Source organism: Paenirhizobium cremeum (assembly GCF_022884085.1).
Lineage (GTDB): Bacteria > Pseudomonadota > Alphaproteobacteria > Rhizobiales > Rhizobiaceae > Allorhizobium > Allorhizobium cremeum.
The window spans coordinates 56,131-111,772 of sequence record NZ_JAGGCS010000012.1 but is presented as its reverse complement, the minus strand read 5'-3'; the positions used below and the strand labels follow the sequence as shown (position 1 = coordinate 111,772).

The 55,642-nt window shown below is 62.0% G+C and carries 56 protein-coding genes, 1 tRNA gene and 1 other RNA gene (2 of these 58 running past the window's edge); 20 read left to right on the top strand and 38 right to left on the bottom strand.

Going from position 1 to position 55,642, the window contains the following annotated elements; translation table 11 throughout:
• The 3 genes from rpsA to aroA all read right to left on the bottom strand — a co-directional run.
• A protein-coding gene (gene rpsA / locus J5N58_RS19845; RefSeq protein ID WP_112829967.1) for a 30S ribosomal protein S1 crosses the window boundary here: on the bottom strand, positions 1-769 show its 5' end (the start). The gene continues 935 nt to the left of window position 1, outside the view; 769 of the gene's 1,704 nt are visible here — the first part of the coding sequence; its start codon is at positions 767-769; its stop codon lies off the left edge, out of view.
• Between the two features lie 161 nt (positions 770-930).
• Positions 931-1,569, bottom strand: coding sequence for a (d)CMP kinase (gene cmk, locus J5N58_RS19840; protein ID WP_113341096.1), 639 nt, complete (start codon positions 1,567-1,569; stop codon positions 931-933).
• On the bottom strand, positions 1,566-2,933 hold the full coding sequence (aroA, locus tag J5N58_RS19835) for a 3-phosphoshikimate 1-carboxyvinyltransferase (protein WP_112830019.1): 1,368 nt from the start codon (positions 2,931-2,933) through the stop codon (positions 1,566-1,568). The genes cmk and aroA overlap by 4 nt, the downstream gene beginning before the upstream one ends.
• 274 nt (positions 2,934-3,207) lie before the next feature.
• Here aroA and J5N58_RS19830 point away from each other — a divergent pair, with 274 nt between their 5' ends.
• From J5N58_RS19830 to J5N58_RS19820, 3 genes are all read left to right on the top strand, one after another.
• On the top strand, positions 3,208-3,594 hold the full coding sequence (locus J5N58_RS19830; RefSeq protein ID WP_112829965.1) for a TIGR02300 family protein: 387 nt from the start codon (positions 3,208-3,210) through the stop codon (positions 3,592-3,594).
• Between the two features lie 152 nt (positions 3,595-3,746).
• Positions 3,747-3,822: transfer RNA gene (locus tag J5N58_RS19825), tRNA-Ala, on the top strand.
• Positions 3,823-3,997: 175 nt separating this feature from the next.
• Positions 3,998-5,173, top strand: a complete 1,176-nt coding sequence (locus tag J5N58_RS19820) for a TMEM43 family protein (protein WP_244712481.1) — start codon at positions 3,998-4,000, stop codon at positions 5,171-5,173.
• 12 nt (positions 5,174-5,185) lie between these two features.
• On the opposite strand, the gene J5N58_RS19815 is transcribed toward J5N58_RS19820, so the two are convergent.
• Positions 5,186-5,380, bottom strand: coding sequence for a hypothetical protein (locus J5N58_RS19815; protein ID WP_112829963.1), 195 nt, complete (start codon positions 5,378-5,380; stop codon positions 5,186-5,188).
• Positions 5,381-5,534: 154 nt separating this feature from the next.
• Here J5N58_RS19815 and J5N58_RS19810 point away from each other — a divergent pair, with 154 nt between their 5' ends.
• On the top strand, positions 5,535-6,326 hold the full coding sequence (locus J5N58_RS19810) for a YdcF family protein (RefSeq protein ID WP_244712479.1): 792 nt from the start codon (positions 5,535-5,537) through the stop codon (positions 6,324-6,326).
• 14 nt (positions 6,327-6,340) lie between these two features.
• Here the strand turns inward: J5N58_RS19810 and J5N58_RS19805 are convergent, their stop codons facing one another.
• Complete coding sequence (locus J5N58_RS19805) at positions 6,341-6,814, bottom strand: hypothetical protein (protein ID WP_112830018.1); 474 nt, start codon at positions 6,812-6,814, stop codon at positions 6,341-6,343.
• Between the two features lie 113 nt (positions 6,815-6,927).
• Here J5N58_RS19805 and J5N58_RS19800 point away from each other — a divergent pair, with 113 nt between their 5' ends.
• Positions 6,928-7,566 (top strand): trimeric intracellular cation channel family protein, encoded by a 639-nt coding sequence (locus tag J5N58_RS19800; RefSeq protein WP_112829961.1) that lies wholly within the window; start codon positions 6,928-6,930, stop codon positions 7,564-7,566.
• A 21-nt stretch (positions 7,567-7,587) separates the two neighbouring features.
• Here the strand turns inward: J5N58_RS19800 and irrA are convergent, their stop codons facing one another.
• Positions 7,588-8,004, bottom strand: coding sequence for an iron response transcriptional regulator IrrA (gene irrA / locus J5N58_RS19795; protein ID WP_162708292.1), 417 nt, complete (start codon positions 8,002-8,004; stop codon positions 7,588-7,590).
• A 314-nt stretch (positions 8,005-8,318) separates the two neighbouring features.
• On the opposite strand from irrA, the gene fabA reads away from it, so the two are divergent.
• The 3 genes from fabA to fabI are packed head-to-tail and all read left to right on the top strand — an operon-like array spanning position 8,319 to position 10,911.
• Positions 8,319-8,834, top strand: a complete 516-nt coding sequence (gene fabA, locus J5N58_RS19790; RefSeq protein WP_112829959.1) for a 3-hydroxyacyl-[acyl-carrier-protein] dehydratase FabA — start codon at positions 8,319-8,321, stop codon at positions 8,832-8,834.
• Positions 8,835-8,876: 42 nt separating this feature from the next.
• Positions 8,877-10,100, top strand: coding sequence for a beta-ketoacyl-ACP synthase I (fabB, locus tag J5N58_RS19785; protein WP_112829958.1), 1,224 nt, complete (start codon positions 8,877-8,879; stop codon positions 10,098-10,100).
• Positions 10,101-10,104: 4 nt separating this feature from the next.
• The gene (gene fabI, locus J5N58_RS19780; protein WP_113444013.1) at positions 10,105-10,911 is read left to right on the top strand and encodes an enoyl-ACP reductase FabI; all 807 of its coding nucleotides are present in this window, start codon (positions 10,105-10,107) and stop codon (positions 10,909-10,911) included.
• Between the two features lie 182 nt (positions 10,912-11,093).
• Here fabI and J5N58_RS19775 read toward each other — a convergent pair whose 3' ends face one another.
• From J5N58_RS19775 to rimP, 11 genes are all read right to left on the bottom strand, one after another.
• Complete coding sequence (locus tag J5N58_RS19775) at positions 11,094-11,354, bottom strand: LuxR C-terminal-related transcriptional regulator (RefSeq protein WP_113338586.1); 261 nt, start codon at positions 11,352-11,354, stop codon at positions 11,094-11,096.
• Between the two features lie 262 nt (positions 11,355-11,616).
• Positions 11,617-12,645: an AraC family transcriptional regulator gene (locus J5N58_RS19770; RefSeq protein ID WP_112829956.1), complete on the bottom strand. Its 1,029-nt coding sequence runs from the start codon at positions 12,643-12,645 to the stop codon at positions 11,617-11,619.
• Positions 12,646-12,805: 160 nt separating this feature from the next.
• A complete protein-coding gene (locus tag J5N58_RS19765; protein WP_113443924.1) occupies positions 12,806-13,822 on the bottom strand; it encodes a class I SAM-dependent methyltransferase in 1,017 nt (338 codons plus the stop codon).
• 73 nt (positions 13,823-13,895) lie between these two features.
• Complete coding sequence (pnp, locus tag J5N58_RS19760; protein ID WP_112829954.1) at positions 13,896-16,043, bottom strand: polyribonucleotide nucleotidyltransferase; 2,148 nt, start codon at positions 16,041-16,043, stop codon at positions 13,896-13,898.
• 370 nt (positions 16,044-16,413) lie between these two features.
• Positions 16,414-16,683: a 30S ribosomal protein S15 gene (rpsO, locus tag J5N58_RS19755; protein ID WP_112829953.1), complete on the bottom strand. Its 270-nt coding sequence runs from the start codon at positions 16,681-16,683 to the stop codon at positions 16,414-16,416.
• Positions 16,684-16,837: 154 nt separating this feature from the next.
• Complete coding sequence (gene truB, locus J5N58_RS19750) at positions 16,838-17,767, bottom strand: tRNA pseudouridine(55) synthase TruB (RefSeq protein ID WP_244712471.1); 930 nt, start codon at positions 17,765-17,767, stop codon at positions 16,838-16,840.
• A gap of 8 nt (positions 17,768-17,775) precedes the next feature.
• Entirely contained in the window at positions 17,776-18,186 is a 411-nt protein-coding gene (rbfA, locus tag J5N58_RS19745) for a 30S ribosome-binding factor RbfA (protein WP_244712469.1), read from the bottom strand.
• A gap of 72 nt (positions 18,187-18,258) precedes the next feature.
• On the bottom strand, positions 18,259-20,967 hold the full coding sequence (gene infB, locus J5N58_RS19740) for a translation initiation factor IF-2 (RefSeq protein WP_113338580.1): 2,709 nt from the start codon (positions 20,965-20,967) through the stop codon (positions 18,259-18,261).
• A gap of 99 nt (positions 20,968-21,066) precedes the next feature.
• Positions 21,067-21,759 (bottom strand): RNA-binding protein, encoded by a 693-nt coding sequence (locus J5N58_RS19735; protein WP_112829949.1) that lies wholly within the window; start codon positions 21,757-21,759, stop codon positions 21,067-21,069.
• The gene (gene nusA, locus J5N58_RS19730; protein ID WP_112829948.1) at positions 21,756-23,363 is read right to left on the bottom strand and encodes a transcription termination factor NusA; all 1,608 of its coding nucleotides are present in this window, start codon (positions 23,361-23,363) and stop codon (positions 21,756-21,758) included. The genes J5N58_RS19735 and nusA overlap by 4 nt, the downstream gene beginning before the upstream one ends.
• A gap of 59 nt (positions 23,364-23,422) precedes the next feature.
• A complete protein-coding gene (gene rimP, locus J5N58_RS19725; RefSeq protein WP_113424326.1) occupies positions 23,423-24,016 on the bottom strand; it encodes a ribosome maturation factor RimP in 594 nt (197 codons plus the stop codon).
• Positions 24,017-24,274: 258 nt separating this feature from the next.
• On the opposite strand from rimP, the gene J5N58_RS19720 reads away from it, so the two are divergent.
• Positions 24,275-25,903, top strand: a complete 1,629-nt coding sequence (locus J5N58_RS19720) for an MFS transporter (protein ID WP_112829946.1) — start codon at positions 24,275-24,277, stop codon at positions 25,901-25,903.
• A gap of 10 nt (positions 25,904-25,913) precedes the next feature.
• Here the strand turns inward: J5N58_RS19720 and J5N58_RS19715 are convergent, their stop codons facing one another.
• Positions 25,914-27,170 (bottom strand): lytic murein transglycosylase, encoded by a 1,257-nt coding sequence (locus J5N58_RS19715; protein WP_112829945.1) that lies wholly within the window; start codon positions 27,168-27,170, stop codon positions 25,914-25,916.
• A 27-nt stretch (positions 27,171-27,197) separates the two neighbouring features.
• Entirely contained in the window at positions 27,198-27,803 is a 606-nt protein-coding gene (gene recR / locus J5N58_RS19710) for a recombination mediator RecR (protein WP_244712466.1), read from the bottom strand.
• A 56-nt stretch (positions 27,804-27,859) separates the two neighbouring features.
• Here recR and J5N58_RS19705 point away from each other — a divergent pair, with 56 nt between their 5' ends.
• Positions 27,860-28,471 carry an MOSC domain-containing protein gene (locus J5N58_RS19705; protein ID WP_113444014.1) on the top strand — a complete coding sequence of 204 codons (612 nt, stop codon included), beginning with the start codon at positions 27,860-27,862 and terminating at the stop codon, positions 28,469-28,471.
• Between the two features lie 39 nt (positions 28,472-28,510).
• Here the strand turns inward: J5N58_RS19705 and J5N58_RS19700 are convergent, their stop codons facing one another.
• Positions 28,511-29,101 (bottom strand): TetR/AcrR family transcriptional regulator, encoded by a 591-nt coding sequence (locus tag J5N58_RS19700; RefSeq protein WP_113443926.1) that lies wholly within the window; start codon positions 29,099-29,101, stop codon positions 28,511-28,513.
• Positions 29,102-29,187: 86 nt separating this feature from the next.
• Between J5N58_RS19700 and J5N58_RS19695 the strand changes: the two genes are divergently transcribed.
• Complete coding sequence (locus J5N58_RS19695) at positions 29,188-30,078, top strand: alpha/beta hydrolase family protein (RefSeq protein ID WP_113443927.1); 891 nt, start codon at positions 29,188-29,190, stop codon at positions 30,076-30,078.
• A gap of 101 nt (positions 30,079-30,179) precedes the next feature.
• Here the strand turns inward: J5N58_RS19695 and J5N58_RS19690 are convergent, their stop codons facing one another.
• The 3 genes from J5N58_RS19690 to ffs form a co-directional block, all read right to left on the bottom strand.
• Complete coding sequence (locus J5N58_RS19690) at positions 30,180-30,503, bottom strand: YbaB/EbfC family nucleoid-associated protein (protein WP_112829942.1); 324 nt, start codon at positions 30,501-30,503, stop codon at positions 30,180-30,182.
• A 27-nt stretch (positions 30,504-30,530) separates the two neighbouring features.
• Entirely contained in the window at positions 30,531-32,417 is a 1,887-nt protein-coding gene (locus J5N58_RS19685) for a DNA polymerase III subunit gamma/tau (protein WP_113443928.1), read from the bottom strand.
• Positions 32,418-32,509: 92 nt separating this feature from the next.
• Positions 32,510-32,606, bottom strand: an RNA gene (ffs, locus tag J5N58_RS19680) — signal recognition particle sRNA small type.
• Between the two features lie 90 nt (positions 32,607-32,696).
• Here ffs and J5N58_RS19675 point away from each other — a divergent pair.
• Positions 32,697-33,107, top strand: coding sequence for an HIT family protein (locus J5N58_RS19675; protein WP_112829940.1), 411 nt, complete (start codon positions 32,697-32,699; stop codon positions 33,105-33,107).
• Entirely contained in the window at positions 33,104-34,063 is a 960-nt protein-coding gene (nudC, locus tag J5N58_RS19670) for an NAD(+) diphosphatase (protein ID WP_112829939.1), read from the top strand. Before J5N58_RS19675 ends, nudC begins: the two co-directional genes overlap by 4 nt.
• Before the next feature lie 10 nt (positions 34,064-34,073).
• Here nudC and J5N58_RS19665 read toward each other — a convergent pair whose 3' ends face one another.
• Positions 34,074-34,931: a prephenate dehydratase gene (locus J5N58_RS19665; RefSeq protein WP_113443929.1), complete on the bottom strand. Its 858-nt coding sequence runs from the start codon at positions 34,929-34,931 to the stop codon at positions 34,074-34,076.
• A gap of 17 nt (positions 34,932-34,948) precedes the next feature.
• Positions 34,949-35,704: a 3-deoxy-manno-octulosonate cytidylyltransferase gene (locus J5N58_RS19660; protein ID WP_112829937.1), complete on the bottom strand. Its 756-nt coding sequence runs from the start codon at positions 35,702-35,704 to the stop codon at positions 34,949-34,951.
• A gap of 151 nt (positions 35,705-35,855) precedes the next feature.
• Here J5N58_RS19660 and J5N58_RS19655 point away from each other — a divergent pair, with 151 nt between their 5' ends.
• Positions 35,856-36,416: a c-type cytochrome gene (locus J5N58_RS19655; RefSeq protein WP_112829936.1), complete on the top strand. Its 561-nt coding sequence runs from the start codon at positions 35,856-35,858 to the stop codon at positions 36,414-36,416.
• A 138-nt stretch (positions 36,417-36,554) separates the two neighbouring features.
• Here J5N58_RS19655 and J5N58_RS19650 read toward each other — a convergent pair whose 3' ends face one another.
• Entirely contained in the window at positions 36,555-37,502 is a 948-nt protein-coding gene (locus J5N58_RS19650) for an AEC family transporter (RefSeq protein WP_112829935.1), read from the bottom strand.
• A gap of 423 nt (positions 37,503-37,925) precedes the next feature.
• Between J5N58_RS19650 and J5N58_RS19645 the strand changes: the two genes are divergently transcribed.
• The gene (locus tag J5N58_RS19645) at positions 37,926-38,918 is read left to right on the top strand and encodes an adenosine kinase (RefSeq protein ID WP_113437316.1); all 993 of its coding nucleotides are present in this window, start codon (positions 37,926-37,928) and stop codon (positions 38,916-38,918) included.
• Here the strand turns inward: J5N58_RS19645 and J5N58_RS19640 are convergent.
• Positions 38,911-39,441 (bottom strand): SH3 domain-containing protein, encoded by a 531-nt coding sequence (locus tag J5N58_RS19640; RefSeq protein WP_112829933.1) that lies wholly within the window; start codon positions 39,439-39,441, stop codon positions 38,911-38,913. The genes J5N58_RS19645 and J5N58_RS19640 overlap by 8 nt on opposite strands.
• 196 nt (positions 39,442-39,637) lie before the next feature.
• On the opposite strand from J5N58_RS19640, the gene J5N58_RS19635 reads away from it, so the two are divergent.
• The gene (locus tag J5N58_RS19635; RefSeq protein WP_112829932.1) at positions 39,638-40,642 is read left to right on the top strand and encodes a 2-hydroxyacid dehydrogenase; all 1,005 of its coding nucleotides are present in this window, start codon (positions 39,638-39,640) and stop codon (positions 40,640-40,642) included.
• Positions 40,643-40,753: 111 nt separating this feature from the next.
• On the opposite strand, the gene J5N58_RS19630 is transcribed toward J5N58_RS19635, so the two are convergent.
• From J5N58_RS19630 to recF, 3 genes are read right to left on the bottom strand one after another with little or no spacing between them, the layout of a single operon-like run.
• The gene (locus J5N58_RS19630; protein WP_414901836.1) at positions 40,754-41,224 is read right to left on the bottom strand and encodes a GNAT family N-acetyltransferase; all 471 of its coding nucleotides are present in this window, start codon (positions 41,222-41,224) and stop codon (positions 40,754-40,756) included.
• Between the two features lie 2 nt (positions 41,225-41,226).
• Positions 41,227-41,994 (bottom strand): molybdopterin-synthase adenylyltransferase MoeB, encoded by a 768-nt coding sequence (locus J5N58_RS19625; protein WP_112829930.1) that lies wholly within the window; start codon positions 41,992-41,994, stop codon positions 41,227-41,229.
• Positions 41,995-42,039: 45 nt separating this feature from the next.
• Positions 42,040-43,167, bottom strand: a complete 1,128-nt coding sequence (recF, locus tag J5N58_RS19620; protein ID WP_112829929.1) for a DNA replication/repair protein RecF — start codon at positions 43,165-43,167, stop codon at positions 42,040-42,042.
• A gap of 168 nt (positions 43,168-43,335) precedes the next feature.
• On the opposite strand from recF, the gene J5N58_RS19615 reads away from it, so the two are divergent.
• Both J5N58_RS19615 and J5N58_RS19610 read left to right on the top strand, forming a co-directional pair.
• Positions 43,336-43,623 (top strand): hypothetical protein, encoded by a 288-nt coding sequence (locus J5N58_RS19615; protein WP_113338564.1) that lies wholly within the window; start codon positions 43,336-43,338, stop codon positions 43,621-43,623.
• Positions 43,624-43,720: 97 nt separating this feature from the next.
• Entirely contained in the window at positions 43,721-43,930 is a 210-nt protein-coding gene (locus tag J5N58_RS19610; RefSeq protein WP_112829927.1) for a SlyX family protein, read from the top strand.
• Between the two features lie 6 nt (positions 43,931-43,936).
• Here J5N58_RS19610 and J5N58_RS19605 read toward each other — a convergent pair whose 3' ends face one another.
• A complete protein-coding gene (locus J5N58_RS19605; RefSeq protein WP_244712446.1) occupies positions 43,937-44,536 on the bottom strand; it encodes a TetR/AcrR family transcriptional regulator in 600 nt (199 codons plus the stop codon).
• A 103-nt stretch (positions 44,537-44,639) separates the two neighbouring features.
• Here J5N58_RS19605 and J5N58_RS19600 point away from each other — a divergent pair, with 103 nt between their 5' ends.
• Positions 44,640-44,891 carry a putative antibiotic biosynthesis monooxygenase gene (locus J5N58_RS19600; RefSeq protein WP_244712444.1) on the top strand — a complete coding sequence of 84 codons (252 nt, stop codon included), beginning with the start codon at positions 44,640-44,642 and terminating at the stop codon, positions 44,889-44,891.
• A gap of 64 nt (positions 44,892-44,955) precedes the next feature.
• On the opposite strand, the gene dnaJ is transcribed toward J5N58_RS19600, so the two are convergent.
• From dnaJ to J5N58_RS19565, 7 genes are all read right to left on the bottom strand, one after another.
• Positions 44,956-46,104: a molecular chaperone DnaJ gene (gene dnaJ, locus J5N58_RS19595; RefSeq protein ID WP_112829925.1), complete on the bottom strand. Its 1,149-nt coding sequence runs from the start codon at positions 46,102-46,104 to the stop codon at positions 44,956-44,958.
• Positions 46,105-46,108: 4 nt separating this feature from the next.
• Positions 46,109-46,582 (bottom strand): hypothetical protein, encoded by a 474-nt coding sequence (locus J5N58_RS19590; RefSeq protein ID WP_113338560.1) that lies wholly within the window; start codon positions 46,580-46,582, stop codon positions 46,109-46,111.
• Positions 46,582-48,492 carry a molecular chaperone DnaK gene (dnaK, locus tag J5N58_RS19585; protein ID WP_112829923.1) on the bottom strand — a complete coding sequence of 637 codons (1,911 nt, stop codon included), beginning with the start codon at positions 48,490-48,492 and terminating at the stop codon, positions 46,582-46,584. Before dnaK ends, J5N58_RS19590 begins: the two co-directional genes overlap by 1 nt.
• A 322-nt stretch (positions 48,493-48,814) precedes the next feature.
• Positions 48,815-51,118, bottom strand: coding sequence for a transglycosylase domain-containing protein (locus J5N58_RS19580; RefSeq protein ID WP_112829922.1), 2,304 nt, complete (start codon positions 51,116-51,118; stop codon positions 48,815-48,817).
• 199 nt (positions 51,119-51,317) lie between these two features.
• Positions 51,318-51,776, bottom strand: a complete 459-nt coding sequence (locus J5N58_RS19575; RefSeq protein WP_112829921.1) for a YbaK/EbsC family protein — start codon at positions 51,774-51,776, stop codon at positions 51,318-51,320.
• A gap of 424 nt (positions 51,777-52,200) precedes the next feature.
• The gene (locus J5N58_RS19570) at positions 52,201-53,592 is read right to left on the bottom strand and encodes a M20/M25/M40 family metallo-hydrolase (protein WP_113443933.1); all 1,392 of its coding nucleotides are present in this window, start codon (positions 53,590-53,592) and stop codon (positions 52,201-52,203) included.
• 80 nt (positions 53,593-53,672) lie between these two features.
• Positions 53,673-54,110, bottom strand: coding sequence for a MarR family winged helix-turn-helix transcriptional regulator (locus tag J5N58_RS19565; RefSeq protein ID WP_112829919.1), 438 nt, complete (start codon positions 54,108-54,110; stop codon positions 53,673-53,675).
• A 397-nt stretch (positions 54,111-54,507) separates the two neighbouring features.
• Here J5N58_RS19565 and polA point away from each other — a divergent pair, with 397 nt between their 5' ends.
• Positions 54,508-55,642, top strand: partial view of a DNA polymerase I gene (gene polA / locus J5N58_RS19560; RefSeq protein WP_113444015.1) — the 5' portion only. It continues 1,859 nt past the right edge of the window; the window shows 1,135 of its 2,994 coding nt (coding positions 1-1,135); the start codon lies at positions 54,508-54,510; its stop codon lies off the right edge, out of view.

The window sequence follows — 55,642 nt, the reverse complement described above, 5'->3', positions numbered from 1 at the left end:
CCTGGTTGATTCGGATGATCTGAACCTTGACCTGCTGGCCGATGGACAGGATTTCCGACGGATGGTTGACGCGGCGCCATGCCATGTCGGTTACGTGCAGCAGGCCGTCGATACCGCCGAGGTCGACGAACGCACCGTAATCGGTGATGTTCTTGACGACACCGTCAACAACCTGGCCTTCTTCGAGGTTCTGAACGATTTCAGAACGCTGCTCGGCACGGGACTCTTCGAGAACCGTACGGCGCGAAACGACGATGTTGCCGCGGCGCTTGTCCATCTTGAGGATTTCGAAGGGCTGCGGGTTGTGCATGAGAGGGGTGACGTCGCGGATCGGACGGATGTCGACCTGCGAACGCGGCAGGAAGGCAACGGCGCCGTCGAGATCGACGGTGAAGCCACCCTTGACCTGGTTGAAGATGACACCTTCGACGCGCTCGCCAGCTTCGAACTTGGCTTCGAGCTTGATCCAGCTTTCTTCGCGGCGAGCCTTCTCGCGCGACAGAACGGCTTCGCCGAGAGCGTTTTCGATGCGCTCGACATAGACCTCGACTTCGTCGCCGACCTTCAGCGAACCGTCCTTGGCCCGAGCGCCGAATTCCTTGAGCGCGATGCGGCCTTCGACCTTGAGGCCGACGTCAACGATGGCGACGTCCTTCTCGATGGCCGTGATGATGCCCTTGGTGACATAGCCTTCTGCCAGATCGGTCTTGGCAAACGACTCTTCGAGCATTGCTGCGAAATCATCGCGCGTAGGGGTAGAAACAGACATGAAATCTCCTAATCGCATCCAGTCGGGACGCGGTATGCGCCGGGGGTTCGAGTTGCACATGGCCAGAAAGATCGTCCGCCCTTCATTTAAGGGCTGTCCGGCGCGAGGACGTTCGTTTCGGCTGGTCTTTGCGAAAACCGGCTGGCCGGGTTCCGTATCGATTATGTCTTCAAGGCAGCATCGATAAAGGTTCGGGCAGCCTGAAACGCCGCCTCTATACTCATTTCCGACGTATCAAGCAAGTGCGCATCGTCGGCTGGCTTCAGCGGGCTGTCCGCGCGGCCCATGTCACGCTCGTCGCGCTTGCGCACATCGGCAAAGACCGCGTCGAAACTGGCGCTGCCGCCGCCAGCCAGGATCTCGTCGTAACGGCGTCTGGCGCGAACTTCCGGCGAAGCAGTGACATAGAGTTTTACCGGTGCTGCCGGGCAGACAACGGTGCCGATGTCACGGCCGTCGAGCACGGTGCCGGGCGTCTTTGCCGCAAATTTGCGCTGCGCCTCGACGAGCGCCCGCCTGACCTTCGGCATGACGGCTATCTTCGAGGCGGCCTCGCCGATCTGGTGTTGCGAAAGCACCGAGCGGTCGAGACCGGCAAGATCGATCGCAAGCGCCGTCTGCTCGGCCACGGTCTCGTCATCGAGCGGCTGGCCGGCGTCGAGAAGCGCCTTGGCGACGGCGCGGTAGGTAAGACCCGTGTCCAGATGATGGAAGCCGTAATGCGCGGCGATCAGCCGGGACAACGTTCCCTTGCCGGCTGCCGCTGGCCCGTCGATGGCGATCGTGAAGGAGGTGCTCACGCAGCTTTGCCTTCGCGGGTTTCGATCTTTGCGCCGAGCCCCGTCATCAGGTCCATGAATTCCGGGAAGCTTGTGGCAATCATGGTCGCGTCGTCGACGGTTACCGGATGCTCGGCAACGAGACCCATGATAAGGAAACTCATGGCGATGCGGTGGTCGAGATGGGTCTCCACCGCTGCACCGGATGCATTGCCGAGGCCCTTGCCATCCGGTCGGCCGCGAACGACGAGCGTGGCTTCGCCCTCGTCACAATCGACGCCGTTGAGCTTCAGGCCGGCGGCGACGGCGGAAAGACGATCGGATTCCTTGACCCTCAGTTCTTCCAGGCCGAGCATGGTCGTCGTCCCCTCGGCAAAGGCGGCGGCCACAGCGAGCACCGGATATTCGTCGATCATCGATGGCGCGCGGTCCTCCGGCAAGGTGACACCCTTCAGGCTGGATGAACGCACGCGAAGATCCGCGACATCCTCGCCGCCGGCAAGCCGTGGATTGAGGATTTCGATATCCGCGCCCATTTCCTGCAGCGTCAGGATGAGGCCGGTGCGCGTCGGGTTCATCAACACATTCAGGATGGTGATGTCGGAGCCCGGAACCAGCAGCGCCGCAACGAGCGGGAATGCCGTGGAGGACGGATCGCCCGGCACGTCGATCACCTGGCCGGTGAGCTTGCCCCGGCCTTCGATGCGAATGGTGCGCACGCCGTCGGAAGCCGTCTCGACCGTCAGGTTGGCGCCGAAGCCCTGCAGCATCTTTTCCGTATGGTCGCGGGTCATGATCGGTTCGATAACGGTAGTGATACCGGGCGTGTTGAGGCCGGCGAGCAGCACGGCGGATTTCACCTGCGCCGAAGCCATCGGTACGCGGTAGGTGATCGGGGCTGGTGTTTTCGGCCCGTGCAACGTCACCGGCAGGCGGTCGCCCTCGGCGGCTTTGACCTGCACGCCCATTTCGCGCAGCGGATTGAGGACGCGGCCCATCGGGCGCTTGGTAAGGGAGGCGTCGCCGATAAAGGTGCTGTCGAAATCATAGACGCCGACCAGCCCCATGGTGAGGCGGCAGCCGGTGCCGGCATTGCCGAAGTCGAGCGGCGCTTCCGGTGCAAGCAGGCAGCCATTGCCGACGCCGTCGATGATCCAGGTATCGCCGTCTTTGACGATCCTGGCGCCCATCGCCTGCATGGCCTTGCCTGTGTTGATGACGTCCTCGCCCTCGAGCAGCCCGGTGATGCGCGTCTGGCCGGAGGCAAGGCCGCCGAACATGAAGGAACGATGGGAAATGGACTTGTCGCCGGGAATGCGGATGGTGCCGGAGAGGGCGGGTGATTTCCGCGAGGTGGCCGGTTTGGGCAGGGCTCCATGCGCCATGAACGTGTTTCCTCCGATCGGATATTCCTTGCCGCGCGAACCATGTCCGGGGATGCTGCCGGTTGCCATGGGCGCCGATTTCCGCGCTCGTTAGCATAAAGCGATTTGATGGTCATCCCTCGGCCCGCAAAAAGCCCTGACAATGCGGCGTGAAGTTTGCCTTTGACAGAACGGGTTGCAACGATTAAGGGAGCCCGCTAGCAATTTGACCGGTCAGGGACCGGATGAACGGCGCGTGCCGGCATATTCCTCAAGACATCACGAGGCTTCGACAGTGGCGAAAGCAGAACTTGGCACCAAGCGGACCGACCCGGATACGGGCAAGAAATTCTACGATCTGAACAAGGATCCGATCGTATCGCCCTATACGGGCAAGAGCTGGCCGCTCTCTTATTTCGAAGAAACGTCCGTCGCTTCCATCATGGAAAAGGCTGAAGAGGAGGATGTCGCGGAGGTCGATACCGAAAACACGGAAATCGAACTCGTGGCTCTCGAAGACGCCGACGAAAACGGCGGTGGCGACGATCTGCCGGATATCGGCGACGATGACGTCGAACTCGGCGACGATGATGACGACACCTTCCTCGAAGCCGACGAAGACGATGACGACGACGACATGAGCGGCATCATCGGCGTCACCGGCGACGACGACGAAGTCTGATTTTTCAGGGACTTGGACCCGGAAATGCAAAAACTTTCCGGGTCCGCGATTTTTCGGCTTGCTATCTCCGAAAACCGGAAGTAATAAGCCGCCACCCGCCGGACAGCACGCCCGGCAGGTTCCCGGAACCGGCGCTGCCGGACCCATGGTTTGGGGCTATAGCTCAGCTGGGAGAGCGCTTGCATGGCATGCAAGAGGTCAGCGGTTCGATCCCGCTTAGCTCCACCAAATTTCTCCTCCGACAATCTGCTGTTGTCTTCCAGGCGAACGACTTGATCGCCTGTACCGAGCGATTTGCCTCATTCCATTGTTTGTCCCTGTCGGGCCTTAATGGTTCCCATACCCAAATGCGCTAGTGAATCCGTTCAAGGCGCGTTGTAGCGGACGGGGCGGGGACAGGGGCATGAGTTTTACGGAAACGACACGGACGTCATGGTTCGGGCGCCTGAAGAATGCGCTGATCGGCTTTCTGGTCGGCATCGTTGTCGTGGTTGCATCGATCTGGGCGCTTGTCTGGAATGAAGGCAGGTCGATCAAGACCTACCGCGCGCTCGGCGAGGGCGCGAGCATTGTCGTTCCGGTGAGCGCAGATGAGATCGCGCCTTCGAACGAAGGCAAACTGGTTCATGTCTCCGGCAAGGTGAAGGCTGGCGGGATCGCTTCGGACCCCGAGTTTGCAATCGTGGCCGATGGTGCGCTGGCGGTTCGCCGCGAGGTCGAGATGTATCAGTGGATCCAATCGAGCGAATCCACCACGGAGAAGAAGCTGGGTGGCAGTGAAGAGACTGTCACCATCTACAAATATCAGAAGGAATGGCGCGAGGGGCGCCAGAACTCCGCCGACTTCCGTCAGCCGGAAGGGCATGAGAACCCCCGATTGCCGGTGGAAAGCGCAGGCTTCAGCGTTGAAACCGCGACGGTCGGGGTTTTTACCGTGTCCGGTGAGGACATCGCATATCTCGGCAGCCAGAGCGACCTGAAGGTCACGGAAAACGATGCCGTCAATGTCGGCAAGGCGCTGTCGCGGCCCGTCCATCTCGATCGGGGCGGCTTCTACGTGGGGGCGGATGCCTCTGCTCCGGTGGTCGGCGATGTCCGGATACGTTACACGCGTGCCGATCTCGACGAAGCGAGCCTTGTCGCCCAGCAGATGGGTGGCGCGCTGATACCATACCGGACGACCAATGGCCGCGAACTTTTCCTGAGCGCTGCCGGCAGGATTGACGCGGTTCGGATGTTTGCCGACGCTCAAGCGGAAAATACCCTGGTCACCTGGCTTGTGCGTCTGGGCGGAATGATCGGGCTTTTTGTCGGCTTTTCCCTGATTCTGTCTATCCTCGGCGTGATTGCAGACGTCATCCCGTTCTTCGGCGCGCTGGTCGGTTTCGGCACCGGATTGGTCGCGCTTGTTCTGACGGTTCTGATTGGCCCGCTCGTGATTGCGATTGGCTGGTTCGCCTATCGCCCTCTTCTGTCCTTCGGGCTTCTGTCGGCGGGTGCTTTGGTCGCCTTCGCGGTCATCTGGATTCGCCGCCGCAGACCCGCGACGCTGGCCGTCGGCCGTGGGCGCGCCGCATAGCGTGCGGCGCTGCTAGCAGAACAATTCTCCGCGCCCCCTGCTTTCGGTCTGGTCGATCTGGAACCAGTCGGCGATGCGCTCGATCTCGAACATGGCTTCCCTGTCGCGAAGCTGGACGCGCAGCTTGTCGCCTGCAAGACCGAGCGGCTCGCCGATGTAGATCCGGTTGTTTCCCGCGTCGTCGATAATGTCGATTGCGAAGCGCATGCGGCCTCCGAATTCAGTCTTTTATGTCCGTATCTATGTATATTAGAGGCCTAGGGTCATTGCCTTGAGCGAAGCTGTCTTCGCTCGGCGGAACGCCGAGCATTGTGGGTAAGGCCCGTCGCCTGTATGTCAGGTCGATCCTTGAGGAGACCCGATGTTTGTTATTTCCAAGTTGTTCTGGATGCTCGCCCAGCCGCTGTCTCTCGCCTGTTTCGCCATTCTTGCTGCGGTCCTTGCCCAGTTCTTCCGTCTTCGCCGAACCGGGCTGGTGCTCAGCCTTGCGGCGGGTATTGTCCTTTTCGTGGTGCTGTTCACCAGCGCCGGCTCCTTTGCGTTGCAGGGGCTCGAAGCCCGCTTTCCCCGACCGCTGAAGGATCCGGATGCGCTTTCCTGCATGATCGTGCTGGGTGGCGCCTTCGAAACAGAGGTGACGACAAGCCGTGGAGGGATAGACCTCAACCAGGCAGCCGACCGTTTCGTCGATGCGCTGCGGCTTGCCATCCGTTATCCGGAGGCGAAGATTCTGGTTTCCGGCGGTGACGGTTCGTTGAGCGGTGCCTATGAAGGCGACGCGGCCGCATCGCTGCGCTTCTTCTCCGCCTTCGGTATTCCCGCCGAGCGGCTGATGACCGAGAAGCAGTCGCGCACCACCTACGAGAATGCGGCCTTCAGTCGCAATCTGCTCGAAACCGGCGGGCTCAGCGATTGCCTGCTCATTACGTCGGCCTTCCATATGCCGCGTTCCGTCGGTCTGTTCCGCAAGGCGGGGGTGAGCGTGACGCCCTGGCCGGTCGATTACCGCACCAGCGGTGAACAGCGATTGACGTTGGACTTCACCCAACCCACTCTCAACGCGCAGCAGACCTCCACCGCCGTGCGCGAATGGATCGGCCTTGCCGCTTATTACCTGACGGGCAGGATCGATTCCCTCTATCCAGCGCCCTGATGGGCGCGGCCCGGCTATTTCTTGGAGATGGTCAGGAATTTGGTGCCGCGCACCCGCACGGTCATCTGGCAGGGCTCGCTGTCGGTGCGCTCGCAAAAGCGCGGGTGCATCTTCAGCACGAACACCATGTTGCCGAACCGTTTGAGGAAGTCGTAGCCGTAGAGTTGCGCGGTGGCGATCATGAAGTAACCGCCCTCCTTGACCTGCAGGTAGAAATTATGGGGGCAGCCGTCCGCGGTGCAATCGGGGCCGCGCGTACCGTCGCATGACAGGTCGCCCTCATTGGCCACGGCATCGATGATGCCGTCATTGTTGATGTCGATCCGGTCGATGAATTTCGGCCCGTATTCCACCGTTCCACATCGCTTCTTGAAGTGTTCCTTCTCGTATATTTCAGGATCGCTGATAAGCTGCTGCTGACCGAAGGAGGATGCAGGTGCGGCAAGCAGGAGGGCGATTTGCAATGTGGCAAGCAACAGGTACTTCACGGCGTTCGTCCCGGCGAGATGAAAATATCGCGGCCATCCTTGCAGGGCCTGCTTGCGCGACCCTGACGTTTTCTTCTGGTCTCTAGACATCATATCGGGTTGAAAGGATTTCCATGTCGTTGCTGGGGTTTCTCGACTATGCGGGTGTGGCGGTCTTTGCGGCGACAGGCGCGCTTTCCGCCTCGCGCAAGGAGCTCGACCTGATCGGGTTCCTTTTTCTGGCCCTCGTCACAGGCATAGGCGGCGGGACGATGCGCGATGTCGTACTTGGCAGCCTTCCGGTTTTCTGGGTCGTCAATCCGGGCTACGTGCTGGTTTGCGCCTCTGTCGGCGTCCTGGTCTTCTTCACCGCCCATCTCGTTGAATCGCGTTATCGCCTGCTCGTCTGGCTGGATGCGGTTGGTCTTTCGGCCTATTGCGTCATGGGGGCGGCGAAGGGCTATGTGGCGACGGGTTCGCCGACCGTGGCCGTGGTCACGGGCACGCTGACGGCTGCCTTCGGCGGCATTCTGCGCGACATCATCGCGGGCGAGCCGTCCGTCCTGCTGCGGCCGGAGATCTACGTTACCGCGGCACTAGCGGGCGCCACGGTCTTCACTGCCGCGACGGAGTTCGGGCTTGAGCTCCACACAGCATCGATTTTCGGCGCTCTGACGGCCTTTGCCATTCGCGGTGGGGCCCTGCGGTTCGGCTGGTCGCTACCACGCCCCAATTCCCGCCCGGGCCGGCCGCCCGAAGACGTGATGAAATAGGCGGTGTCGTCCGGGAAGGACTTATTTGCTCTTGGCGCGCAGGCGGATCACAACGTCGACATGGGAAATCTCCATGCCTTCAGGCGGTTCCGGGAGATTGTCGATCGAAATGTTGTTAACCGGGATGTCGAGAACCTCGTTCTCGCCTTCGACGAAGAAGTGGTGATGGTCCGATGTATTCGTGTCGAAATAAGTCTTGGCGCTTTCGACGGCGAGAACACGAATGAGGCCCGCTTCGGTAAACTGGTGCAGCGTGTTGTAGACGGTTGCAAGCGATACCGGCACGTTGGCCGCGATCGCTTCCTCATGCAGTTCCTCGACCGTCAGGTGGCGATCGCCCTTGGCGAAAAGAAGGCTGGCGAGCGCAATACGCTGACGCGTCGGGCGCAGACCCGAGCGTCGCAGTTTTAGTTCTGTGCTTGCACCGTATTCAGCCATCGTCACCGACGAACTCCGATTCTCCACCTGTCAATTCAATGACGTTGATCAAGGATATAACTTTTAAGCCTCGGCCTTTCAATAGCGTCTGCGGCATTGCGGCATGAGAAACAGCCGCAAAACCAGCCTTTTGCGGCTTTTCTCTCTGGTCGTTGCCGAAGTCATGCTGTATGCGACGGCGAACGGGACCGGCGTCGCACAAGTGTCGACCAACTCTCATGCGATTGCATGTCGGCTATTGTGGGACTTCATTTTGTCCCTATCTTGCTCTAAGGGTCCGCCAACGTGAAGCTCAGGGGGAAGAAGAAGAAGAGATGAAACCGAGACAATCCAGCTATAACTACGAAGAAATCCTTTCCTGCGGTCGCGGCGAGCTTTTTGGTCCCGGCAATGCCCAGCTTCCTCTTCCGCCGATGCTCATGGTTCATCGCATCACAGATATTTCCGAGACCGGTGGCGCTTTCGACAAGGGCTATATCCGGGCCGAGTACGATGTCCGCCCGGACGATTGGTATTTTCCCTGCCACTTCCAGGGCAATCCGATCATGCCTGGCTGCCTCGGCCTCGACGGCATGTGGCAATTGACCGGCTTTTTCCTTGGCTGGCTCGGGGAAGAGGGTCGTGGCATGGCGCTGTCGACCGGTGAGGTCAAGTTCAAGGGAATGGTCCGCCCGCATACCAAGCTTCTCGAATACGGCATCGACTTCAAGCGGGTCATGCGCGGCCGCCTCGTGCTCGGCACGGCCGATGGCTGGCTGAAGGCCGATGGCGAAACCATTTACCAGGCAACTGACCTTCGCGTAGGTCTGTCGAAGGATAAGACGGCCTGAAGGCAGGCTCTGTCCAATCATGATAACAAGAAGGTCTGAGAGATGAGACGGGTAGTTGTAACGGGTCTTGGCATCGTATCTTCCATCGGAAGCGATGCTGCTGAAGTGACGGAGTCGCTGCGCAACGCGAAATCCGGCATCACCTTTTCGCCGGACTTTGCCGAACACGGCTTCAAGTGCCAGGTGTGGGGCAAGCCCTCCCTTGACCCGACCGACCTCGTCGATCGCCGCGCCATGCGCTTCCTGTCACAGGGCGGCGCCTGGAATCATGTCGCCATGAAGCAGGCGATCGCCGATGCCGGCCTCGAAGAGGCCGACTATGCCCAGAACGAGCGCGTCGGCATCGTGATGGGTTCGGGTGGCCCGTCCACCCGTACCATCGTCGAGGCCGCCGACATCACGCGCCAGAACAAGAGCCCGAAGCGCATCGGTCCGTTCGCCGTGCCGAAGGCCATGTCTTCCACCGCATCCGCGACCCTCGCCACCTGGTTCAAGCTCCACGGCGTCAATTATTCGATCTCCTCGGCCTGCTCCACCTCCGCCCATTGCATCGGCAACGCCGCCGAGATGATCCAGTGGGGCAAGCAGGACATGGTCTTTGCAGGCGGTCACGAAGACCTCGACTGGTCGATGTCCGACCTGTTCGACGCGATGGGCGCCATGTCGACTAAGTTCAACGAGACGCCGGGCGTTGCTTCCCGCGCCTATGACGTCAACCGTGACGGCTTCGTCATTGCCGGTGGCGCAGGCGTTCTGGTTCTGGAAGAGCTGGAGCATGCAAAGGCCCGCGGCGCCAAGATCTACGCCGAGATCGTTGGTTATGGCGCGACGTCCGATGGCTATGACATGGTCGCCCCCTCGGGCGAGGGCGCCATCCGCTGCATGCGGCAGGCGCTTGCCACGGTGAAGGGCGATGTCGACTACATCAACACCCACGGTACCTCGACCCCGGTCGGCGACAGCAAGGAAATCGGCGCCATCCGCGAAGTGTTCGGGGACAAGATCCCGCACATCCAGTCGACCAAGTCGCTGACCGGTCATTCCCTGGGCGCTGCCGGCGTACAGGAATCGATCTATGGCCTCCTGATGATGCAGGAGCGCTTCATTGGCGAAAGCGCCCATATTGCCGAGCTCGATCCGGAATTCGATGGCGTTCCGATTGTTCGCAAACGCATCGACAATGCAAAGATCGACACCGTTCTTTCGAACTCCTTCGGTTTTGGCGGCACCAACGCCACCCTGGTGTTCCAGCGTTACAATGGATGACAAGATGAGCGGTATCATGCAGGGCAAACGCGGCCTCATCATGGGGGTCGCGAACAACCATTCGATTGCCTGGGGTATCGCCCAGGCTTTGGCTGGCGCGGGCGCCGAACTCGCCTTCACCTATCAGGGCGAGGCGCTCGGCAAGCGCGTCAAGCCGCTTGCCGCCGAACTCGGCTCGGACTTTATTCTTCCGTGCGATGTCGAGGATCTGGCTTCCCTCGACGCCACCGTCGCGCAGCTGAAGGAGCGCTGGGGCAAGATCGATTTCATCGTCCACGCCATCGGCTTTTCCGACAAGAACGAGCTGAAGGGCTTCTATGCGGACACCACGCGTGACAACTTCACGCGCACCATGGTGATCTCTTGCTTCTCCTTCACCGAGATCGCCAAGCGGGCGGCCGACTTGATGGCCGATGGCGGCAGCATGCTGACACTCACCTACGGCGGTTCGATGCGGGTCATTCCCAATTACAACGTCATGGGGGTCGCAAAGGCTGCGCTGGAGGCGTCTGTCCGTTACCTCGCGGCCGATTATGGTCCGCGCGGCATTCGCGTCAACGCTATCTCGGCAGGTCCCGTTCGCACGCTTGCAGGAGCCGGCATTTCCGATGCGCGTGCCATTCTTTCGTGGAACCAGAAGAATGCACCGTTGCGGCGCACTCCGACCATCGAAGACATCGGCGGCTCGGCTCTCTACCTGCTGTCGGATATGTCGAACGGCGTGACCGGCGAAATCCACTATGTCGACGGCGGCTACAACATCACGTCCCTGCCGACGCTCGAAGTCCTGCGCCGCGCCGACAGCGAGTAGAGCAGTTCCAGCGAAAAGGGCGCAGCGGTTTGCGTCCGGAAATTGCGGGAAAATAAGAGATAGAGCGTTGAAGGCGTTCTATTTTCGCCGGAGATGCTCTGTCGGACAATAAGAAAAGGCCTGACGCGAGATGTCGCGTCAGGCCTGAAAACGGAGGGTCCGCCAGCCGGGCAAGTCCCGGGCTACTCCGGTTTCGAATGACTTTCGTGCCGGATCGCGCCCGCGAGCATCGCCAGGCTGACCGCGTGCATACGGTTGCGGGCACCGAGCTTCTGCTGTGCAGACTGAAGCAGATCCTCCACCTGGATTTCCGAGAGAACCAGAAGATTGCATATATCCAGCGGCCGTTTTCCCTCGGCCACCAGGGTCAGGCACTGTATTTCCGGCTTGCTGAGAACAGCCCCATCGCGGGGCTCATTCCCGGAGGCGTTGAGCTTTGTCATGATGTCTTGAAAACCAGAATGGAATCTTCGGTCCGGGCATATGGCAATACCGCTCCGTACCCGCATTGTTGGCGGGTCATATACTGGCTGAACGGTCAAAAGTAATTCGCTCTGGCCGCCAAATATTTTACCGGCCAGTCAATTTTTGATTCGAAGAACTGTTTCTGGAATTCGCCTCTTCGGGTTATTTCTTCCGAGTAACCGGATTTTGTCAAGAGGTCCTGTCCACGGCGTGTGGAAGCACTTATCTGCCGCCTCGAATTCAGGCGCTCTTGCGTTCCCGCAGGTCTCTCGGCGTGACACCGAACCAGCGTGTCACCGACCGGGTGAAGGCGCTTGGTGCAGAATAGCCCAACCGGTAGCAGATCTCCGAAATAGGCAGGTCGCTGGTCGTCAGAAGATTATGGCTGATATCGCGACGGACATCGTCGCGCAGTTCATTGAGGCTGGTCCGGTGCTCGGCCAGCCTGCGCTGGAACGTTCGTTCCGAAAGCCCGAAATAGGGTGCGATCTCCGCCAGTGCGAAGCTCTGTTCCGAAATATGCAGGAACAGGTATTTGCGAACCTGGTCAATGAAGTCGCTGTCTAGCAGCGTCGGTTCGGGACGCATGGCCCGGCATTGCAGGTCCATCAGCTCGTGCAGGCGCTTGTCGCCCTTGGGATTGCGGGCCTCGAGGAACGCATTGCCGAAGCGAATGGAGTTCAGCCGGCACTCGAAGGTGACCTTCTTGGCGAGCAACTCCCTGAAAATATACGGTTGCTTCGGCTTGGGGCGCTCAAGCTCGACCTCGATGATTTCATTGGCTTGCTCTGAAATGTCCCGCGCCCGCTGCATCAAAAGGCCAAGCGCCATGTCGACATACTGATCGCGCTTCACGATGACGGGAGCGAAAGTCCAGGTCAGGCGTGCGCCCCGATCATCGAACTCCAGGTCGCAGTAACTCGTATGCGTGACATACTGGGTGTGCTCCTTGACGAAGCGGACGAAATCCCGTCCCGTCGGAGCCGACATCACGCCATAGCCGAAGGGGCCAGTCGCGCCGGCGATGAAATTGCGGACGCATGTCAGCCCGAATGCATCGTCATTGGCAAGCAGCGCGCAGGCCTCCAGAAGCCTGCAGAGGCGGTCGATGCTGATGCGGCTGGTCAGTGACTGGAAGCTCTCCGGATCGATCTCCAGTGCCTTGCAGATGGGGCCTATATCGATGCCATAGCTGAGGGCATGCTTCGCGACTGCGGATGCGACGCCCGCTACCGTAGTCAGTTCGTCGGTTAGACTTTTACTCGACATTGACGGATTGGCGCCCAGCGCTAACAGATTGTCGCCTCAGGTTAAGTGACGCGGTTCATTTTGTCGAGTGAGCGTCATCACGAGCCAAAACGACAGCGATCCGGCCTGCATTGCGCCAGATCGGATCGCTGGAATCTCCGGACATTTGTCGGCAGCTGCCTCAGCGCTTGGCCCAAAGCACCTTGAAGCGGGCGTTACGGCAGGTTTCACCATGCTCGCGGAAGCTGGCAGCAAGTGTCTGCTCGTAGGGCAGGCCGCGATTGGCGACCAGGAGCAGCATGCCTCCGGCGCGCAGGCATTGGGCGGCGGTGGCGATCATCGCCTGCCCGAGGCTGGGCTCGGCCGCGTGACCCTGGTGGAAGGGCGGGTTCATGATGACGAGGTCGTACTTCTCTTTCGGCGGTTCGCGGGTGAGATCCTGCCAGAAGAAGCGGGTCGCGAGATCCGGGCAGTTTGCCTGCAGGTTCGCCTTGGCGCATTCCAGCGCCAGATGGTCGGCTTCGAAAAGGTCGATGCGCGCGGTCCGGGGCGAGCGTTCCGCCAGCATCACCGACAGATAGCCCCAGCCGGCGCCGAAATCGGCGGCGTTGCCGTCGAAGTCGGCGGGCAACCGTGATGCCAGCAGTTCGGAACCGGCGTCCACGCGGTCGTGGGAGAAGATACCGGCCACGGTTTTGAATCGACCCTCGACGACGACGTCCGAGGGCTTCAGTGTGGCGATCAGGGCTGCGGTGTCGGCCGGCGCTGTGAACCACAGGGCGACGCCGTGATATTTCGGCATATGCTCGACTTCCAGACCGATGCTGGAGAGCCGCTTGCGCATCGGCTGCACACCGTCCTCCTTGCCGCCGGCGATAACGATCCGTCCGCCGGCCTTCACGCGGCAAAGCGCTTCGACGACACGGGCTTCGTTTTCGCCGCGATGCTTGCCGAAGAGGATGAGCGCACCGTCGAAATCCTCGCCCTCAGCCTGCGGTTGGGGATCGAGACGAGCGGCTTGCAGCTTCAGGAATTCGCCACGAAAGCCCTGGACGCAGCTCAGCGAGGCGGCAAATCCGGCCGGTGGAGTAAAGCCGGCCTCGGCGCCGAGAAACAGGTAACGGGTTCCTTCCGCCGGCAGTTCGAGAACGCCGGATGCGAAAGGATGGAAAAGGGTCTTCAGCGATTCCTGGCTCATGAAAATGGTCCTTCAGGCATATAAAAAAGGCGCGGAAAGGGTTCCGCGCCTTGTTGCAGAGGTGAGGGGCCGCCTATTCGGCGGCTTCGCCCTCGTCCTTCTTCTTCTCGGCGACGATTTCCTTGCCGGTCGCCTGGTCGACGGCCTTCATGGACAGGCGGACCTTGCCGCGTTCGTCGAAGCCCATCAGCTTGACCCAGACCTTGTCGCCTTCCTTGACCACATCCTGCGTCTTTGCAACCCGCTCGGAAGCGAGTTGCGAGATGTGAACCAGGCCGTCACGCGAGCCGAAGAAGTTGACGAATGCGCCGAAGTCGGCGGTCTTGACGACCGTGCCTTCATAGATGGCGCCGACTTCCGGCTCGGCCACGATGGAGTGGATCCACTTGCGGGCCGCTTCGATTTCCTTGCCCGAGGAAGAGGCGATCTTGACGGTGCCGTCGTCCTCGATGTTGATCTTGGCGCCGGTCTTCTCGACGATTTCGCGGATGACCTTACCGCCGGAGCCGATGACTTCGCGGATCTTGTCGACCGGGATGTTCATGACTTCGATGCGCGGAGCGAACTCGCCGAGCTGGCCACGGCTTTCGGTGATGGCCTTGGCCATCTCGCCGAGGATGTGCTTGCGGCCGCCCTGGGCCTGGTCGAGCGCCACCTTCATGATCTCTTCGGTGATACCGGCGATCTTGATGTCCATCTGCAGGGAGGTGATGCCGCTTTCCGTGCCCGCGACCTTGAAGTCCATGTCGCCGAGGTGGTCCTCGTCACCGAGAATGTCGGAGAGGACGGCGAAGCGGTCGCCTTCGAGGATCAGGCCCATCGCGATGCCTGCAACCGGCTTGGCGAGCGGAACACCGGCATCCATCAGCGCCAGCGAGGTGCCGCAGACGGTTGCCATCGAGGAGGAACCGTTGGACTCGGTGATTTCCGAGACGACGCGCAGCGTGTAGGGGAACTGTTCCGGCGTCGGCAGCATCGGGTGGATGGCGCGCCATGCGAGCTTGCCATGACCGATTTCGCGGCGGCCCGGAGAACCCATGCGGCCCGTTTCACCGACCGAATAGGGCGGGAAGTTGTAGTGCAGCATGAAGTTTTCTTTGTACATGCCGGTGAGCGAGTCGACATACTGCTCGTCCTCGCCGGTACCGAGCGTCGCAACGACCAGCGCCTGGGTTTCGCCGCGGGTAAAGAGCGCCGAGCCGTGAGTGCGCGGCAGGGTGCCGACTTCTGCGACGATCGGGCGGACCGTTTCGAGATCGCGGCCGTCGATGCGGCTCTTGGTGTCGAGGATGTTCCAGCGGACGATCTTGGCCTGCAGATGCTTGAAGACGGCACCGATTTCCTCGGCCGAATACTTGGCTTCCTCGCCTTCCGCGGGTGCGAAGTGTTCCTTGACCTTGGCCTTCACGGCGTCGACGGCGGCGTAGCGCTCGGCCTTCTGCGTGATCTTGTAGGCATCGCGCAGTTCAGCTTCGGCGATCTTCAGCATTTCGGCTTCAAGTTCGGAGTAATCTTCCGGCTCGAATTCGCGCGGTTCCTTGGCGGCGACCTCGGCGAGCTTGATGATCGCATCGATCACCGGCTGGAAGCCGCGATGACCGAACATGACGGCGCCGAGCATGATGTCTTCCGGAAGCTCCTTGGCCTCGGATTCGACCATGAGGACGGCATCCTGCGTACCGGCGACGATGAGATCGAGCGAGCTCTCGTCCATCTCGTCGAGATGCGGGTTCAGCACGTATTCGCCGTTGATGTAGCCGACGCGGGCGCCGCCGACCGGACCCATGAAGGGAATGCCGGAAAGGGTCAGAGCAGCCGAGGTGGCGACCATGGACAGGATGTCCGGGTCGTTTTCGAGGTCATGCTGGATGACGGTGACGACCACCTGGGTGTCGTTCTTGTAGCCTTCCGGGAAGAGGGGACGGATCGGACGGTCGATCAGGCGGGAAACGAGGGTTTCGTTTTCGCTCGGACGTCCCTCGCGCTTGAAATAGCCGCCTGGGATCTTGCCGGCGGCATAGGTCTTTTCCTGGTAGTTGACGGTGAGCGGGAAGAAATCCTGGCCCGGCTTCGGCGCCTTGGCGGAAACGACGGTGGCGAGAACTACGGTTTCGCCATAGGTGGCGATGACGGCGCCGTCGGCCTGGCGGGCGACCTTGCCGGTTTCGAGCTTGAGCGGGCGACCGGCCCACTCGATTTCGACGCTATGGATATCAAACATGTCTTGTCCTTCTTCCACGGGACCGCGGGCGTTGGAGCCTTTGCCCGAACGGGCATGCGCGGCCGTGGGAATGTGACTTATCACGGGCAAGACAGCGGGAAGCTTCCGTTTCGGCCATCCCCGCTCGGGGCGATGTCTCCGACATGCGGCACATGAAGCCCTCGGGCTTCTGTCCGCGACGCCAGCACAATCTGGCGAAAGCGTCCGGCAATCCTGCCCCATGACAGGTCATCGGTTGGTTCTGGCAGCGCCGGCCCATCCGGCCTGCCATGCGTTCGGTCCTGCCGGGCGTCTTGCCCTCTGCGGAACCATCGGGAGCTTCCCGAAAAGGAACCGGCGGACTTTCCCGAGGAAAGCCCGCCGGAAATTGTTAGCGGCGAATGCCCAGGCTGGAGATCAGCTTGTTGTAACGGCCTTCGTCCTTCTTCTTGAGGTAGTCAAGAAGCGAGCGGCGGCTCGACACGAGCGTCAGGAGGCCACGACGGGAGTGGTTGTCCTTCTTGTGGTCCTTGAAGTGCTCGGTGAGGTTGTTGATGCGCTCGGTCAGGATCGCAACCTGAACTTCCGGCGAACCGGTGTCGCCTTCCTTGGTTGCGTATTCCTTGATGAGTGCAGCCTTGCGCTCTGCGGTAATCGACATCGGATGTCCTTTCTATGAATAGGAGAAACGGGTCGCCTGGTGCCGGGATGTCGTCCAGCATCGGCCATGAAAAGCAGACGGCACGCCGCCCTGCTGGGCGTGCCTATAGCTCATTCGGCTCGCAAATGAAAGCCTTCTTTGATTCGCTGCCGATTCAAGTGAAAACGCGGCGCGGGCGGAATTCGCCTTCACCGATCTCACCGATCGCCACCAACTTACCGCCGGCGGTGGCAAAGGCATCAGCCTCGCTGACCGGTGCGTTGCGACCCCGCAGCAGGATCGGATTGCCCATGCGCAGGCGGTATGCTTGGTCTTCCGTGATGACGATATGGGGAAGCCCCGACAGTGCCTCGCCGGTATCGATGAGAAAAGCATCGAGCGCAGCAAACCTTTCGTCCCGGTCCTCGATCTTTTCGAGCGCAACGAGCTCGGCGAGCGGCACCATGGTTTCCTCGGCAAACGGCGCCACGAAACTGCGGCGAAGCTCCGAGATATGGCCGTAGCAGCCGAGTTCCCGACCGAAATCGCGGGCGAGCGAGCGCACATAGGTCCCCTTGCCGCATTCGACCTCGAACCAGGCCCGGTCGGTTTCGCATTTGATGAGGGTCAGCCGGAAAACTTCCACCTCGCGCGAGGGTATCTCCACGGCCTCACCATCGCGGGCAAGGTCATAAGCGCGCTCTCCGGCGATCTTGATCGCGGAGAACTGCGGCGGAACCTGTGAAATCACGCCGGTATATTTCGGCAGCAACGCACGGATGGCCTCTTCCGTCGGACGAGCCTCCGAGGATTGCGTCACTTCACCCTCGAGGTCATCCGTCGAGCGTTCTTCGCCCCAGGTGACCGTGAATTCGTAGATCTTGCGGCCGTCCATCACATAGGGAACCGTTTTGGTCGCGTCGCCGAGCGCGATCGGCAGCATGCCGGAAGCGAGCGGATCGAGCGTGCCGGCATGCCCTGCCTTCTGGGCGTTGAACAGCCACTTGATCTTGGAGACGGCTTCTGTCGAGCCGAAATCGACCGGCTTGTCGAGGATCAGCCAGCCGGAAACCGGACGGCCCTTGGGTTTGCGGGGTTTGGACATTCGAGCCCTTATTCTTGTTCGTCGTCGGTGTGGCCGAGATCGCGGCTCACTTCGGGAGAGCGCAAAAGCTCATTGATCTTCTGGTAGTTGTCGAAGCTCGTATCGTCGCGGAACCGCACTTCCGGCATGTATTTCATCTGCCTGAGCTGCGGGCCGAGCCGGCCGCGTATGTATTTCGCATGGTGGTTCAAGGCTGCGATGATTGCCTGATGGTCGGCGACGCCGAGTGGCGTCACATAGGCGGTCGCAATCTTCAGGTCCGGCGACATGCGCACTTCCGAAATCGAGATCACCGTCTTTTCGATCAGCGGATCGCGCACTTCGCCGCGCTGCAGCACCTGGGTGATCGCGGCGCGAACCTGTTCGCCGACACGCAGCATGCGCTGCGATGGTGCTGATGATGTGGGTCTTGTTGCCATTGTTCTCGCCCCAAAAAGATGCGGGCGCCGGACTTTCCATCCGGCGCCCGTTCATCGTTCCAGTCTATCCGATCAGAGGGTCCGCGTCACATGCTCGACGCGGAAGCACTCGATCGTGTCGCCGGCGCGGATGTCTTCGTAATTCTCGAAGGCCATGCCGCATTCCTGACCGACCGGCACTTCAGAGACTTCATCCTTGAAGCGCTTGAGCGTCTTGAGCTTGCCTTCGTGGATGACAACGTTGTCGCGGATGAGGCGGACACCGGCACCGCGCTCGACCTTGCCTTCCGTGACGCGGCAGCCTGCGACCTTGCCGACCTTGGTGATGTTGAAGACCTCCAGGATTTCGGCATTGCCGAGGAAGGTCTCGCGCCGTTCCGGCGAGAGCAGGCCCGACATCGCCGCCTTAACGTCATCCACCAGGTCGTAGATGATGTTGTAGTAGCGGATCTCGATGCCCTGGCGTTCCGCAAGCGTGCGGGCCTGGGCGTTGGCGCGGACGTTGAAGCCGATGATCGCTGCGTTTGAGGCTTCGGCCAGCGAGATATCCGATTCCGTCACGCCACCCACGGCGGAGTGGACGATACGGGCGCGAACCTCGTCGGTGCCGAGCTTTTCGAGTGCGCCGGCAATGGCTTCGATCGAACCCTGCACGTCGCCCTTGATGACCAGCGGGAATTCCTTCACGCCGGAGGTCTGCAGCTGGTTCATCATCTGCTCGAGCGAGCCGCGCGAACCGGACTGGCGGGCAGCCGCCTTGTCGCGTGCGAGACGCTGGCGGTACTCCGAAATTTCGCGGGCGCGGGCCTCGTTCTCGACGACGGCGAACTTGTCGCCGGCTGCCGGCGTGCCGGAAAGACCGAGAACCTCGACCGGGGTTGCCGGACCGGCTTCCTTGACGTGATCGCCCTTGTCGTTGACGAGGGCGCGAACACGGCCCCACTGGTCGCCGGCGACGATGATCTGGCCGGGCCGGAGCGTACCCTTCTGCACGAGAACGGTTGCAACGGCGCCGCGACCGCGGTCGAGCTCGGCTTCGATGACCGTACCTTCCGCCGTGCGGTTCGGATTGGCCTTGAGGTCGAGGATTTCGGCCTGCAGCAGGATGGCCTCGAGCAGCTTGTCGAGGTTGGTGCCGTTCTTCGCCGAAACCTCGACGTCGAGAACTTCACCGCCCATGGATTCGACGAACACTTCATGCTGCAGCAGTTCGGTGCGAACCTTCTGCGGATTGGCGGTCGGCTTGTCGATCTTGTTGATCGCAACGATGATCGGAACGCCGGCAGCCTTCGCATGATTGATCGATTCGATCGTCTGCGGCATGACGCTGTCGTCGGCCGCTACCACGAGGATGGCGATGTCGGTGGCCTGCGCGCCACGTGCGCGCATCGCGGTGAATGCAGCGTGGCCAGGCGTGTCGATGAAGGTGATCTTCTGACCGTTCTGTTCGACCTGATAGGCGCCGATATGCTGCGTGATGCCGCCGGCTTCCCCGGCCACGACGTTGGCGTGGCGGATCGCGTCGAGCAGCGAGGTCTTGCCGTGGTCGACGTGACCCATGATCGTCACGACGGGCGGACGCGGCAGCATTTCGCCTTCGTCGTCGGCGACGTTGAAGATGCCTTCCTCGACGTCGGATTCGGAGACGCGCTTCACGGTATGGCCGAATTCACCGGCGATGAGTTCTGCAAGGTCGGCGTCGATGACGTCGCCCGGCTTCATCATCTGGCCTTCCTTCATCAGGAACTTGATGACGTCGACGGCGCGTTCGGACATGCGCTGCGACAGTTCCTGAATGGTGATGGTCTCGGGCAGAACGACTTCGCGGGAAATCTTCTCGCGTGGCTCCTGCATCTGGCTGCGGCGGAATTTCTCCTGCCGGCGGCGCATGGAGGCGAGCGAACGGCCGCGCGAACCGCCTTCATCGTCATCGCTGACGGTGGTGACGGTCAGCTTGCCGCGGCGGCGGTCTTCCTCGCCCTTGGGGCGAGCCGGAACCTTTGCGGGAGCGGGAACCGCAACCTTGCCACGACCCGGCGCGCCGCGCGGTGCGCCGCGATCATCATCTTCGTCTTCGTCCTTGCGGCTGCGGACAAACGGCGGCTGGGCCGGGGTCGCAGACGGTGCGGGCCGCGCAGGCGCAGGCGCAGCCGGAGCCGCCGCGGCCGGCTGCGGCCGGGCCGGGGCCACCGGCTCGGCAGCGGGTGTCGGCGCCGGAGCGGGTTCTACGGGTTCGGGTGCCGCCGCGCGGCGGGCGGCTTCTTCAGCCTCTGCCTTGCGGCGGGCTTCTTCCTCTGCCTTGCGACGGGCTTCGTCGGCGGCGCGCTGCTTGGCTTCCTCGACCTCGCGGGCCTGCGCTTCCATCAGCGCGCGGCGACGAGCTTCCATTTCGCCGGCGGAAAGATCATGCAAAACGTTGCCGCGCGGACGTTCCTGCGCGCGCGAAGGCTGCTGCTGCGGCTGGGGACGCGGCGGCTGATGGCTGCTCGGCGCGGGCTGGTGAACACGAGGCTGCTGGGATACCGGCGAAGGAGCCGGGCGCGGAGCCTGTGCTGCCGGTGCCGGCGGAGCTTCGGGCGTACGCACGGGCGTGACCACGGGGGCCTGCTTTTCGTCTTCCGGACGGGTCGGGCGGCGCTTGCGCGTTTCGACCACGACGGCCTTGGTTCGACCGCGACCCATATCCTGGCGCACGGTACCCTGAGTCACGCCTGAGGGTTTCAGGGTGAGGGTTTTCTTACCCGATACGCTGAGTGTCTTGTCGTCTTTGTTGTCGGTCATTCCGTTCCGTTCCTTGCACAAGGACGGATGCGGTGCATCAGACCTCGTCGTTCAATTCGTATATTCCGATAAAGCGTCCGGCTAGAGCCGGTGACCGCGTCATTGCTTCGGCATGTCAACGACATCCTTTTTCTGGGACAGGCCGCCTGTGCGGTACTGTTCAAGCAGGTTTGCGCGCTTCACTACACCCTCACCCGCCTGCCCTGCAAGCGCTGCGGCATGGATAAACGCATTCTGACCCATCAGTTCTTCCAATTCCGCCCCGGAAAGCAGATGGAAAGCGGGAATCTCCGCCTCCGTCCCCGTTCCGAGGTGCCAGGCCTTGCGGGCCTGGTCGATTTTTCTCACTCCGTCGGCGGCGGCATCCGTCGAATGGAACACCGCCAGCGCCTCGCCGGTGCGAACCGCAAGCTCGACCTTGGCGGAGCCGGTGATGAACTGACCGGCCTTGCGCGCCAGGTTCATCATGCCGGCAAGCTGGGCAACCAGCAGCCGGTCGACCGTCTGGCCGAGAGCGGCGTCCGCTTTCACATCCGCCTTGAGGGCGCGGGCGAAAAGCTTCTTCGCCACCGCCTTGTCTATTGCCTCGCGGCTTGCCGTTACCCAGCAGCCGCGTCCCGGCAACTGGTGCTTCAGGTCCGGGACGATCGTGCCGTCCGGGGCCTTGACGAAACGGATGAGCGTGTCGGTAGACCCGCTCTGCCGCGTCACGATGCACATGCGGCCGTTCACGTCGACGCCTTCGAAATCGTCTTCCTCAGGCGGATCGTCCGGCGCGCCGGCATTCGTCATTCGCCCTGTTCCGCGTCTTCGACGACTTCCTCTTCGGCGGCCTCGGCGGCGAGGTCTTCCTCGGTGATCCAGCCTGCGGCAAGGCGTGCCTGAACGACCATGTTCTCGGCTTCGGCGCGCGAAACATCGAACTTGGAGAACAGTCCTTCGAACTTCTTCGTCTCGCCGTCCTTGCGTTCGCTCCAGCCAACGAGATCGTCAGCCGCGCAGCCCGCGAAGTCCTCGATCGTCTTGATGCCGTCCTCGCCAAGGGCGACCATCATCTGCGAAGTCATGCCGTCGATCTGGCGCAGGTCGTCGGAAACGCCGAGTTCCTTGCGCTTGGCGTCCATCTCGGCCTCGATCTTTTCGAGGTATTCGCGAGCGCGCGTCTGGATTTCCCCGGCGGTATCCTCGTCGAAACCGTCGATCGAGGCGATTTCGTCGAGATCGACATAAGCGAGCTCCTCGACCTGGGCGAAGCCTTCCGAGGCGAGCACCTGGCCGACCATCTCGTCGACATCGAGCGCGTCCATGAACAGGTTGGTGCGCTCGTTGAATTCCTTCTGGCGGCGTTCGGATTCTTCCTGCTCCGTCATGATGTCGATGTCCCAGCCGGTAAGCTGCGATGCAAGGCGCACGTTCTGGCCGCGGCGGCCGATGGCCAGCGACAACTGCTCGTCGGGAACCACGACCTCGATGCGTTCGGCATCCTCGTCGAGAACGACCTTGGAGACTTCCGCCGGCTGCAGGGCGTTGACGATGAAGGACGCCGGATCCTGGCTCCACGGAATGATATCGATCTTTTCGCCCTGCAGTTCGCCGACGACGGCCTGAACGCGGCTGCCGCGCATACCGACGCAGGCGCCGACGGGATCGATCGAGCTATCGTTCGAGATGACGGCGATCTTGGCGCGCGAGCCCGGGTCGCGGGCGACCGACTTGATCTGGATGATGCCGTCGTAGATTTCCGGAACTTCCATGGTGAAGAGCTTCACCATGAACTGCGGATGGGTGCGTGACAGGAAGATCTGCGGACCACGCTGTTCACGACGCACGTCATAGACATAGGCGCGGACGCGGTCGCCGTAGCGGAAAGCTTCGCGCGGGATCATCTCGTCGCGGCGGATAATGCCTTCGCCGCGACCGAGATCGACGATCACATTGCCGTACTCGACGCGCTTGACGGTGCCGTTGACGATCTCGCCGATACGATCCTTGAATTCGTCATACTGGCGGTCGCGCTCGGCCTCGCGCACCTTCTGCACGATGACCTGCTTGGCGGACTGTGCGGCGATACGGCCGAAATCCATCGGCGGCAGCGGGTCGGCGATGAAGTCGCCAAGCTTGGCGTCGGGGTTGCGGTCGCGGGCGAGCTCGATCGCGATCTGCGTCGAATAATCCTCGACCTTGTCGACCACTTCGAGAAGGCGCTGCAGGCGGATTTCGCCGGTCTTGGAATTGATGTCGGCGCGGATGTTGGTCTCGGTGCCGTAACGCGAGCGGGCAGCCTTCTGGATCGCGTCGGCCATTGCGGCGAGAACGATTTCGCGGTCGATGACCTTCTCGCGGGCGACCGCATCCGCGATCTGCAAGAGCTCGAGCCGGTTAGCACTGACTGCCATTGTCTTAGGTCTCCGTCTTCCTGCCGGGGCGCTTGCCCTCGCGGCGGTTGGTCAAACGTTTATGCGTCGTTGTCTTCTTCGTTCTGGTTCGCGGCCTGCGCCTTGGCGAGCTTGTCTGCCCTCAGCGCATCGCGGATCAAATCGTCGGTCAGGATCAGCTTGGCTTCCGCTAGCGCATTGAACGGCACCGTCACGCGCGGCTGCTCACCATAGGCGACCTGGTCGCGCTCGATGGTGAAGCCTTCCGCATCGACTTCGGTGATCTTGCCTCGGAAACGCTTGCGATTGTCGATCAGGATCGAGGTCTCGCACTTCAGCAGATGGCCGATCCAGCGCTCGAAGTCCGATCTGCGGACCATCGGGCGGTCGATACCTGGTGAGGACACCTCAAGATGATAGGCCTTGTCAACCGGATCCTCGACATCGAGGACCGGCGAAATCGCCATTGAAACCTCTTCGCAGTCCTCGACGGTCATCGTTCCGTCGTTCTTCTCGGCCATGACCTGCAGCGTCAGCCCGTTCTGGTTCATGAGCCTGACGCGAACAAGCTTGTAGCCCATGGCGACGAGCACCGGTTCGATGATCTCGGCGATGCGCCGGTCAAGTCCGGTTTCGATGATAATGCGCGCTTCGCCGGTCGGCGGCGTCGGCATGCTTTCTGACAATCGTCTCACTCCTGGATGGAACCGATCGCCAACAAAAAAGAGCGGGTCCTTGCGGTCCCACTCTTCATCTGTCGATCAAGAACTTGAGCGTTATATACGCTTGCCTCAGCGGGATTGCAAGCTTTTGCCGTCAGGGGCTACAACCCGTTGCATGCTTTGCTCGCCTTTTCGCTTCCGCGGTCTGGCAAGTTTTCAGAAATCACGCTTGGGGTGACCATAAGTTGCCCGCCCGAAAGAGGTTCATTCGTGCCCGAGCGCAGATCCTTCCTGACCCCGCTGTCGCACACGACCTATCGCAATGTCTGGTTTGCCAGCATCGCCTCCAATCTGGGAGGACTGATCCAGGGTGTCGGTGCCGCCTGGATGATGGCCCTGATTTCCAGCTCGGAAAACATGGTGGCCCTGGTGCAGGCATCCACGACCCTGCCCATCATGCTGTTTTCGCTCGTCTCCGGCGCCATCGCAGACAATTACGACCGCCGCCGTGTCATGTTAACGGCCCAGATCTTCATGTTCTGCGTTTCAGCAGCACTCGCGGCTTTCGCCTACATGGATCTCATAACGCCCTGGCTCCTGCTTGCCTTTACCTTTCTGATCGGCGCCGGCACGGCGCTGAACAATCCGTCCTGGCAGGCTTCCGTGGGCGATATGGTGCCGCGTGACGATCTGCCGGGGGCGGTCGCGCTGAACAGCATGGGGTTCAACATCACCCGTAGCGTCGGCCCCGCCATCGGCGGCATCATCGTGGCTGCAGCCGGCGCCGCCGCCGCCTTCGCCGCCAATACGTTGAGCTATTTTGCCCTCATCTTCGTGCTCTTCCGCTGGCGGCCCGATATTCCAAAGTCCACGCTCCCGCGCGAGGAACTCGGGCGTGCGATCGCGGCAGGCCTTCGTTACGTGGCGATGTCGCCAAATCTCGGAAAGGTCCTGTTTCGCGGTTTCGTCTTCGGCCTGACGGCCGTCGCGATCCTGGCGCTGCTGCCGATCGTCGCCCGCGACCTTGTCGCCGGCGGCCCGCTGACCTATGGCTTGCTGCTCGGCGCCTTTGGGGCAGGCGCCATCGGCGGGGCCTTTTCCAGTGCAAGACTTCGCGAAATCCTGTCGAGCGAGGATATCGTGCGCTGTGCCTTCGCCGGCTTCGCGCTGAGTGCAGCCGTGATCGGTGCCTCCAGCTCGGCCTTGCTGACCGGGCTCGCGCTCCTTCTGGCCGGAGCGTGCTGGGTGCTGGCGCTTTCGCTCTTCAATACGGTCGTGCAGCTCTCGACGCCACGCTGGGTGGTCGGCCGGGCTCTGTCGCTTTACCAGACCGCGACCTTCGGCGGCATGGCGACCGGCAGCTGGATCTGGGGTCTGATGGCGGAAGGGCAAGGGGTCTCCTCCGCCCTTTTCGCCTCCAGCTTCGTCATGATAGCCGGTGTTGCGATCGGCCTCTGGCTGCCCATGCCCGCCTTTGCCTCGCTCGATCTCGATCCGTTGAACCGCTTCAACGAACCGCCTCTCAGCCTCGACATTCGCCCGCGCAGCGGTCCGATCGTCATCAACATCGACTACGAGATCCGTGATGCGGACCTGCGCGAATTCCTGACCCTGATGGTGGAGCGGCGGCGCATCCGCATCCGCGACGGCGCCCGCAACTGGGCGCTGATGCGCGACCTTGAAAATCCGGATATCTGGACGGAAACTTATCACACGCCGACCTGGGTAGATTACGTGCGCCATAACCAGCGACGCACGAAAGCCGATGCGGAAAACAGCGACCGGTTACTGGCACTTCATCGAGGTGAGACGAAACCCCGGGTTCACCGGATGATCGAACGGCAGGCGATCCCGCCGGCCGATGACGTCTTCCACCAGAGCCATATCGAACCGCATTAGGCTGGTGGCGTCAGCGCAGCTTCGTCGTCAGCGAGGCATCGGGGAAGCAGGTCGGCGCCATGCCGGCCTTGGCCTGCCATTCCCCGAGGGAACGCCGGGTCTTGAACCCCGGAAGGCCGTCGACCGTCCCGACGTCGTAGCCCTTCGCCACCAGCGCCTTCTGCATGGCGAGCACGTCCGAGCGCAGCATCTTGCCGACATCGCCGAAGGGTGCCTTGAAGGCTCCGCCGCCATAGGCGATCCGGTCGGCGAGGTTGCCGATGAACAGCGCATAGAGGTCGGAATTGTTATATTCCTTGAGCACGTAGAAATTCGGGCTCACCAGGAATTCCGGCCCGTGGGTGCCGGCCGGCACCAGCATCATGGTCGGCGCGGAAAGTTCGGCTTTCGGGAAATCCTTGCCGGAAATGCGTCTGATCCCTTGAGAGGACCAGTCTGAAAGCGGTTTCGCACGGTCGGGTCCTTCCTGCGCGCAGGTCACGCCGTTGGGGATCGAGACCTCGAAACCCCAGCTACGTCCTGTCTGCCATCCACTTTTCTTAAGATAGTTGGCAATAGAGGCGAGGCTGTCCGGCACGGAATTCCAGATATCGCGATGGCCGTCGCCGTCGAAGTCCACGGCATATTTCAGATAGCTCGTCGGCATGAACTGCGGTTGGCCGAGCGCGCCGGCCCACGAACCCATCATCTTGGATGCCGCGATGTCGCCACCCTCGACGATATGCAAAGCGGAAATCAGTTCGCGGCGGAAAAGATCCTTGCGGGTCGACATGAAGGCCTTGGTCGCCAGCACGTCGACCGCCGGATAGGGAAGTTTGGCGCTGCCGAAGCCCGATTCCCGTCCCCAGATTGCGACGATGATCGAACCGGGCACGCCATAGGCGGCCTCCACCTTGCGAAGCGTTGCCGCATGGCGTTCCGCAAGGCCGCGACCGGTGCCGGCGAGCCCTTGCAGGCGCTTTTCCGAGAAATAGGCGCCCGGCGAGGAAAACTCAGCCTGGCTCTGCTTCTGCTCCTTCGGCGGCGCGGTGCCCGGTGGCACGAGATCCGGCAGATCCCAGTTCAGCGTTATACCGGCAGTCGCCCGATCGAAGGTCTGGCGGGAAATGCCGGCCTTTTGTGCGTCCGGCCAGAGATCGTTCGCCAGCCAGTTACGGAAGAGCTTTTCGACCTCGGCTTTCGACGGCGCGGCGTGAGCGGCCGGCGCGGCGAAGGCAAGGGCGAGTGCCATGACGGCGATGCGCGTAAGGGGGGTGAAGACAGTCATGCCGCGTTTCCCATTTTCGGGCTGATTTCAGATCGCCGTTCTGGCGCGGAGCGCTGCCGAAAGCGTGCCCTCATCGAGATAGTCGAGTTCGCCGCCGACCGGAACGCCATGCGCAAGCCGGGTGATCTTCACGTCGAGCCCGGACAGATGGTCCGTTATATAGTGTGCTGTGGTTTGTCCCTCGACAGTGGCGTTGACCGCGATGATGACCTCGCGGATGCCGCCCTTCGCCACGCGGTCGATCAGTCCCTTGATGTTGAGATCATCAGGGCCGACGCCGTCGAGCGGGGAGAGCGTGCCACCGAGGACATGATAGGCCGCGTTCATTGCGCCCGCCCGTTCCAGTGCCCAGAGGTCGGAGACGTCCTCGACGACGATGATGACGGACTGGTCGCGCCGGTCGTCGGTACACACCGTGCAGGGATCGCTGGTATCGACATTGCCGCAATGGGAGCAGATTTTCACCTTGTCGTAGGCGTCGCCGAGCGCATGCGCCAGCGGACCCATCAACTGATCCCTCTTCTTGATGAGATGCAGAGCCGCTCGCCTGGCCGAACGGGGCCCAAGCCCCGGCACTTTCGCCAGAAGCTGGATGAGTTTTTCGATTTCAGGGCCTGTGACTCGCTTTGCCATGCTGCGTTTCTATCTCATAACCTTTGTCAACGGAATCGCCGAAAGGACCGATGTGGATGAAAGTCCTTGCCGTCTGCCGCGGCGCCGCGGAAACGCTCGCCGGACTGAAATATAAGAGCGGGATCAACAAGACGCCGGTGGGCGGCCCTGTGATGGTCGATGCGCAAGGCATCGTCGGTGACCGCATCTGCAATCGCCGGCACCATGGCGGTATCGATCAGGCCATCTATATCGAGGGATCGCTGACGCTCGACTGGTGGGCGGAGGAATTGGGGCGCCCCTTGCCGGCGGGAACCTTTGGCGAAAATCTGGTTATCGAAGGTCTCGACAACCGGAATGTCTCTGTCGGCGATCGTTTTCTTGCCGGCGATATCGTGCTTGAGGTCACGGCGCCGCGCATCCCCTGCGCCACCTTCGCAGCGAAGATAGGTGATCCTGCCTTTGCCCGGTGTTACGCCGTTGCTGCGCGACCGGGTATTTATTGCCGCGTGATAACGGGCGGCCTGCTGGCGGCCGGCGAATTGGTCGCGTTCCAACCCTATGGCGGCTCGCGTATCTTCCTGTCCGAAGCGGTGTCCGCAATCGGCAATCGCCGGGATCAGGCAATGCGAACCCGATTGTTCGACACCCCGCTCGCTCATCGTTTCAGGGCCATGCTGGAGCGATGAGACCGCCGCCCCCGCGGCAGGAAACAGGCGCCGAATGCGTCATCGGGTCTCTGCCGTCGACGTCCTGGCGGCATTTCGCACGAGGGTTCGCGCCGCTTCGCCGGCCACCTCCATATAGCTTGGGTCGTGGTGCAGCATCACGACGGAAAAGGCGCCGTCCAGGAGAAGCATGATCTGGCGCGCCAGCGGCAGAGCTTCGCCGATACCGGCAGCCGTCAGCCGTTCCGCCATCCATCGTTCGAACTTCTTCTTGTGGGCTGCCCCGACCTTCAGCGCCGGATGGCCGGGCAGGTTGGCAAGCTCCGCGGATGTTCTGAGGAAGCCGCATCCCTTCCAGTCAGCCCGGCGGGCCGCCTTCGCGAGCCTGCCGAAGATTGCGGCCACCCGGTCGCCGGCATCTCCTTCGGCGGCTTCGAACCATCGCCGGTAGCTTTCAAGATTGGGCTGGTCTCTCGATGCCAGATAGGCCGTAATCAATTCGTCCTTGCTCTGGAAGTGATAATAGAGGGATCGTTTCGTGATGCCCGCCTCTTCGGCCACGGCATCGACGCTCACCGCACGGATCCCTTCCCGGTAAAAGAGGCGGTTGGCCGCCGCCACGATACGCTCGCGTGTCGATTGGTTTTCCATGCCGTAAAGTATACCGACCAGTGAGTATACTCAAGCGGCCATTCCGATAGTCTTCCAAGGGACTGGAACACGGGAGGGAGCCGGAAATGGAGGAAAAGCGGATCTCGTTTACCGCTGCCGACGGCACGCCATTGCATGGATACTGGTGGGCGCCGCGGGGGCGAAGGGCGAAGGGCGTCGTCGTCGTCAATCCGGCGACTGGAGTCCCCGCGCGATATTATCATCGCTACGCCGCCTTTCTGGCCGGCCACAGTTTCGCGGTTCTGACCTACGACTACCGCGGCATCGGATTGTCGAGACCTCTCCGGCTTGCGGGCTCAGGCCACACCTGGACGCAATGGGGTGAACTGGATTTCGCCGCCGCCTTGGAGCGGGCGGCCTTTCTCGAGCCGGCTCTGCCCGTGATGGTGGTCGGCCACAGCATCGGCGGCTTTCTGCCGGGTTATGCCGAAAACGCCGGCCTTGTCTCCCGAATGCTGACGGTCGGCGCCCAGTACGGTTATTGGGGAGATTATGAGCGCAAGGCCCGGCCGCGCCTCTTTCTGAAATGGCATGTGGCGATGCCGGCTCTAACGACTGTCTTCGGCTATTTCCCGGGCCGCCGCCTCGGCTGGCTGGAGGATCTGCCGGCGGGCGTCGCCTATGAATGGGCTTTCCGCGCGGCGCGTGTCGAGAAGGGACTGGACCCGCAAGATGCCCTGCATCTGAAGCAGCGTTTCGGCGCTATCACCGCACCGGTTCTGGCGATCGGCTGCAGCGACGATCCTCTGGCAACCCGGCAGGCGATTCGCCGGGCGCTTTCCTATTACGCCGGGGCGCGGTGCACCATGGTAATGCTCGAGCCTGCGGACCTTGCCTGTGAAAGGATCGGCCATTTCGGTCTCTTTCACGACCGCCATGCGGCCGGCTTCTGGCTGGATACACTTCTTTGGCTGAGAGATGGGATCAATCCCTGGCCGTCGAAGTGTTTCGAATAAGCGCTCTCAGCCAAGATGCACGGCGGGCCTACATTCGAAATCGCGTCAAGCGGTGAAGCGACGCGGCAAGGCCAATCCCCGGTCCCGGCGAAAATCCAACCTCAGAACGGCAGCTTCATGCCGGGCGGGATCGGCAGGCCGGCGGTCATTTCCTTGGTCTTTTCCGCCATCACGGCCTCGGCCTTGTCCTTGGCGTCCTTGTGGGCGGCAACGATCAGGTCTTCGAGGATTTCGACGTCGTCTTCCTTGAACAGCGACGGATCGATCTTGACGCCCCGCAGGTCGCCCTTGCCGGTCAGCGTAAGGGTCACGAGGCCGCCGCCGGACTTGCCTTCGACTTCGAGTGCGGCGATTTCCGCCTGCATCTTCTCCATCTTGGCCTGCATCTCCTTGACCTTGCCCATCATGCCCATGATGTCGCGCATGTCGAAATCTCCCTTTTCGGACTATGTCTAGAATTCGATATCGTCGCCGGGAAGGATATCGCCTTCGGCAGACTCTGCCGCTGCCGGCAGCGCCACGTCTTCGCTGTCGGCCTCATCCTCGATACTCTTGATGACGACGTTGCGGATCTTGGCTCCGGGAAACATCGCCATGATTGCCGCCACGTCGGGATCGGCCTCGGCGCTCGCAAACCGGGCCTTCTTCTCGTTGGCCTCGCTTTCGGTCAGTGTCGGCTGACCGGGCTCGCGGCTCAGGATGACCATCCAGCGGATTTCGGTCCATTCCTCGAGTCGCCGCTGCAGGTCGCCGACCAGCGACTTCGGAGCTTCTTCCGGCAGATTGATCTCGATCCGTCCGGGTTCAAGCCGCACCAGCCGGACATAGGCGCGGATAAGCGCCTTGAGTTTCGGGTCGCGGTTCTTCGAGCAAAGATCGGCAAGATCTTCCAGCGAATTGACCGGCACCTTCGGCACAGGCGCTGCTTCGGCCGGTCGGGTCTCGACGCGAGCCATGCTCTGGGGGGCGTTCTCCGGAACAGGGACGCTCTGCAGCCGGGCCGTGGGTTGCGGCGGCATGCTGCGTGCCGTGGCGTCTATGCTCTGCTGGCCCACGGCTGCAGTGCGGTAGGCCATCGAAGCTCCGCCTCCGCCATTGCCGCCGCGCGGCGAAGCACCGCCCGGGGCCGCACCTTCTCCCCCCTCGGAAAGCTCCAGCAGGCGGCGGGCGGCATCTTCGGGTGACGGCAGGTGGGCCGCATGGGCAAGCCGGATAATGACCATCTCGGCGGCACCCGCTGGCCGCGACGAATTTTCGGCTTCCGGAATGCCCTTGAGCAGCATCTGCCACATGCGCGACAGCGTGGTGACCGCAATGCTTTCGGCAAGGCGTGCACCGCGCACCCGTTCCACCTCGCTGAGTGAAGGATCTTCGGCGGCGGAAGGGATGTATTTCAGTCGGGTCACCAGATGGGTGAAATCGGCAAGGTCCGTCAACACCACGGTCGGGTTTGCGCCCGCCTCGTACTGGCTGCCGAACTCTGCGAGTGCCGCTGCTACGTCGCCACGCACGATATGGTCGAAGAGGTCGACGATACGCGCCCGGTCCGCAAGGCCCAGCATGGCGCGCACGGCATCTGCCTGCACCACACCGCCGCCATGGGCAATCGCCTGGTCGAGCAGGGACAGGCCGTCGCGGGCCGAACCCTCGGCCGCGCGCGCGATCATCGCCAGAGCTTCGTTCTCGGCGCTGATGCCTTCCTTGGCCGCGATGGTGGAAAACAGCCCGACAAGATCCCCGGCGCTGATCCGGCGCAGATCGAAACGCTGGCAGCGGGAAAGAACCGTGATCGGCACCTTGCGGATTTCGGTGGTGGCGAAGATGAACTTCACATGCTCGGGCGGCTCTTCCAGTGTCTTCAGGAGGCCGTTAAAGGCCGCCGTCGACAGCATGTGCACTTCGTCGATGATATAGACCTTGTAGCGCGCCGAGACGGGGCGGTAGCGCACCTGCTCGATGATCTCGCGGATGTCGTCGATACCGGTATGGGAAGCGGCGTCCATCTCGATCACGTCGACATGCCGGCCTTCCATGATCGCCTGGCAGTGTTCGCCGGGGATCTTCAGGTCGATCGTCGGCTTGTCGATTTCGGCGGTCTTGTAATTGAGTGCGCGAGCGAGAATGCGCGCCGTCGTCGTCTTGCCGACCCCGCGAACGCCGGTCAGCATGTAGGCCTGCGCGATGCGGCCGGTCTCGAAGGCGTTGGTCAGCGTGCGGACCATCGGCTCCTGGCCGACCATCAGATCCGTGAAATCCTTGGGGCGATACTTGCGGGCAAGAACGCGATACCCGGTTGCGGTACCGTCGGCATTCGATGCTTTAGGCTCGAACTCGCTCATCGCCCCTGCCAGCGTCTCTCGAAGACCCGATGCCCGGGCATGAATAAACCGCTTGTTTGCCAGCCAAACGAAACGGCCAAATGAAACGGAAGGTGGGAGGCTGGCACGATGACCCGTGCCGCGCTCGTTAGGGCTGCTTCCTTCCGGACCTGACCCGGTTGGCGAGTGGCTCGTCCACCACCAACCTCCCGGCTGCACATATCGGCAATTACGCAAGCAAATGCAAGCCAAGCCCGCAAAAAACTGTTATGAATAGGAAAAACGACGGGAGAGACGCCTTTGGAACCATTCACACTGGATGAGAGGCTGGCGCGCGACAGTTCGCTGGTCACCAGGCTTGGCCTTTGCGAACTGCGCCTGATCGAGGACAGGCGCTGGCCCTGGCTGGTTCTCGTGCCCCAGCGGCCCGGGATTTCCGAGGTTTTTGAACTGACGCCGCTCGATCAGGCCGTGCTCACTTTCGAGCAGAATCTGGTCGCTTCCGGCCTGAAGACGCTGACCCATGCCCACAAGATCAATGTTGCCGCCATCGGCAACGTCGTCCGCCAGCTGCATGTCCATGTGGTCGCCCGCTTCGAGAACGATCCCAACTGGCCCGGGCCTGTATGGGGTCACGGCGCGGCCGAGGCCTATACCGACGATGAACGCCGCGAGATCAAGAAGAAGCTGTTAGAAGCCATTCACTCATGAAGAATTCGATTTTTCTGAACCGTGCTCCCCACCTAGAACCCAGTGAATTGACGGCCTTTTCCAGAAACGGCCTGGATCGCCGCGCCGAGCATCGCGACGAGACTTCGCTTTCCTCCGCGCTTGCCGTGGAAGGGGCCCATATCCTTGCCTTCAGCGATGCCAAGCTGGTGCTGAAGCATGACGGGCAGGTGCTCGACCCACTGTTTGCGCCTTATGAGCTGTCCGAGCTCGATCCTGATTTCGAACGGGCCGTATTGCTCGGCTTCCAGCCCAATGGCGAGCCGCGCCTTGCGGTGCCGGTCGCCCGCAGCGCCGATGAGTTGGCGACCCGTTACAAGCCGGCGGACGCCCGCGCGCTGTTTCGCGATCAGCTCATCCGCGAGGAACTGCTTGGCGAGGCGGCCCAGGCGCTGAGCCTCATACGCTGGAACACCGACAATCGTTTCTGCGGACGGTGCGGCGAGGAAATGGAAAGCCGCATCGGCGGCTACAAGCGCGTGTGCCCTGCATGCGCGCACGAGATCTTTCCCCGCACCGATCCTGTGGCGATCATGCTGGCGGTGGATGAGAAGCGCGACCGCTGCCTGCTTGGCCGCAATCATCGCTTTCCGGAGGGAATGTACTCCTGCCTTGCAGGCTTCGTGGAGCCCGGCGAAACCGTCGAGAACGCGGTGCGCCGGGAGACGAAGGAGGAATCCGGCATCTCGATCGGCCGTGTCCGTTACCATGCCTCCCAGCCTTGGCCGATGCCGCATCAGCTCATGATCGGCTGCTACGCCGAAGCGGTCACCTTCGACGTGGAGCGCGACGAAGGCGAACTGGCGGATTGCCGTTGGTTCGATCGCAGCGAGGTCGCCGCCATCATCGAGAAGGGCCACGCGGAGGGTGTCAGCCTGCCGGTCGAAGGCACCATCGCGCGCCGGCTGATCGTCGACTGGCTGGAATGGAAGCACTGAGCGGGAGGCGTTACAGCCTTCCGCGCATGGCGTGCGCCTTGTAGACGCCGAGGATTCGCACCTTTTCCGAGAAGAAGGAAAGCTCTTCGAGCGCCCGCTTCACCGGTGCATCCTCCGGATGGCCCTCGATGTCGGCATAGAACTGGGTGGCGATGAACTTGCCGCCGATCTGGTAGCTTTCCAGCTTGGTCATGTTGACACCGTTGGTGGCGAAGCCGCCAAGCGCCTTGTAGAGCGCGGCCGGAATGTTGCGGACGTTGAAGACGAAGGTCGTGATGAAGGTCTCCTCGTCGCTGGTGCGTCTCGGCTGGCCCTCTTCCCGTGAAAGGACGACGAAACGGGTCACGTTGTTGTCCGAATCCTCGACATTCTCGGCGACGATGTCGAGTCCGTAAAGCGCGGCGGCAAGCCGTGGAGCAAGTGCCGCCATCGTGCGGTCGCCTTTCTCCGCAACGAGTTTCGCGGCCCCCGCGGTGTCGCCGGCGACGACGGCCTTCCAGCCGTTGCTGCGGATGATCTTGCGGCACTGGCCGAGCGCGTGGATGTGGCTGTGCACCGTACGGATTTCATCCATCTTCACGCCGGGCAGCACCATGAGCTGGAACCGGATCGGCATGAAATACTCGCCGACGATATGCAGCCGGGACAGCGGCAGGAGATAGTGGATGTCGGCGACACGGCCCGCGAGCGTATTCTCGATCGGGATCATCGCCAGATCGACCTCACCGGTTTCGAGCGCCACGAAAGCGTCTTCGAAGGTCGGGCAGGGAAGCGGTTCCATGTCCGGGAACATGTCGCGGCAGGCCATGTCGGAATTGGCGCCGAAATCGCCCTGGAAGGAAATCCTGTTCGTCTTGTAGGTGGTCATGGTGAATATCCGTGAGATCAGCTTGCCCGGGCGGCGAGGAGACGCCGGGCCTTTTCGAGGTCGGCCGGGGTGTCGACCCCGAGCGGGATGGAGCGGACGACCTCGACATCGATGCGCATGCCGGCTTCCAGCGCACGCAGCTGCTCAAGGGATTCACGCTTTTCGAGCGGCGATTGCGGCAGGCTCACGAAACGCTCGAGCGCTGCGCGACGATAGGCATAAAGACCGATATGATGAAAGAGCGGCCCCTTGCCATAGGGAGCGGTGGCGCGGGTGAAGTAGAGCGCCCTGAGCCGCGTGTCGGAGACCGCCGACCCAACCACCTTGACGACGTTGGGATTGGTCTTTTCTTCCTCGTCGGAAATCTCGACGGTCAGCGTCGCGATGTCGACCTGCGGATTGTCGAGCGGGCGTAGCGCCGCCCGTATGGTCTCCGGCTCGATGGTCGGCAAGTCGCCCTGCACGTTGACCACGATTTCCGCCTTGCCTTCCGGATCGACGGCAAGCAGTGCCTCATGGATACGGTCGGAGCCCGACTGATGATCGTGCCGCGTCATCACCACTTCGAAGCCGGCGTCGGCAACGGCGTCGAAAACCCGCCGGTCATCGACTGCGACGACGATTCGACCGACATGGGCTTCCCGGGCGCGCTTGGCCACCTGCACGATCATCGGCAAGCCGCAAATGTCGGCCAGAGGCTTGCCGGGCAGGCGGGTTGAAGCCATGCGCGCGGGAATGAGCACAAGGACCTTCCCCAAATCTGGATTATTCATCGCCGGCCCCTTCAAAATCAGCCAAAACAGTGTCAAAAAGTCCCAGTCTGGGGATCACAATCGTGTTGCAACTGTCAAGCAAAAGACATAGGTTCCGCGCGATTTCAAGATCATCCGGGCTGATCAGCCGGCTGCATGGGGAGCGTTGCAGATGAACTCATATGTGAACATGGGCGTGGGGGCTCTTCTGGGAACCGTATTCGTCCTGATGACGGTTTCCATCACATCGGAGGGCATTTTCCACTCCGAAAAGCCCGAAAAGGAAGGCTTTGCGATCGCTGCCGAATCGGCAGGCGAAGCCGAGGGCGGCGCGGAAACCGCAGCCGCTGCCGAAACCCCGATCGCCACGCTGCTCGCCAGCGCCGATGCAAAGGCCGGTGAAGCCGTCTTCAAGAAATGCACGAGCTGTCATGACGGGTCCAAGGGCGGACCCAACAAAGTTGGCCCCAATCTCTACGGTATCGTCGAGCGGCCGATCGCCTCGCATGAAGGTTTCGGTTATTCCGCCGCGATGAAGGATTTCTCGCAGGGCGGCTCGGTCACCTGGACCTTTGAAAACCTCAACCACTTCCTGACGGCTCCGAAGAAGTTCATCGCCGGAACGGCGATGGGCTTTGCCGGCATCAAGAAGGAAGACGAGCGCGCTAACCTGCTTGCTTATCTCCGCTCACTGTCCGACGCGCCGGTTGCTCTGCCAGCCGCGACCAACTAATCTTTCGGTTGAAGTTGCATTCTACAAATGCCCGGTCCCGCCGGGCATTTTTCATTTGAAGCATGTCGCCCAAAACTGCTGAGCGAACCTGAAAGCGCACGATGCGCTTCAGGCTGCCTGCCGCTTCCGTCGCGCTCCCTATTGCTGCAGCATATAGGCCCAGAATGTCACGCTGAGCACGCCGAGCGCGGTGGTGAGTGTGATCGAGGACGCAGCGATCGCATGGCCGACGCCGAACCGGTTGGCGATCAGCCAGGCATTGATGCCTGTCGGGACCGATGAGGTCAGCACCAGCGCTGCGGTCCAGGCAGGACTGAGACCGAGCAGATGGCAGGCACCCCAGACGGTGGCTGGCATGACAAGCAGCTTGAGGGCGGAGATGATGCCGGCAATTCGCATGTTGCCGGCAACGCCGTATTTGTTGAGGGCCATGCCGAGCGAGATCAGGGCTGCCGGCGCGGCCATGGTCGCGATCTGCGCCACCACTCCATCAAGCACGTCCGGAAGATGAAGTCCGCTGAGATGGACTGCGAGCCCTGCGACGAGACCGATCACCAGCGGATTTCGCGCGAGGTTGCTGCCGATCTGGCGCAGCACGGCCTTGAGGCCGCGGGAGGGGCGCCCGCTCGCCTTCTGTTCCGCGCGCTCCATCAGGACCGTGCCGATGACCATCATCAGCGGCAGATGCACTGCAAGCAGGATCGACAGCGGAACGAGACCTTCCGCGCCCACCGTGCGTTCGACCAGCGGCAGGCCGATGAATATGTTGTTGGCGAAGGCGGAGGATACGCCGGCCAATACGCCGACCCGTTCGTCGCGGTCGAAAAGGCGGGTGGCCACAAGATGTCCTATCGTCCAGGTGACGCCTACGCCGGCAAAATAGGCGACCCAGAGTTTGAAGGGCGAGGCGCCGTGGAAATCAGCCTGCGAAATCGTCCTGAACAGCAGCACGGGAACTGCGACCTTGAAGACGAACTCGCCAAGCCCCTCTCCGATATCGGCGTTGAGTACCCTCGTCTTGACCAGAGACCAGCCGATGAGGATCAGAATGAAGATCGGAAGGACGTCATGGGCGATGGCATACATATGCTGGGAAGCTTTCGGGGGACGGAAAGGTCGAGGAGTGCGAAGGTGAACTTCTAGCGCGCCGGAAGCTGCCCCGCCAGTACGGTTTGACGAATGACAGGAATGCAGGGCTGCATGGCGAGGGCGGTGGCCGAAAAGAAAAAAGCGGGGAAAGACCCCGCTTCCGCCCGAAAGATCGGGTCTTGAACCATGCCGCCAGTACATCCGTGGTCAGCAGGGAACCGCAGTCAGGGCGATCATGCCCCGAGGTGAACGGCTGACCGATATGTGGTCACATGCCGTCTTCACTTGGAGTTCTTTTAGGAGAGCTGCATGACAGCGGGATGACGAAGGGCATATTTCTTCCAAGGCCGCCGTTTCTGCTTCCAAACGGAAGAAAAACGGGTATGACCGGATCACCGTGCAATTGGAGATCCGCATTTTATGAGCAGGTTTGATGTCCTCACCGTCGGCAACGCCATCGTCGACATTATCTCGCGCTGCGAAGATCGGTTTCTGATCGACAACGAGATTACCAAGGGGGCGATGAACCTGATCGACGCCGAACGCGCCGAGAAGCTCTATGCGTTGATGGGGCCCGCGGTGGAAGCTTCCGGCGGCAGCGCCGGCAACACGGCCGCAGGTATTGCAAGCTTCGGCGGCAAAGCGGCCTATTTCGGCAAGGTCGCCGACGACCAGCTCGGTCAGATCTTCAAGCACGACATCCGCGCCCAGGGTGTGCATTTCGAAACCGTGCCGGAAGGCACGAACCCGCCGACCGCGCGCAGCATGATCTTCGTCACGCCCGACGGCGAGCGTTCGATGAACACCTATCTCGGCGCCTGCGTGGAACTCGGGCCGGAGCATGTCGAGCCCCAGGTCGTCGCCGATGCGAAAGTCACCTATTTCGAGGGTTATCTCTGGGATCCGCCGCGCGCCAAGCAGGCCATCCTCGAATGCGCCCGCATCGCCCATGAGAACGGTCGGGAAATGTCGATGACGCTTTCCGACAGCTTTTGCGTCGACCGCTATCGCGGCGAGTTCCTCGACCTCATGCGCTCGGGCACGGTCGACATCGTCTTCTCGAACAAGCAGGAAGCCCTGTCGCTCTACGAAACGGACGATTTCGAATTGGCGCTGGAGAAGATAGCCGCCGATTGCAAGCTTGCGGCCGTGACGATGAGCGAGGAGGGTGCCATCATTCTCCGCGGCAAGGAAAGGGTGAAGGTCGAAGCCAGCAAGATCGCCGCCCTGGTCGATACCACTGGCGCTGGCGACCTGTTTGCGGCAGGCTTCCTGTTCGGCTATACGCAGGGGCGTTCCCTGGAGGATTGCGGCAAGCTCGGTTGCCTTGCCGCCGGCATCGTGATCCAGCAGATCGGTCCGCGCCCGCTGACATCGCTTGAGAAAGCCGGGCGCGAAGCGGGCCTTATTTGAAGGCTTCGCCGGGATAGGCGCCCCAGATTTCTCCCTGATTCACCCAGCCCGTGACGCCGCCGGCTTCGACGCGGCACCAGTTGCCGTTGCACTCATCGAGCTTGACGACGACGCCGGGCTCCAGCTTGGCGACGACGGAGGCGTTCGGCAGCGAATCCTGGCGCATGGTGACGTAGACATTGTCGCCGTTGCCACGCATCCATGGCGCCGCGACCGCGGTCCGCTCACCGGAAAGCAGTGTCTGGCTGACCCAGCCCTCGGTTCCATCCGCATCGCGGATACGCCGCCAGTTTTCGTATTCCTGGATGATTTCGACGGGCAGGCCCGATTTGAGGTAGAGCCACGACACGGCATAGTCGGTGCTCGGCCCGATCCTGAGGTTGACGCGCTTGGCCTTCAGGCTGACGAAGCGCGGCAGTGGCAGGCCACTCGATCCCTTGGAGACGGCCTGCGCTTCGGCATGCACCGCCAGCCCCAGGGACAGACAGGCAACAAGGAGGGCGCGGGGCAGAATTTGAATCATGGCGTTTCCGATCACTCAACGAATCCAAGGATTTCCTTGAAGATCAGGATGCAGTTGCACCGACCCCGGCACAAAACGGTCCCCGGCTTGAGAGTTTTGTTTGTCTTCGCCTGCGGGTTTGGTAGAAAATGCCCTGAACGGGGAAAGTATGCCCCGGCTTGGTTAACGACCTCTAAACAAGGCATCGAACGTTCCCATGACGAACAGGAAAAGACCCAAGGTCTACATAACCCGGAAACTGCCGGACGCCGTGGAAACGCGCATGCGCGAACTGTTCGATGCCGAACTCAACGTCGACGACAAGCCGCGTACCCAGCCGGAACTCGTTGCGGCGGTGAAGACCGCGGATGTTCTTGTCCCCACTGTAACCGACCGTATCGACGCGGCGCTGATCGAGCAGGCCGGCCCGCAGTTGAAGCTGATCGCAAGCTTCTCCAACGGCTTCGATCATATCGACGTGGATGCCGCCGCCCGCAAAGGCATCACGGTGACCAACACGCCGAACGTGTTGACGGAGGACACCGCGGACATGACCATGGCGCTGATCCTGGCTGTGCCGCGCCGGCTGGTCGAGGGCGCCCGTATCCTGACTGACAAGCCCGGCGAATGGGCCGGCTGGTCACCGACCTGGATGCTCGGCCGCCGCATCTGGGGCAAGCGCATCGGCATTATCGGCATGGGCCGTATCGGCACGGCGGTCGCGCGTCGCGCCAAGGCGTTCGGCCTGTCGATCCACTACCATAACCGCAAGCGCGTTAATCCGGCCACGGAAGACGAACTGGAGGCGACCTATTGGGACAGCCTCGACCAGATGCTGGCTCGGGTCGATATCGTCTCGGTCAACTGCCCCTCGACACCCGCGACCTTCCACCTTCTTTCGGCGCGCCGGCTCGCGCTCATGCAGCCGACGAGCTACATCGTCAACACCGCCCGTGGCGACATCATCGACGAGGATGCGCTGATTAACTGCCTGCGCCAGGGCAAGATCGCCGGCGCCGGTCTTGACGTGTTCGAGAATGAGCCGGCGGTCAATCCGAAGCTGGTCAAGCTCGCCAATGAGGGCAAGGTCGTGCTTCTACCACATACCGGCTCGGCGACAATCGAGGGCCGCATCGACATGGGCGACAAGGTCATCATCAACATCCGGACCTATTTTGACGGCCACCGTCCGCCGAACCGCGTCCTGCCCAGCCGCACCTGACATTGCCCGCCGCGCAGGCGTGCGCAGCGGTTCTGCGGCAATGACATTCAATAAAACAGGGACTTAAAGCGCGCAGCGAATCCGGAGGAACGCGAAACGCTTTAGCGGCACTCAGGCGAGCGTCTTGCGCATTTCGATCGATGTGATCCGCGTGTAGCCGGGATGGCTGTTTTCTGCAGTCTTGCGGAAGCCCCAGGCTGCAAAGCGACGGTGGTTGCCGGAAAGTTCGATACGGGTTTCCAGCCGGAGTTCTACAAGCCCGAGGGCTTCAGCCACGGTTTCGGCTTCCGCCAGCAACCGCCGCCCGACGCCCTTTCCCTGCACCTCCGGCAGCACCGCAAGCTTGCCGATATAGAGCGATCCAGGTTCAGGCCTGAAGAAGGCGCAAGCGACCAGTCGATCGTCCTGCGATGCCACAACGCCTACTTCTTCTTGCGCCTTCCTGCGCAGCAGGTCGGATGTCAGGCGATGGGCCGATGACGGCGGATCGATGGCGCCATCCATATAGGCGAAGGCCCTGAGGATCAGGTCGAGAAGTTCGTCGTATCGCTCGAAGCGGTCATCGAGGCGGTTGAGCTTGATCGTCATGTTCCCGAAGTCGCCCTGCGCCGGCGGTAGCGGATGGTGTCGAACCGGGCCGAGAGCCCGTCATAGAGCAGCAGGCGCCCGATGAGCGGCTCTCCGATACCGGTTATGAGCTTGATCGCCTCCATGGCCATCAGCGTGCCGATGACGCCGGTCAGCGCTCCGACGATGCCGGCCTCCGCACAGGAGGGGACGAGGCCCTCTGGCGGCGGTTCGGGAAAGAGGTCGCGGTAGCGTGGATTGAGGCCTCCGCCCGCCGTCGCTTCATAGGGTTTGAGCACAGTCAGCGAACCGTCAAAACGCCCGACTGCTCCCGTGACGAGCGGGATCTTGCGGGCTTCGGCAGCGTCGGCCGCTGCATAGCGGGTTTCGAAATTGTCGGAACCGTCGATCAGCAGGTCGAAGCGGCCGAGATAGGAGCCGGCGAAATCGGGTTCGAAATGCTGCTCGAAGCGCTCCACCCGGACATTGGGATTGAGGCGGAGAAGGGCGCGGGCAGCGCTTTCCGTTTTCTCCTCCCCGATCGTGCCGCTGTCATGGATCACCTGCCGCTGCAGGTTGGAGAGCGACACCCGGTCGTCGTCGACGATGCCGATGGTTCCGACGCCTGCGGCAGCGAGATATTGCAGCACCGGCGCACCGAGGCCGCCTGCGCCGATCACCATCACGCGCGCGGCCTTCAGCTTCTGCTGTCCGGCCCCGCCGATTTCCGGCAGCAGGATGTGGCGATGGTAGCGGGAGATTTCCTCGGGCGTCAGCTTGTCCATGGCGGCTTTATCGCATGATGGCACCGCTGCGAAAAGGCATGTCCGTCACGGCAACGCCGTTCCGTCGCGGATGGTGATGAACTGGGCACGGTCTCCGAGTGCCGAAAACATCGCCCGGTCGGTGCCGGTCATGAAAGCCTGGCCGCCAAGCGCATCGATCCGGTCGAACAGGGCTGCCCGCCGGTTTTCGTCCAGATGGGCGGCGATCTCGTCAAGCAGGAGGATCGGCGCATGGCCGGTCATCGTCGCGACGAGCCGCGCATGGGCAAGGATCAGGCCGACCAGCAGCGCCTTCTGTTCGCCGGTCGAGCAGCGCTCCGCGTCCATGGCCTTTTCCACATGCCGGACCAGTAGGTCGGCCCGGTGCGGCCCGTCGAGCGTGCGGCCCGCGGCGGCGTCGCGGTAACGGCCGGCCTCCAGCATTTCGGCGTAGCGGTCCTCCAGCTCGATCGCGGGAGACCCCATGTCCTCGTCGTCCATAAAACCCGTGAGCGAGAGCTCCGCCGTCGGAAAACGTCCCGAGCCGCCGCCCGGATCGTGCAGTCCGCGCAGCAGTCCCATCATTTCGCGCCGAGCCATGGTCATGGCGACGCCGAGGCCCGCCATCTGGCGCTCGATGCCGGAAAGCCAGGTCTGATCGAAACGTCCCTCGGCGAGAAGCTTGTTGCGGCTGCGCATGGCACGTTCGAAATCGCTGGCGCGGCGGCCGTGTGCCGGATCGAGCGACAGCACCAGGCGGTCGAGAAAGCGCCGGCGATCGGAGGAGGGGCCGGTAAACAGCCCATCCATTGAGGGCGTGAGCCAGAGCAGCCGCAGGTGATCGGTCAACTCGTCGACAGACTTGGCCGTCGTACCGTTGATGCGCAGCCGGCGGACCACGGTTTCCTCGTCGCTTTCGGTGCCGGTCCCGATCTCGACGTCGCCCTCCATGCCCTCTATCTCGGAAAAGATGGAAAAGCCGCCTGCAGCGCCCACGCGGACGACATCCGCCAGCACGGCGCGCCTCAGGCCGCGTCCGGGGGACAGGAAGGACACCGCCTCCATCAGGTTCGTCTTTCCCGCTCCGTTTTCTCCCGTCAGCACGACATGGCGCGCATCGAGCGTTAGCGACAATCCCGCATAATTGCGGAAGTCGGTGAGCTTCAGGCGGTGGATGAAAACTTTGTGCGTCATGGGATCCGGATCGGGTGTCGCCCTGAGCTAGGATGAAAGCCCGACAATGGCAAGGCGAGGGGAAGGTTTTCGACAGCCGCGCATGAAGCCGCTCGACCATTTTGATGCATGGACCCGAAGGGTACGCGGATGTATCCTTTCCGCCTGATCTTATGAAGGCAATGATCGATGACAACCGACCGAGATGAACTGACCCCGGAGGAAGCCCGTCGCGACCACTGGGAAATGCTGCGGTTCCTGGCGGTCAACGCTCTCTTCGGTGCGGGGCTCGGGATCGCGGTGGCGGTCGTACTGATGTGGCTCGATATCGGCGGCCTCGGCACGCATCTTGGCCGCGCCCGCAATCCGATCCTGCCGACGCTCATGATCGCCGTGCCGCTTGGGCTGACCTTCGCGGCCGCAGTGACTGCATCCGCCATCATGCTGATGCCCTACAAGAAAAAGAAGCAGCGATAATTGCTTCGCGCTTGATCCATTGACCCCGCCCGTCCGCTCCGGCATGACCAGACTAGGGGAGCTGGCGTGTCGCCGCTCCAATACCGGAGGGTTTTTCATGGTCGATCAGGAGGACCGCATCACGCGCCTTGAGGAAACCGTGGCGCACCAGTCCCGTGTCATTGAGGAACTGTCCGATCAACTGGCCGAACAATGGAAGGTCGTGGAACAGACCCGCGCCAAGCTCGACCGGCTGACCGAGCGCTTCCTCTCGCTTGAAGAGCAGAGTCTCGAAGCGCCCGCGATCACCCGGCCGCCGCATTACTGAATATTGTCAGCGCGCGGCAATCCCGCCGACGACGGCGTCTATGACGGCTCTGATCTCGTCTTCGCTGCAATCGAGCCGTCCGGTCAGCAGCCTGCTCCAGGCAAAGCCGCTCAAGATCTCGATCGTCAGATCGGGATCGATCTCCGGCCTGACCTCGCCGCGTTTCTGCGCCCGCTGTATGATCGCACCGTTTTGTCGCCATCTGTCCAGCAGATACCGGCGAAGCGCCTCGAGAGCGGCCGGGTCGCTCTGGGCTTCCGCGATCACTGACCGAAAGATCGCGCCGCCATCGTCACGCCAGAAAGCGAGCAGGCTGGTGATAAACAGCGCGAGATCGCTCCGCACATCGCCGGTGTCCGGCATATGGCCGTGGTGTTTCTGCCGATGATAGACGTCGAGCAGCAAGGCAGCCTTCGATGGCCACCAGCGATAGATCGTCGGTTTGCCGGCCTTGGCGCGGCGCGCGACGGCTTCGATCGAGAAGGCCGCCAGTCCCGCTTCCCTCAGGATGGCCTCCGCGGCCGAGAGGATCGCCTCCTCGCTGTCGGGGTTGCGTTGGGAGCCGATCGACGTCCGGCGGGACGGAGCGGGCGATGAAGTTTCCATGATTTCCTCCCGGATTTTTGCAAGGGATAACATGAACCGGTATTGAACGAAACGGCTCGTTCCTATATAGAACGAAACGTGCCGTTCTTATGGAGGTTATCGAGTGCCCGATCCCACTGCCATCCCGAAGCCGTCGAAGCTGCGGCTCGCCTTTCTCATGCTTCTTGCGATCTACCCCTTTGTGACGGGCATTCTCCACATTCTCACGCCGCTGACCGAAGGCTGGGCGTTGTGGCAGCGGACGGCGCTGTTGGCGCCCATCATGGTGTTCTCGATCATCTACGGCATCGCACCGTTGATACAGCGTCGTTTCGGCTGGTTCATCATGCGCCTGCCGCGCACGAAAGCGGTGTGAAACGGAACAAACAGAAAGGCCGACCCCAGGGGAGCCGGCCCTTCGTGCAAGACGGGAGCTTCGCTCAGTCGCTGAGCGTGTCGAAGAAATCCTTCATCCGTGCGAAGAAGCCTGTCGATTCCGGATTGTTCTCCTTCGACGAAAGCTGCTCGAATTCCTGAAGGAGTTCGCGCTGACGCTTCGAAAGTTTCTGCGGCGTCTCGATCTGGATCTGGATATAGAGATCCCCGGTCTGCGACGAACGCAGCACGGGCATGCCCTTGCCCTTGAGGCGGAACTGTTTACCGGCCTGCGTGCCTTCCGGAACGCTGACGCGCGACTTGGAGCCGTCGAGCGTCACCACATCGAACGTGCCGCCGAGCGCGGCCGTCGTCATCGAAATCGGTACGGAGCAATAGAGATCGGCGCCGTCCCGCTGGAAGAACTCGTGCGGTTTCACCGACAGGAAGATATAAAGATCGCCCGCCGGACCGCCCCTGAGACCGGCCTCGCCCTCGCCTTGCAGACGAATGCGTGTCCCATCCTCGATGCCGGCCGGAATGTTGACCGAAAGCGACCGTTCCTCGGTCACGCGGCCCTGGCCGTTGCACTTGGTGCAGGGATCAGAGATAGTCTGGCCGCGCCCATGGCAGGTGGGGCAGGTGCGCTCGATCGAAAAGAAGCCCTGGGCGGCGCGGATGCGGCCCGAGCCCTGACAGGTGGCGCAGGTTGTCGGCTTGGTGCCGGGCTTGGCGCCCGTTCCCGTGCAAACGTCGCAGGTGATCGACGTCGGTACGCGAATCTGTGCTGTCTTGCCGGTAAAGGCTTCCTCAAGCGAAATCTCCATATTGTAGCGCAGGTCGGCGCCGCGTTCGCGTCCGCCGCTGGAGCGCGCCCGTCCGCCGCGGCCGCCACCCATCATCTCGCCGAAAATGTCCTCGAAGATGTCGGAGAAGCCGCCGCCGGAGAAGCCGCCACCCGGATTGAAGCCACCGCCCATGCCGCCCTGCTCGAAGGCGGCATGACCGAACCGGTCATAGGCCGCACGCTTCTGTGGGTCTTTCAGGGTCTCGTAGGCTTCGTTGATTTCTTTGAATTTCTTCTCTGCTTCGCTGTCGTCGGGATTCTTGTCCGGATGATATTTCATCGCCAGCTTGCGGAAGGCGCTCTTCAGCTCCTTCTCGTCCGCTGTCCGGCTTACCCCGAGGGTTTCGTAGAAATCTGCTTTTGCCATGGTCCTACAAAGCTCTCAAAGCCTTCTCCACACTCGTGTGGCTGCCAGTCTTCTTACCTGCCTGCTTTTCGCAGGCTGCCATGTCCTTCTGGAAGTCGGACGCGGCGGCTCGCGCATCCTCGATCAGCACCTTGCGGGCCTCGCCCTTATTCGCCAGTCCATCGGCCGCCGATACGGCGACATAGGCCAGAGAATGAGCGGCCATGTCGCAAGCGGAAACGGCCTGGCCCTCGTCGCGACGCTTCAGCGCCGCCTCGATAACCCGGCCAAGCTCACTGCCGGTTCTGGATAACTGTCGACTGTCGCCCGCGCCGATCGACTTTGCAATAGCTGCCTCGGCGGCGCTCACCTTGCGATAAACCCCTTCCAACTGGCTTGCTTCCTGAGCGGAAGCTGAGGCCACGCAAAGGGCCAATGAAAATGCGGCTGGCCCGAAGGCCAGCCCCATGACGGTGAAACGTCGCTTCGGCTGCTGCATCAGGCCGACTTCTTCGCGTCTTCGTCCTTGACTTCCTCGTAGTCGGCATCGACCACGTCGTCATCCTTGCCACCTTCGGCATCGCCGGCGCCTTCCGCCTGCTGCGCCTCATAGATGGCCTGACCGAGCTTCATGGAGACTTCCATGAGGGTCTGGGTCTTGGCCTGGATGTCGTCGGCATCCGGTTCAGAAGCCTCGATCGCAGTCTTCAGGGTGGCAATAGCGTCCTCGATAGCCTTGCGGTCGGTTTCCGAAACCTTGTCGCCATATTCCTTGAGCGACTTCTCCGTGGAGTGGATCAGGCTCTCGGCATGGTTCTTGGCTTCGACGGCTGCACGGCGCTTCTTATCCTCGGCAGCGTGCGATTCAGCATCCTTGACCATCTTTTCGATGTCGGCGTCGGAGAGACCGCCGGAGGCCTGGATGCGGATCTGCTGTTCCTTGCCGGTGCCCTTGTCCTTGGCAGAAACCTGCACGATGCCGTTGGCGTCGATATCGAAGGTCACTTCGATCTGCGGTACGCCACGCGGGGCCGGCGGCAGGCCGACGAGGTCGAACTGGCCGAGCAGCTTGTTGTCTGCTGCCATTTCGCGCTCACCCTGGCTGACGCGGATGGTCACGGCGTTCTGGTTGTCTTCGGCGGTCGAGAAGACCTGGCTCTTCTTCGTCGGGATCGTCGTGTTGCGATCGATCAGACGGGTGAAGACGCCGCCGAGCGTTTCGATGCCGAGCGACAATGGGGTCACATCGAGCAGCAGCACATCCTTGACATCGCCCTGCAGAACGCCTGCCTGGATGGCCGCGCCGAGAGCGACGACCTCATCCGGGTTAACGCCCTTGTGCGGTTCCTTGCCGAACAACTGCTTGACCACTTCCTGGACCTTCGGCATGCGGCTCATGCCGCCGACGAGGACCACTTCGTCGATTTCCGAAGCCGTGACGCCGGCGTCCTTCAGCGCTGCCTTGCAGGGCGCGATGGTGCGCTGGACGAGATCGTCGACGAGGCTTTCCAGCTTGGCGCGGGTCAGCTTGAGCGTCAGGTGCTTGGGACCGGTGGCGTCCGCCGTGATGAAGGGCAGGTTGATTTCGGTCTGCTGCGAGGACGACAGTTCGATCTTGGCCTTTTCCGCAGCTTCCTTGAGGCGCTGCAGGGCGAGCTTGTCATTCTTCAGGTCGATGCCGTTGTCCTTTTTGAACTCGGCAACCAGGTATTCGACAAGACGCATGTCGAAGTCTTCACCGCCGAGGAAGGTATCGCCATTGGTCGACTTCACTTCGAAGACGCCGTCGCCGATTTCCAGGATCGAGATATCGAAGGTACCGCCGCCAAGGTCGTAGACGGCGATCGTCTTGCCGTCCTTCTTGTCGAGACCGTAGGCGAGCGCGGCAGCCGTCGGCTCGTTGATGATACGCAGGACTTCGAGACCGGCGATACGGCCGGCGTCCTTGGTGGCCTGACGCTGGGCGTCGTTGAAGTAGGCGGGAACCGTGATGACGGCCTTCTCGACCTTTTCCCCGAGATAGGATTCGGCGGTTTCCTTCATCTTCTGAAGGATCATCGCGGAGATCTGTGCCGGGGAATAACCTTTGCCCTGGGCTTCTACCCAAGCGTCGCCATTGTCGCCCTTGACGATATGGAACGGCACGAGGCCCTTGTCCTTTTCGACGGTCGGGTCGTCATAGCGACGGCCGATGAGGCGCTTGACGGCGAACAGCGTGTTGGTGGGGTTGGTGACCGCCTGGCGCTTGGCCGGCTGGCCGACGAGGCGTTCGCCGTCGTCCGTGAATGCCACCATGGAGGGCGTGGTGCGTGCGCCTTCGGAGTTTTCAATAACCTTTGCATCCTTGCCGTCCATGACGGCGACGCAGGAATTGGTCGTTCCAAGGTCGATACCGATTACTTTTGCCATGTCATTCTCTCCTTGAAGCAGGCTATCGGAACCCCGAAAAGGCATTCCGTTGACAGCCCCTCGACGTGGATGGTCTGGGATATCGCAGTCCTCGCTGCGGTTATGTCGCGTATATAAGAAGCGGTTTTTCTGACTGCAAGGCTGGAATTCCGCTGTAATCCAGTAAAAAGAACAGATTGGCAGAGCATGCGATCCGCCGTTTGCAGCCAGACGAAGGCCGGTTCGTTATCGCAGGGATAGCATCCGAGCCTTGCGCCGGGCATGCCTTTCGGCAGATGGCGATGAGCGCACCGGAATGCAAGACCGGCCGCCGCTCTCCATGTCACTGCCCCATGATGATGTCGAGAAGCGTTGTGCGGCGCCGGCCTGCGGGCACGGGCCCGCCCACCTCTCCGGGCGGCACGGGACCTTCCAGGATCGCGCCATCCGGGGCCCCCTGCGGAATGTCTTCCGGCGGAAACGGCGCCATCTCGCCGGGTGGCAAAGGTGCCGCAAGCCCGACGTCTCCCGCCGGCTGCTGCTGCGGTTGCGGCTGGGCCGGATAGCGTTCCTCACCGCCGCCGGAAAAGACGTCGGAAATGATCGTGCCGATGGTCGTTTGCGGCTCCTGTTCGATGGTGGGTTCGACATAGGTGCCGCCGTTGAGCGGGGCCGGCGTCAGCCCGGTATGGGCCGTCGTCATGAAGTCGTGCCACGCCTGCGCCGGCAGGCCGCCGCCAGTCACCTTCTTCATCGAGGTGCCGTCGTCATTGCCGAACCAGACGCCTGTGGTGAGATTGCTGGTATAGCCGACGAACAACGCGTCACGGAAAGACTGGGTGGTCCCTGTCTTGCCTGCCGCCTCCCAGCCCTTGATCCTGGCCTTCCGGCCTGTGCCGTTGTCGATCACGCCCTTCATCATCCGGTTCATCACCGACACCACCCCCTCGCTCAGGACGCGGGGGGGATCGGCATAATCGTTTTCGTAAACCACCTTTCCGTCGGGCGTCGATATGCGGCGGACGATATGCGGCGTGGCCTTGTAGCCGCCATTCATGAACGGCGCATAGGCGGCCGTCAGCTCCAGAAGCGATACCTCCGACGTCCCGAGCGCGATCGAGGCGTTGGATTGCAGCTCCGATTCGATGCCGAGGCGATGGGCGAGCTTGATGACATGATCGGGACCGACCTCCATAACCAGCTGCGCGGCGATGGTATTGAGCGATTCGGCAAGCGCGCCGGCAAGCGTCACCGGCCCGCGATATTTTTCATCGTAGTTTTCCGGGGTCCAGTTGCCGATTCGGATCGGCGCATCGTTTCGCACCGAATCGGGTCTCAGGCCCATCTCCATGGCGGCCGCATAGACGAAGGGCTTGAAGGCCGAGCCCGGCTGGCGCTTGGCCTTGACGGCCCGGTTGAACTGGCTTTCGGCATAGTCCTTGCCGCCGACAAGGGCCCGGATGGCGCCGGTGCCGTCAATCGAGACGAGGGCGGCCTGGGAGACGTTCAGTTTCTTTCCCTCAGCGTCGATGGTCTCGGAAATCGCCGCTTCGGCTTTCTTCTCGAGCGTCATGTCGATGGTGGTCTCGACCAGGAGGTCTTCCTTGACTTCTCCGACAAGCGACTTGACCTCGTCGACAACCATGTCGGCGACATATTGCCCGGCGCCGCTCCAGTAGCGCTTCGCCTGGGTGGGCGACTGCGTCATCGCCGTCTTCACTTCGTCGTCGGTGATGAACCCCTCTTCGCGCATGGCGCCGAGCACCAGCTGGGCGCGGGCTTCCGCGGCCGCCGGATCGCGGGCGGGCGAAAGGCGGGAAGGGGCCTTGAGCAGACCGGCAAGCAGCGCCGCTTCGCCGAGGTTAACGTCGCGCGCCGACTTGTTGAAATAGCGCCGCGAGGCCGCCTCCACGCCATAGGCGTTTGAACCGAAATAGACCCGGTTCAGATACATTGCGAGGATCTGGTCCTTGGTAAACTTATGCTCGAGCCAGAAGGACAGCAGAACCTCCTGCACCTTGCGTTCCAGCGTTCTTTCAGGCGAAAGGAACATGTTCTTGGCGAGCTGCTGGGTCAGTGTCGAACCGCCCTGCACCATGCGGCCCGAAACGAGATTGGTGGCGATGGCGCGCGCAAGGCCGAGTGGATCGATGCCGTAATGGGAATAGAAACGCCGGTCCTCGATGGCGATGACGGCCTGCGGTATGAAGGGCGACATGTCCTCGAGCGCCAACGCCTCGCCCCCGGTCGCGCCGCGATTGGCAATCACCGTGCCCTCGACGGAGACGATCTTGATGTTCGGCGGACGCTCGGGGATCGACCAGGAACTCGCGCTCGGCATGCGTGCGCCGTAGTAGAACACGATGCCGGCGACCCCGATCGCGCCCCAGATACCGAGCACGATGCACCAGTAAACCATCCGGCTGATGAATCCGGTCAGTCCGCCACCGCTCGAACGCTGTTTTTCCTTGCGTCTGCCCCGGGGTTCGCGCGGCGATGCTTCGGCCCTGCTCGCGGGAGCCTTTGTGCGCTTGCCGCCTCTTGCACCGATCCGGTCGCCAGCGTCGATGCGAATCTCGCTCTCGTCCTCGTCGCTTCCTCCGAAGCTGGGTTCGACACGTTCGCGGGATTTGCCTTTGCTTGCCATCGGCGGCGATCTTGCTCCAGAACCTTTTGCGCCCCCGATGCTCGATCTTGCCGAGCCCGTTCCGCGCGGTGAATGACAGCCGCATGACAAGCGGAAGATGCGACTGAAGCACTGAACATTAATTGAGGCGATTTAAAGGGGGGTTAAGATGCGGTAAACGCCTGTATCCACACCCGGAATGCAACTGCTGCGTCGCCCGTTACTGGCAGAGGTCGGCCCACTCCGCATCCGTCAGTTCCGCCAGCCGTCCGGGCGCGATCCGCACCGCCGAATTGGTGGCGCCGGCTGCGGGCACGACTTCATCGAAGGGCTTGAGCGAGATATCGCAGTAGATCTTGAGGTCGGACGGCAGGCCGAAAGGGCAGACGCCGCCAACCGGATGGCTTGTCGCCTCGACCACTTCCTCGGCGCCGAGCATGCGTGGCTTGACCCCGAAGCGATCCTTGAATTTGCGGTTGTCGAGACGCTTCGTGCCGGCTGCAACGACAAGCACGACCTCTTCGCCGATCCTTAGGCAGATCGTCTTGGCGATCTGGTCGGGCTCGACGCCATGGGCCTCGGCTGCAAGCGCGACCGTAGCGGAACTCGCTTCCGTGACGATGACGGAGATGTCGGGGGCATTTTCGGAAAAGAAGGTGCGAACGGATTCGAGGCTCATGGCATCATCTAAACGGATCGGCGCAAGCCGGGCAAGGGCAAATGCTGTCGGGATCGGCCGGGGGAACGGCTTCCTGGCCAGAGGGCTGCGCTGTCGGACTTGAAGACACAGGAAAGGCCCCCATATAGGGGCCAACCAGTGCAGTGGCGCCTTCAAATGGCTGCCGCAACATTTCGGGGCAAAGGGATCGGCGGCGTTAAGCTGCTGTTAATCACTTCGCGCGATCCTCTTTGTCGAAGGGTGATGTGAATGGCCACAGGCCGTGATCGCACACTTGGAAATGCGCATTACCCGTTTCCGCCCCTGACCACGGATGTACTGGCAGGGGCGTTGAAACGGGAGACGAAAGGTCGGGCTTGCCCGGCCTTTTTGTTTTTTGGCTCATCCGCGCGCCGAAAGACGGCGCGCGGGTCCCTCTCTTGCCTCAGCCTGCGGCGAGAGCATCCAGAATGCGGATCCATGAGCGGATGCCTTTGTGGAAGGACTGCAGTTCGTACTTCTCGTTTGGCGAATGGATGCGGTCGTCGGTCAGTCCGAAGCCGACCAGCAACGAATCCATGCCCAGCATCTTCTGGAAGTCACCGACGATCGGGATCGAGCCGCCCATGCCGATGACGACGGCGGGTTTCGGCCATTCCTCGGAAAGTGCATTCTTCGCCTTGGTCAGCACCGGCGAGTCGTAGGAGAGCTGGATGGCGGGGGAGCCGCCATGCGGGTGGAACTCGACCGAGCAGTCCGCCGGAAGCTTCGAGCGCACATAGGCATGAAAGCTCTCGCGGATCTTCGCCGGGTCTTGGTCGCCGACGAGGCGGAAGGAAACCTTCGCGGAGGCCTGTGCCGCAATGACGGTCTTGAAACCCTCGCCGGTATAGCCGCCGGTAATCCCGTTGACCTCCGCGGTCGGCCGCGCCCAAGTGAGTTCGAGCACGGAGCGGCCCTTTTCTCCAGAGGGAACTGAGAGGCCGACCTCGCCGAGAAAGCTCTCCGCCGTCCGGCCGAGCGTCTCCCAGGAGGCCTTGATGTTAGCCGGCGTCTCCTCGACGCCTTCATAGAAACCGGGAAGCGTGATGCGACCGGTCTCGTCATGCAGGCCCGCGAGAATGTCGACCAGAATATGGATCGGGTTTGCCGCAGCGCCACCGAAGAGACCGGAATGCAGGTCGCGGTCGGCGGCCTTGATGACGATTTCCTCGCCAACGAGCCCGCGCAGGGCGGCCGCGATCGCCGGCGTTTCCCGGTCCCACATGCCGGTGTCACAAACGAGGGCGAAATCGGCCTTCAATTCCTTCTCGTTTGCGGTGAGGAAGGGTTTGAGCGATGGAGAACCCGATTCTTCTTCACCCTCGAACAGGATGGTGATGTTGATGGGCAGGCTGCCATGCACGTCCTTGTAGGCGCGGCATGCCTCGACGAAGGTCATGAGCTGGCCCTTGTCGTCGGCGGTGCCGCGGCCGGTAATGACCTTGCGGCCGGGCTCGATCTCCTTGATCGCCGGGGCGAAGGGATCGTTCTCCCAGAGGTTCAGTGGATCGACCGGCTGTACGTCGTAATGACCGTAGAACAGGGCATGCGGCGCACCGGCGCTTGCGGCGGGATGGTGGGCGACCACCATCGGATGGCCGGGCGTGTCGCGCACCGAGGCCGTAAAGCCGATCGAAACGAGATCCGCCACCAGCCATTCCGCAGCCTTGCGGCATTCGGCCTTGTAGGCGGGGTCGGTGGAGATCGAACGAATTTTCACGAGATCGAAAAGGCGGTCCAGGCTCTGCGGAAGTGCCTTGTCGGCGCTGGCGAGAACGGCTGAAATATCGGTCATGGCATAGATCCTGCGCGGTTCAAATCGGCGGGACGATAGATCAAAGGCGCGCCGGTTTCGACCCCGCGGAAACGGATATTTTAAGGTTCGAGCTTGCGGGCGTTGTCGATGGCCCAGCGGATATATTCCAGCATCAGTTCCTTTTCGAACCGGCGGAAGCCCACAAAAAGTGCTTCGTCCGCTTCGCTTGCCGCATCAAGCGCTTCCTTCCTGAGACCACGCGCCTTGTCCGTCAGGAAGATCAGTTGGGCCCGTCTGTCCTGCGGATGCGGCCTGCGCTCGATCAGGCCGTCCCGCTCCATCCTGGCGAGCGTGTTGGCCATCGTCGCCTGTTCGACGTCGACCCGATCGAGGAGCTGCCTCTGGGTGAGACCTTCCTCGTTCCAGAGTTCGAGAAGAATGGGGAACTGGCCGGCGGAAAAACCGAGCTTCGTCGCCCGGCTCTGCAGGGCGCGGGCGAAACCGCGGGCAAGCTGAGCGGTGAGGTAGGTGGCAGAATCTGAACGATCGAAAGCCATAACGAATCGATAGGCGCGTTTTGCCGTCCCCTCAAGATAAATCGCAGGCGATCTATGCGTTCGGCCGATGTTTTTCGGGTGATGCAGGGGCGTTCGAAAAGGGGCTAAAACGAAGAGGCCGCCGTGGCTGGAGGCGGATGCCACGGCGGCTTCTTCAAAAGAGGGACAAAGGCCCGGAGAGGGGGGATAAGGCCTTTGTCCAAGTCTGAAGCGGCGGGGGACGGGCCTCTTTCAGACTGCGGCGTGATCAGGCGCCGGTGACTATGAAATGAGAGGCCGATTGTGGTTTTTCAAGGGAAGACGTGATTACAATTTCGTAACGTTTCCGTGTTTGCCGCCTGCCGGCGTTACAGAACTTTGTATGGACGCACTGGCCGCCCCGCGCTATCCATGCGCCATGAAAAAAGGCGATCATCTCTTCCTCATCGACGGCTCGGGTTTCATCTTCCGGGCGTTCCACGCTTTGCCGCCGCTGACCCGCAAGTCGGATGGTCTGCCGGTCGGCGCTGTCTCGGGTTTCTGCAACATGCTGTGGAAGCTTCTGACCGATGCGCGCGATACAAGCGTTGGTGTGACGCCAACCCATCTGGCGGTCATTTTCGACTATTCATCGAAGACGTTCCGCAAGGAGCTCTACCCGGAATACAAGGCGAACCGCCAGGCTCCGCCGGAAGAACTGGTCCCCCAGTTCGGCCTTATCCGCGAGGCGACCCGCGCCTTCAACCTGCCCTGCATCGAGACCGAAGGTTTCGAGGCCGACGACATCATCGCAACTTATGCCCGCGCGGCCGAGGCGATCGGTGCCGACGTCACCATCGTTTCCTCCGACAAGGACCTGATGCAACTCGTTACGCCGAACGTCCACATGTACGACAGCATGAAGGACAAACAGATCGGCATCCCCGATGTCATTGAGAAATGGGGCGTGCCGCCGGAAAAGATGATCGACCTGCAGGCGCTGACCGGCGATTCGACCGACAACGTGCCGGGCATTCCGGGCATCGGCCCGAAGACGGCGGCGCAATTGCTGGAGGAATTCGGCGATCTGGATACGCTTCTCGCCCGCGCTGAGGAAATCAAGCAGGTCAAGCGCCGTGAGAATATCGTCGCCAATGCCGACCGTGCTCGCCTTTCGCGTCAACTGGTGACGCTGAAGACCGACGTGCCGCTCGAACTGCCGCTCGATGCGCTGGTGCTCGAAAAGCAGGACGGGCCGAAGCTGATCGGCTTCCTGAAGGCGATGGAATTCACCACGCTTACCCGCCGCGTCGCCGAAGCCTGCGACTGCGATGCCGGCGCGATCGAGGCCGCGGTTGTGAAGGTCGAGCGGGGCGAGACTGCTCATGGTCCGGACGTCGATAAGCGGGAACCAGCGGTGTCAGGCGAAGCCGGTGCCGTCGCATCGTCTTCCGCAGCGACTCCGACGACTGTTGCCGCCTCTGCGGGAGATCCGACCCCCGCCGATCTTGCCGCCGCTCGTGCCGCTGCCTTTGCCGCACAGAAGATCGACCACTCCGCCTATGAAACGATCC

Coding starts and splice junctions, on each gene's coding strand:
- aroA (WP_112830019.1), bottom strand. CDS start 2,933: ATGGCGCATGGAGCCCTGCCCAAACCGGCCACCTCGCGGAAATCACCC.
- J5N58_RS19820 (WP_244712481.1), top strand. CDS start 3,998: ATGAGTTTTACGGAAACGACACGGACGTCATGGTTCGGGCGCCTGAAG.
- J5N58_RS19815 (WP_112829963.1), bottom strand. CDS start 5,380: ATGCGCTTCGCAATCGACATTATCGACGACGCGGGAAACAACCGGATC.
- J5N58_RS19810 (WP_244712479.1), top strand. CDS start 5,535: ATGTTTGTTATTTCCAAGTTGTTCTGGATGCTCGCCCAGCCGCTGTCT.
- J5N58_RS19800 (WP_112829961.1), top strand. CDS start 6,928: ATGTCGTTGCTGGGGTTTCTCGACTATGCGGGTGTGGCGGTCTTTGCG.
- irrA (WP_162708292.1), bottom strand. CDS start 8,004: ATGGCTGAATACGGTGCAAGCACAGAACTAAAACTGCGACGCTCGGGT.
- fabA (WP_112829959.1), top strand. CDS start 8,319: ATGAAACCGAGACAATCCAGCTATAACTACGAAGAAATCCTTTCCTGC.
- fabB (WP_112829958.1), top strand. CDS start 8,877: ATGAGACGGGTAGTTGTAACGGGTCTTGGCATCGTATCTTCCATCGGA.
- fabI (WP_113444013.1), top strand. CDS start 10,105: ATGAGCGGTATCATGCAGGGCAAACGCGGCCTCATCATGGGGGTCGCG.
- J5N58_RS19775 (WP_113338586.1), bottom strand. CDS start 11,354: ATGACAAAGCTCAACGCCTCCGGGAATGAGCCCCGCGATGGGGCTGTT.
- J5N58_RS19770 (WP_112829956.1), bottom strand. CDS start 12,645: ATGTCGAGTAAAAGTCTAACCGACGAACTGACTACGGTAGCGGGCGTC.
- J5N58_RS19765 (WP_113443924.1), bottom strand. CDS start 13,822: ATGAGCCAGGAATCGCTGAAGACCCTTTTCCATCCTTTCGCATCCGGC.
- pnp (WP_112829954.1), bottom strand. CDS start 16,043: ATGTTTGATATCCATAGCGTCGAAATCGAGTGGGCCGGTCGCCCGCTC.
- rpsO (WP_112829953.1), bottom strand. CDS start 16,683: ATGTCGATTACCGCAGAGCGCAAGGCTGCACTCATCAAGGAATACGCA.
- truB (WP_244712471.1), bottom strand. CDS start 17,767: ATGTCCAAACCCCGCAAACCCAAGGGCCGTCCGGTTTCCGGCTGGCTG.
- rbfA (WP_244712469.1), bottom strand. CDS start 18,186: ATGGCAACAAGACCCACATCATCAGCACCATCGCAGCGCATGCTGCGT.
- infB (WP_113338580.1), bottom strand. CDS start 20,967: ATGACCGACAACAAAGACGACAAGACACTCAGCGTATCGGGTAAGAAA.
- J5N58_RS19735 (WP_112829949.1), bottom strand. CDS start 21,759: ATGACGAATGCCGGCGCGCCGGACGATCCGCCTGAGGAAGACGATTTC.
- nusA (WP_112829948.1), bottom strand. CDS start 23,363: ATGGCAGTCAGTGCTAACCGGCTCGAGCTCTTGCAGATCGCGGATGCG.
- rimP (WP_113424326.1), bottom strand. CDS start 24,016: ATGCCGACGCCGCCGACCGGCGAAGCGCGCATTATCATCGAAACCGGA.
- J5N58_RS19715 (WP_112829945.1), bottom strand. CDS start 27,170: ATGACTGTCTTCACCCCCCTTACGCGCATCGCCGTCATGGCACTCGCC.
- recR (WP_244712466.1), bottom strand. CDS start 27,803: ATGGCAAAGCGAGTCACAGGCCCTGAAATCGAAAAACTCATCCAGCTT.
- J5N58_RS19705 (WP_113444014.1), top strand. CDS start 27,860: ATGAAAGTCCTTGCCGTCTGCCGCGGCGCCGCGGAAACGCTCGCCGGA.
- J5N58_RS19700 (WP_113443926.1), bottom strand. CDS start 29,101: ATGGAAAACCAATCGACACGCGAGCGTATCGTGGCGGCGGCCAACCGC.
- J5N58_RS19695 (WP_113443927.1), top strand. CDS start 29,188: ATGGAGGAAAAGCGGATCTCGTTTACCGCTGCCGACGGCACGCCATTG.
- J5N58_RS19690 (WP_112829942.1), bottom strand. CDS start 30,503: ATGCGCGACATCATGGGCATGATGGGCAAGGTCAAGGAGATGCAGGCC.
- J5N58_RS19685 (WP_113443928.1), bottom strand. CDS start 32,417: ATGAGCGAGTTCGAGCCTAAAGCATCGAATGCCGACGGTACCGCAACC.
- nudC (WP_112829939.1), top strand. CDS start 33,104: ATGAAGAATTCGATTTTTCTGAACCGTGCTCCCCACCTAGAACCCAGT.
- J5N58_RS19665 (WP_113443929.1), bottom strand. CDS start 34,931: ATGACCACCTACAAGACGAACAGGATTTCCTTCCAGGGCGATTTCGGC.
- J5N58_RS19660 (WP_112829937.1), bottom strand. CDS start 35,704: ATGAATAATCCAGATTTGGGGAAGGTCCTTGTGCTCATTCCCGCGCGC.
- J5N58_RS19655 (WP_112829936.1), top strand. CDS start 35,856: ATGAACTCATATGTGAACATGGGCGTGGGGGCTCTTCTGGGAACCGTA.
- J5N58_RS19650 (WP_112829935.1), bottom strand. CDS start 37,502: ATGTATGCCATCGCCCATGACGTCCTTCCGATCTTCATTCTGATCCTC.
- J5N58_RS19645 (WP_113437316.1), top strand. CDS start 37,926: ATGAGCAGGTTTGATGTCCTCACCGTCGGCAACGCCATCGTCGACATT.
- J5N58_RS19640 (WP_112829933.1), bottom strand. CDS start 39,441: ATGATTCAAATTCTGCCCCGCGCCCTCCTTGTTGCCTGTCTGTCCCTG.
- J5N58_RS19635 (WP_112829932.1), top strand. CDS start 39,638: ATGACGAACAGGAAAAGACCCAAGGTCTACATAACCCGGAAACTGCCG.
- J5N58_RS19625 (WP_112829930.1), bottom strand. CDS start 41,994: ATGGACAAGCTGACGCCCGAGGAAATCTCCCGCTACCATCGCCACATC.
- recF (WP_112829929.1), bottom strand. CDS start 43,167: ATGACGCACAAAGTTTTCATCCACCGCCTGAAGCTCACCGACTTCCGC.
- J5N58_RS19615 (WP_113338564.1), top strand. CDS start 43,336: ATGACAACCGACCGAGATGAACTGACCCCGGAGGAAGCCCGTCGCGAC.
- J5N58_RS19610 (WP_112829927.1), top strand. CDS start 43,721: ATGGTCGATCAGGAGGACCGCATCACGCGCCTTGAGGAAACCGTGGCG.
- J5N58_RS19605 (WP_244712446.1), bottom strand. CDS start 44,536: ATGGAAACTTCATCGCCCGCTCCGTCCCGCCGGACGTCGATCGGCTCC.
- dnaJ (WP_112829925.1), bottom strand. CDS start 46,104: ATGGCAAAAGCAGATTTCTACGAAACCCTCGGGGTAAGCCGGACAGCG.
- J5N58_RS19590 (WP_113338560.1), bottom strand. CDS start 46,582: ATGCAGCAGCCGAAGCGACGTTTCACCGTCATGGGGCTGGCCTTCGGG.
- dnaK (WP_112829923.1), bottom strand. CDS start 48,492: ATGGCAAAAGTAATCGGTATCGACCTTGGAACGACCAATTCCTGCGTC.
- J5N58_RS19580 (WP_112829922.1), bottom strand. CDS start 51,118: ATGGCAAGCAAAGGCAAATCCCGCGAACGTGTCGAACCCAGCTTCGGA.
- J5N58_RS19575 (WP_112829921.1), bottom strand. CDS start 51,776: ATGAGCCTCGAATCCGTTCGCACCTTCTTTTCCGAAAATGCCCCCGAC.
- J5N58_RS19570 (WP_113443933.1), bottom strand. CDS start 53,592: ATGACCGATATTTCAGCCGTTCTCGCCAGCGCCGACAAGGCACTTCCG.
- J5N58_RS19565 (WP_112829919.1), bottom strand. CDS start 54,110: ATGGCTTTCGATCGTTCAGATTCTGCCACCTACCTCACCGCTCAGCTT.